The following is a 57,671-nucleotide window of genomic DNA, read 5'->3' on the forward strand; positions in this document are numbered from 1 at the left end:
CGCCCCGCCGCCGCCCGACCAGCCGCACATCGTGATCGTCATCGACGACGGCGACATCAGCCGCGAAGAGATGATCATCCTCGAGGAGGGTCTGGTCGGCGTCACGCTGCTGGACCTGTCCGAGTGCCTGGGCAACCTGACGGCACGGCGCGGTCTGCGCCTGGTCGTCGAGAACAACCAGCTGGGCGCCCGTTCCGCGACCGGTGTCGAGTGGTTCGGCGGACCGGACCGGCTGTCCATCGTGGAGTCCGAGGCCCTGGCCCGCAGGCTCTCGCCCTACCGCATGGGCGCGGCCGGCGAGGCCGGTGGCGACACGGGCGAGGACCCGTTGGCGATGAGCAACAACCCGCCGATCCTCGAGTTCATGGGCATCCCCGGCGACCCGATCACGTTCGACGTGCAGCAGGCGTGGCGGCCCCGGCCCAAGCGCGACCGCTACCGCATCCCGTTCGGCATCGGCGAGCACGGCCAGGCCGTGGAGCTCGACATCAAGGAAGCGGCCGAGGACGGCATGGGCCCGCACGGCCTGTGCATCGGCGCGACCGGTTCCGGCAAGTCCGAGTTCCTCCGCACCCTGGTGCTGGGCCTGCTGGCCTCGCACTCCTCGACGGCGCTCAACATGATCCTCGTCGACTTCAAGGGTGGTGCGACGTTCCTCGGTCTGGACAAGGCGCCGCACGTCGCCGCGACGATCACCAACCTCGCCGGCGACCTCAGCCTCGTCGACCGCATGAAGGACGCCATCGAGGGCGAGGTGTCCCGGCGCCAGGAGGTCCTGGCGAAGGGCAACTACAAGAACGTCTGGGACTACGAGAAGGCCCGTGAGAACGGCGCCCAGCTCGACCCGCTGCCCGCGCTCTTCATCTGCATCGACGAGTTCTCCGAGATGCTGACGGCGAAGCCGGACTTCATCGACATCTTCCTCCAGATCGGTCGTGTCGGCCGGTCGCTGCAGATGCACATGCTCCTCGCGTCGCAGCGACTGGAGGAGGGCAAGCTGCGCGGTCTCGACACGTTCCTCTCGTACCGGATCGGTCTGAAGACCTTCAACGCGGCGGAGTCGCGCGCGGCGATCGGTGTGCCGGACGCCTACGAGCTGCCGCCGATCCCGGGCTCGGGTTACCTGAGCGTGCAGGGCATGCCGCTGACCAGGTTCAAGGCGCTCTACGTCTCGGGCACCTACCGCCCGGCGGGCATGCAGTCCGCCGGCGAGTCGGTGGCCGTGCGCAGCGACAAGCGCCCGCGGTTCTTCGTGCCGGACTTCATCGAGATCCCGAAGGAGCCGGAGCGCCCGGCCGAGCCCGTGAAGGTGGCGGCGCCGGTCAAGGAGGACGCGAACGAGCCGACGCAGCTCGAGCTCATCGTCGACCGCCTCGTCGGCCAGGGCCCGCCCGCGCACGAGGTGTGGCTGCCGCCGCTGGCCGAGCCGCCCACGATGGACACGATGCTGCCGCCGCTCGACGTGACGCCGGACCGCGGTCTCACGTCGCCGGGCTACCCGGCCAACAGCACGCTGCAGATCCCCGTCGGCGTGGTCGACAAGCCGTTCGAGCAGCGCCGCGACCTGCTGTGGGCCGACTTCTCCGGTGCGGCCGGCCACGGCGCGGTCGTCGGCGGCCCGCAGGCCGGTAAGTCGATGATGCTCAGGACGATCATCGCGTCGATGGCGCTCACGCACACGCCGGAGGAGGTGCAGTTCTACTGCATCGACCTCGGTGGTGGTTCGCTCGCCGCGATGGAGGACCTCCCGCACGTCGGTGGGTTCGCCGGTCGTCTCGACGTCGACAAGGTCCGCCGCATGGTGGCCGAGCTGCAGACGCTGATCGCGGAACGCGAGCTCCGCTGGCGCGACCAGCGCATCGAGCTGGCCGAGTTCCGCAACCGCAAGCGTCGCGGTGAGATCAAGGACGACGCCTTCGGCGACGCGTTCCTGATCGTCGACGGCTGGATGAACTTCCGCCAGGAGTTCGAGATGGTCGAGCCGCAGATCCAGGCGCTCGCCGCGCAGGGTCTGTCCTACGGCGTGCACGTGATCGTCGGTGCCAGCCGGTGGGCGGAGATCCGGCCCGCCATGAAGGACCTCCTCGGCACGCGCTTCGAGCTCCGCCTCGGTGACCCGAGCGAGTCCGAGGTCGACCGCAAGGTCGCGGTCAACGTGCCGCCCGGCAGGCCCGGTCGCGGCATCACGATCGACGGTGCGACGGGCCGCAAGCTGCACTACCTCGTCGGCCTGCCGCGCATCGACACCTCGCAGGACCCGAGCACGGTGACGGCGGGTGTCGCGGACCTCGCGGCGAAGCTCAACCAGTCCTGGCAGGGCCCGCACGCCCCGCAGGTCCGGATGCTGCCCGACCTGCTCGACCACGGGCAGTTCATGGCGCACGTCCAGCAGACGAACCCCCACCGCGGCCGCCTGGTCCCGGTCGGCGTCAACGAGGACGAGCTCGCTCCGGTCTACATGGACTTCGACGCGGAACCGCACTTCGTCGCGCTGGCGGACGGGGAGTCGGGCAAGACGAACATCCTGCGCACGATCGTCCGCGGCATCATGCAGAGCTACACCTCGTCCGAGGCGTTGATCCTGCTCGCGGACTACCGCCGCACGATGCTCGGCTTCATCGACACCGACCACCTGCTCAGCTACGCGGTCTCGGGCCCGCAGTTCACGCAGAACGTCCAGGAGATCCGCGGCTCGCTCGCCGGCCGCATGCCCGGCCCGGACGTCACGCAGGAACAGCTCAAGAACCGCTCCTGGTGGAAGGGCCCTGAGGTCTTCGTCGTCGTCGACGACTACGACCTGGTCGCTCCCCAGGGCGGTGCGAACCCGATGCAGCCGCTGGCCGAGTTCATCCCGCAGGCGAAGGACGTCGGTCTGCACGTGGTCGTCGTCCGCCGCATGGGTGGTGCGTCCCGCGCGATGTACGACCCGATCATCGGCAAGCTGAAGGAGATCTCGGCGCCGATCTTCGTCGGTTCCGGCTCGAAGGAGGAGGGCAACATCGTCGGCAACCTCAAGCCGTCGCCGCAGCCTCCCGGCCGGGGCACGCTCGTGACCCGCAAGCACGGTCAGCAGCGCATGCAGTTCGCCTGGATCACGCCCGACTAGGAGCGCGGTCCGGAAACGTCTTCGTGGGTGGTCCCGCCAGTGCGGCGGGGCCACCCACGAGTCGTTCACGGGCTTTGCCGCGCAACGGAAAAGACCCGCAGCCGAAGCTGCGGGCCATGACCGGACGGCAGGGGACCGTCCGGTTCCCCCCAGCACCGCCGCGGTCAAGAGGGAGGCGACCGCGCCGGCTTCCGAGTCCGCTCCTCCGAGTCACCCCCCAGGTCTGACTCGTCGAATCGGCTGGTCAGGACTATGCCTGACGCCGCTCACGCATCGCTCACGTCTTGATGACGCCGTGTCGCCGCGCGCTCACGGAGGAAGGAGACCCGCGGCCGGAGCCGCGGGCCTCCACCGGACGGCAGGGGACCGTCCGGTTCCCCCTCGAGCCGGATCTCCGCCCGGACCGCACCACTGGGGAGGGGCGGCCCTGGTGAGCCCGGCGATCGTGACGTCCCCCCAGGACATCGATGTCACGATCGCCGCACCGGCTGAGGACCACGGTGCCCGCAGGACTTCCGGGCAACGGATGAGCGGTGCTGGTGGCCCCCCAGGAACCTTTGCCACCAGCACCGCTGAGGAACACTCTGCCCGGCGCCGCTCACACTTCGCTCACACCGCGATCACGCACCGTCTAGGCTGGCTGCGGAACCTGGGGGGACCATTGCGAGCCGAGTACCGCGTGCTGGGGCCGTTGGAGGTGCTGCTCGACGGCGAACCGGTCCCCGTCCCGGGCGGCCGGTGCCACGTCCTGCTGGCGACGTTGTTGCTGCGGCCCAACCGGTTGGTTCCCGTCGACGAGCTGGTCGACCACGTGTGGGACGGTGATCCGCCGACGGCCGACCGCGCCCACAAGACGTTGCAGATGGTCGTTCGGCGGTTGCGGGTCGCGCTGGGCGAGGCGGACTGCGTGCGCACCCTGCCCGGCGGCTACCAGGCGGTGGTCGACCCCGAACAGCTCGACCTGCTGCGGTTCCGGTCGCTGGCCGCCTCCGGTGACTTCGGTGCCGCGTCGGCGTTGTGGCGCGGGCCCGTCCTCGGCAACGTGCCGTCGGAGCGCCTGCACCGCGACGACGTGCCGCGGCTGGCCGACGAGCGGCTCGCGGTGCTGGAGCGGCGCATCGACGCCGACCTCGGCCACGGGCTGTCCGGCGAGCTGGTGGCGGAGCTGCGGTCGCTGGTCTCCGAGCACCCGCTGCGGGAGTCGTTCTGGCGGCACCTGATGCTCGCGCTGTACCGGTCGGGGTGCCAGGCCGAGGCGTTGCGGGCGTACGAGGACGTCAGGGGGCACCTGGCCGACGAGCTCGGCGTCGACCCGTGTCCGGCGCTGCGGGAGCTGCACCAGCGGATCCTGCGCGCGGACGTCGCTCACGGCACGCGTCCGCAGGTGCCGCGCCAGCTGCCGGGGGCCGCGGGGAACTTCGTCGGCCGGCACGAGGAGCTCGGGCTGCTCGACGAGCCCGCCGGCGTCACGGTGGTGCACGGCGTCGGCGGCATCGGCAAGACGACCCTGGTGCTGCACTGGGCCCGCGCCGTCCGCGACGAGTTCCCGGACGGCGACCTCTACGTGAACCTGCGGGGGTTCGACCCGGACGGTCAGCCGGTCGATCCCGCGACCGCCGCCGAGACGTTGCTCGTCGGGCTGGGCGTGGACGAGGTCCCGGCCGGAGCCGAGGCCCGGTTCGCGTTGCTGCGCACCACGCTTGCCGGTCGGCGGGTGCTGCTGGTCCTGGACAACGCCGCCGCGTCGCGCCAGGTGGTCCCGCTGCTGCCCGGCGCGCCCGGAGTGCGCGTCGTGGTCACGAGCCGCAACCAGCTCCGCTCGCTCGTCTCCCGGCACGGCGCGACGTCCATCGGCCTGCGGCAGCTGGGGTTCGAGCACGCGCGGTCCCTGCTCGCCGCCGTGCTCGGCGAGGACAGGCTCGACGCCGAACCGGAACCGGCGCGCCAGATCGTCCACCGGTGCGCGGGGCTGCCGCTGGCGCTGCGGGTCTTCGCCGAACGGGTGTCGCGCTTCCCGGACACGTCGCTGGCGGAGTTCGTCGCGGAACTGGAGAGCGCGCGGCTCGACGCGTTGAGCGACTTCGACGACGTGGACGTGCGCGCGGTCTTCTCGTGGTCCTACCGCGCGCTGGACGAGGAGTCGGCGCGCATGTTCCGGCTGCTGTCCGTGCACCCCGGAGCCGACTTCGACGTGAGCGCCGCCGCCGCGCTCGCGGGCCGGTCGGTCTCCGAGACGCACGTGCTGCTGGAACGCCTGGTCGCGGACGGCCTCGTGCAGACGCGGTGGCTCGGCCGGTACTGCCTGCACGACCTGCTGCGGGCCTATGCGGCTGAGCTGTGCGGGGACGACGAGGCCGCGGCCCTGCGGTTGACCGAGTGGTACGTCCACACGTTGGAGAACGCCACGGCGTCGCAGTGCGGCGAGCTCCGGATGCGCGCCGGTGAGGTGGTCTCCGGTGTGGTGCCGCAGGAGTTCTCCTCCAGCTCCGACGCGCTCTCGTGGCGGCGTCAGGAGTGGGACAACCTGAAGTCGCTCCTCTTCGCCGCTCTCGCGCGCGACTGGCAGCGGCCCGCCCGGTTGATCGCGGTGCACCTGCACGACTACGCCGTGGAGCAACCGGCGCGGCTGGCGGAGGCCGTCGAGGTGCTGGACGCCGTGGCGGGGTCCGGCCCGGCGCGCGAGCAGGTGGTGGTGCGGCTCGGGCTGGTGTCGCTGCACGAGCGGGCCGGCCGCCTGGACGACGCGCTGCCCGCGTGCGAGGAGGCGTTGCGGCTGGCCAGCGAGGCGGGCGAGGCGCACGCGGAGGCGGCGGCGTTGATCGCCATGTCCGGCCTGCACCGCGAGCTCGGCAGGGTGGACGAGGCGTTCTCCTGCGTCCTGCGCGGTCTCGAGATCGCGGCCGGGGTGGAGTCCCTGGAGTGCGCCGCCCACACCGCCCACGCGTTGCTGCTCCACGCTTCCGGCCGCGCCACCGAGGCACTCGCCGCCATCGCGTCCGCTGAGGAGCTGGCTGTGGACGTGCACCTCGAGCTCCAGGTGCGCGACCTCCGCGCCGCCGTGCTGGTCAGCCTCGGCCGCCACGCCGAGGCGGTGCCCGAACTCCAGTCACTGGTGAAGGCCGTGGAACGCCTCGGTGACGCCACCCGCACGGCGGATCTCCTCGAACGGCTGGGAACGGCCTTGCTGGAGCTGGATCGGCGTGATGAAGCCGCCGTCGCCCGGCAACGCGCCCTGCGCCTCCTGCGTGGTCCAGGACACGGGCGAGCGGACGTGGTGGCCGAGTTGGAGTAGCCGGGCGCCGCCGCGGTGCAAGAGGTGCACCGCGGCGGCGCCGGACGACAGCGGCCCCCCAGGCAGTTCCTGTCGCTGTCGTCCTCGGCTGGTGATGAGCATGCCGACACCCGCTCACACCCCGGTCACACGTCGATCCGGCCGGGGGACGAGCAGGTGCGGGAAGTGGAGCTGGAGAGGTGATGGTGAACGTCGAGTTCCGGGTGCTCGGCCCGCTCGAGGTGCTCCTCGACGGGGAGCAGGTGCCCGTGCCTGCCGGTCGCGTGCAGGCGCTGCTGGCGACGTTGTTGTTGCGCCCCAACCAGTTCGTGTCGGTGGACGAACTGGTTGAGAGGCTGTGGGACGGCGAGCCGCCGACGGCCGGCCGCGCGCACAAGACGTTGCACATGGTCGTGACCCGCCTGCGCAAGGCGCTCGGCGCCGCGAACCGCGTGCGCACGGTGCCGGGCGGCTACCGGTTCGACGTCGACCCCGACGAGCTGGACCTGCTGCGGTTCAGGGCGATGGTGGCGGCGCAGGACTTCACGACCGCGACGTCGCTGTGGCGCGGCCCGGTGCTGGGCGGCGTCGCGTCGGACTCGCTGCACCGCGAGGACGTGCCGGGGCTCGAGGCGGAACGGCTCGACGCGCTGGAGTCGCGCATCGGCGCCGACCTGCACCGCGGTCTCGGCCGGGAGCTCGTCGCCGAGCTGAAGTCGCTCGTCACCGACCACCCGTTGCGGGAGTCGTTCTGGCGGCAGCTGATGCTCGCCCTGTGCCGCGCGGGCCAGCAGGCCGAGGCGCTCGCCACCTACCAGCGGGTGCGCGAGAAGCTCGCGGACGAGCTGGGCGTCGATCCCGGCCCGGCGCTGAGGGAGCTGCACGAGCAGGTCCTGCGCGGCGAGGTGCCCGCGGGCGGGCGCCAGGTGCCGCGCCAGCTCCCCGCCGGTGTGCGGAACTTCGTCGGCCGCGACGACGAGCTCGGCCTGCTCGGCACCGCTGGCGGTGTCACCGTCGTGCACGGCGTCGGCGGCGTGGGGAAGACCGCGTTGGCGCTGCGCTGGGCGGCCGGGGCGCGGGAGGACTTCCCCGACGGCGACCTGCACCTGAACCTGCGCGGCTTCGACCCGGAGGCGCATCCCGTCGACCCGGCGGCCGCGGCGGAGACACTGCTGGTGGGGCTGGGCGTGGACAAGGTCCCCGCCACTCCGGACGCGCGGTTCGCGTTGCTGCGCACGACGCTCGTCGACCGGCGGATGCTGCTCGTGCTCGACAACGCCGCCTCGGCGCGTCAGGTGCTGCCGCTGCTGCCCGGTGCGCCCGGCGTGCGGGTGCTGATCACCAGCCGCAACCAGCTCCGCGCGCTGGTCTCGCAGCACGACGCCACCTCGATCGGTCTGCGGCAGCTGGACCTGGACGCGGCGCTGGCCCTGCTCGCGGCCGTGCTCGGCGCCGGACGGCTCGACGCCGAACCCGGTGCGGCACGCGAGATCGTCGAACGGTGCGCGGGACTTCCGCTGGCGTTGCGGGTCTTCGCCGAACGGGTCGCGCGGTTCCCCGACGTGTCACTGGTGGAGTTCGTGGCGGAGCTGGAGGAGGCACGGCTCGACGCGCTGACCGACTACGACGACGTCGACGTGCGGGCGGTGTTCTCCTGGTCGTACAAGGCCCTGGACGCCGAGTCGGCCCGGATGTTCCGGCTGCTGTCCGTGCATCCCGGGGTGGACTTCGACGTCAACGCGGCGGCGTCCCTGGCCGGTGTCACCGCCGCCCAGGCCCGTCGTCTGCTGGAGCGGCTGGTGGCGGACCACCTCGTGCAGTCGCGCACTCCCGGCCGGTACGACCTGCACGACCTGTTGCGCGCGTACTCGGCGGAGCTGTGCGGCGACGACGAAGAAGCCGCGCTGCGGTTGACCGAGTGGTACGTCCACACGCTCGAGAACGCGACTTCCCGCGACAGCGCGCGGATCGTCCTGCGCGCTGATCCCGTGGCCTCCGGTGTCGCACCGCAGACCTTCTCGTCCTGGCACGACACGCAGCGGTGGCGTCGCCAGGAGTGGACCAACCTCAAAGCCGTCGCGTTCGCCGCGCTCTCGAGGGGCTGGGAGCGGCACGCCGTGCAGATCCCCGTGCACCTGCTCAGCTACCTCGTCATCGACCACCTCCACCGGCACGACGCAGTCGAGCTCTTCGAGGCGGTGCGCGGGCTCGGCTCCGCGAAGGAACAGGGCCTCGTGCACACCAAGCTGGCAGTGCTCTACGACCTGATCGGCCGGCCGGAGGACGCGCTGCGCAGCTTCGAGGTCGGGCTGCCGCTCGTGCGGGCGAAGGGCGAGCGGGTCTCGATCGCCGGGGTGCTGGGCAACATCTCCAAGGTCTACAGCGCGCTCGGGCGCAGGGAGGAAGCGGAGACGTACCTGCGCGAGTCCCTCGCCATCGCGGCCGAGATCGGTGACCGCAACCTGCAGATCATCGGCCACTGCAACCTCGCCAGCCGGTTCAACCGCGCCGAGCAGTGGGAGAAGGCGCTGAAGGAGACCGATCTCGCCGCGCCGCTGGCCGCACAGCACGGCGACGAGTTCCTCGTGGTCCGGGTGCGCGCCTACCGCGCCGCCGCGCTCGCCGGGTGGGGCAGGTACACCGAAGCGGAGCCGGAGCTGCGTGCCGTCGTCGACTTCATGAAGGGCGTGGGCGACACCGACGGTGTGACCGACGGGCTGGGACTGATCGGGGACGTCCTGGTCGGTCAGGGCAGGCTCCGCGAAGCGGCCGAGGCCTGGCAGGAGGCCGTCGACGTCTACCGGTCCAGGAACGACCCGCGGGCAGACGGGCTGGCCGCGCGGGTGGAGGCGCTGCGCTGACCTCTTGAAGGCGACCTTCGTCATCCATGTCGTTCAAGCCGGTCATATCGGGTAAGCATGTGCGCGGAAGAGGGGAAGGTGCATGAGCCTGCACGTCGCGGTCGACTTCGGCACGTCGAGCACCTGCGTCGCGATCTCCGCGCACGGGCGGGAGCCGCAGGTCGTCGTGTTCGACGGCCAGCCGCTCGTGCCCTCCGCGGTGTTCGCCGCTGCCGACGGCACGTTGTTCGTCGGCCAGGAGGCCGAACGCCAGGCCGCCGTCGACCCCGCCCGCTACGAGCCGCACCCCAAGCGCCGCGTCGACGAGGGGGAGTTGCTGCTCGGTAGCACCGTGCTGCCCGTTGTGGACGTTGTGCGCGCGGTGCTGGCACGAGCGGTGGGGGAGGCACGGCGCGTGGGAGGTGGCGCGCCTGTCGACCTCCTCGTCCTCACCCACCCCGCGGACTGGGGCACGGTCCGCACCCGCGTCCTGCTCCAGGCGGCACGGGGGCTCGGCCGTGAGGTCGTGCTGGTGCCCGAGCCCGTCGCCGCCGCCGTCTTCCACTCCGCGAGCCACTCCATCCCGGACGGTGCCGCGCTCGCCGTGCTCGACCTCGGTGGCGGCACGGTCGACGCCAGCGTGGTGGCGCGGGCGGGCAAGAGCTTCCGCGTGCTGTCCGCGAAGGGCGACCCGAGCTTCGGCGGCGCCGACGTCGACCAGGCGTTGCTGGAGCACGTCGGCGGGCTGGTCGCGGCCAAGGACCCCGAGGCGTGGCGGCAGCTCGTCGAGGGCCGCGAGATGGCCGACCGGCGCAAGCGGCGGGTGCTGCGGCAGGACGTGCGGGGCGCCAAGGAGACGTTGTCCCGGCACGCCTACACCGACGTGCCGATGCCGCCGCCGTTCCCCGACGCGCACGTGACGCGGTCGGACCTCGAACAGCTGATCTCCGCACCGCTGAGCCGGGCGGCGGGACTGGCCGCGGCCGCCGTCCGCGACGCCGGTCTCGCGCCCCAGCAGCTCGCCGGGGTGTTCCTGGTCGGCGGGTCGAGCCGGATCCCGCTCGTCGCGCGCATGGTGCACGAGCAGATCCGGGTCGTGCCGACGAGCATCGACCAGCCGGAGACGGTGGTGGCCCGCGGCGCGCTGCGGGCGGTCAGCCTCGACCCGGAACGGACCGGCGGTGTCGACCGGCAGTCCCCAAAGCTCTCGGGTGAGGTGACTCACAACATCCGGGTCGGCGAGGAGACCACTCGCAAGATCACCCGCCGGATCACGCCTCCGCCGCCGGGGCAGTTCCCCGTCCCGTTCCCGGCGGCCTCGTCGCCACCACCACCGCGCAGGAAGAGCAGGGCGCCGCTGTTCATCGCCATCGGTGTCGTGGTCGTGCTCGCTGCGGCCGGCGTCGGCGCCTACTACTGGTTCAAGCCGAAGGGCACGCAGGAGCAGCAGCCCCCGGCGGGCGCCCAGATCGCCGTCTACGACTACAGCTTCACCCGCCCGGACGGGTGGGAGCAGACGGGCGGAGCCGCCGCCAACCGGCAGGTGCTCCTGCAACCGACCGAGCGCAAGAATTCCGATAGCAAATCGCCGGAAGCGCGAATTGCTGTGCAGGAGCAAACTCTCGAGTACAACAGCGATCAGGACCGCACTCGCGCGTTGAACGAGTTGAAGAACACGTATGAGCAACGCGAGAAGAAAGGCGATGAGGTCGCCGACTTCGCCGAAGACGCCACATTTGCGGGCAAGTCCGTTGTTCACTATCGCGAAGTGGTCGAGTCGACCGCGGTCGAGTGGTACATCCAGTTCGCCGGCGACGTCCAGGTGAGCGTGGGCTGCCAGGCGACCGAGGCCGCGAAGTCGCAGGTCCGCGCCGCCTGCGAGCAGATCGTCCGCTCGCTCGTCATCAAGCCCTAACCGCACCGCCAGGGAGTCGCCGATGTCCACCGCCGAGGTCCTCGCCCGGTTCCGCGCCGAGGTCGGAGCAGCGGTCACCCGCGCCCGCCGCGCGTCGGGTGAGATCGGTGAACGCAACGCCAAGCTGCGGGAACGCACGCGTGACCTCGCGGTGCGGGCGCGTGAGCGCGGGGCCGAGCCCGGCGCCAGGGCCACCCCCTCCGGCGTCCGGGAGGCGGCCAGGGGGTTCCGCGGCGACCGCGGTCTGGCCGTCGAACAGGTCCCGGAGGCCGTCGACGTCACCGCGCCCGTCCCAGTTGAGACGGCACCGGCCACTCTCGGTTCTTCCGCGGTCGCCGGTCCGAGTGGTCAGCTTCCCCGTGTGAGTGACGATGACGAGGACTTTTCGCAGTCGCGAATCCTGTACTGAGTTCGCGGTTTCACCCGGTGCCGTTTACTAGCGCAACTACTTCGAAAGAAGTCGCGACAGGACGGAACCGGCGTGGCAGGGTCATGCGTCGTAGAAGGCGTACGAACCAAGAAGTACGACCTTGAAGTTCTCTGAAGGGGGCATCTCCCAATGGCATTGACCGTTACCGCTGCCGAGCTCGACGCGCTGGCCAGGCGCATCACCGACGTCGACGCCGAGACGCAGGGCACGCTCCGCAACGTGCAGAACGCCGTCGACCAGGTGTCCTCCTCCTGGAAGGGCGACGCGCAGCAGGCCTTCTCGAACCTGATGGGCCGCTTCCACGACGACGCCCGCAAGCTGCAGGAGGCGCTGCGCAGCATCGCCGAGCAGATCGCGTCGTCCGCCGACGTCTACGCCCGCCAGGAAGAGGACAACAAGTCCTCCATCGGTGGTCTCGCCGGTCGCCTGCAGGGCTGATTCGCCGAGTTCAGCTCCACCAGCAGTGCCACCAGACTTTCTGAATCGCTAGAACTCCAGGGGAGATGAAATGCTGCAGGTCACGTTCGCCGAGATCCAGGTTGCGTCCAGCACGATCAACAGCTCGGCCACGCAGATCGAGAGCCAGCTGTCCGACCTCAAGTCCGAGGTGACGAAGACCCTCGCCGGCTACGAGGGTGACGCCCGCGAGCGCTACGAAGAGGCGCAGCGCAAGTGGGACCAGGCCGCCGCCGACCTCCAGGCCGTGCTCGCCGCCATCGGTACCGCCGTCGGCCAGGCCGGCCAGGCGTACGAGGCCGCTGAGAAGCAGAACGCCAACCGCTGGTAGGTCTGCTCGGCTTCCGCAAGACCCTCGCGAGCCCCGGAACCACGTGGTCCGGGGCTCGCGTACGTCCAGGGGAAGGCGCTTCGGAGGACCCGTTTTGGTCCCCGCGCCACCCATCCGGTATCTTCTGACGTTGTTGTGCGGTAGCTGGCGCCCATGTGTGCCGCGCCTGTTCCGGAACCACCGCTTGGTTCGTCCAAGATCGGTCTGGGGCAACCGCCGCAGTGACCCCAGACGCAAGTGACGACGAGGTAGATCCGTGCGCACGTACAGCCCGAAGCCCGGTGAGGTGACCCGCACCTGGCACGTTATCGACGCCCAGGACGTGGTGCTCGGCCGGCTCGCCACCCAGGCCGCGACGCTGCTGCGCGGCAAGCACAAGCCGACGTATGCGCCTCACGTTGACACTGGTGACTTCGTTGTCATCATCAACGCTGACAAGGTCGCTCTGACCGGTGCCAAGCGCGACCAGGCGTTCCAGTACCGCCACTCCGGCTTCCCCGGTGGTCTGCGCAAGCAGTCCTTCGGCGAGGTCCTGGACACCCGTCCGGACCGCCTGGTGGAGAAGGCGATCAAGGGCATGCTGCCCAAGAACCGCCTTGGCCGTCAGATCGCGAACAAGCTCAAGGTCTACGCAGGCCCGAGCCACCCGCACGAGGCGCAGCAGCCGCAGGCCTTCGAGATCAAGAAGATCGCCCAGTGAGCGACGAGAACACCGAGGAAGTTCCTGTGACCACCCCTGAGAACGAGACCCCTGAGGTCGAGACCCCCGAGGTCGAGGCCGAGGTTGTCGAGGCCGAGGTCGTCGACGCTCCTGAGGCCGAAGCCGCCGAGGCTTCCGACGAGGTCGAGGCCGTCGAGGCTTCCGCCGACGACGAGTCCGAGGCTGACGCCGAGGTCGAGGAGACGTCCGCTCCGGTGGTCGCGCCCTCGCTGAACGGCGCCGCGCACCTCGCGCAGACCGTCGGCCGCCGCAAGGAGGCCGTCGTCCGCGTCCGCCTCGTGCCCGGCACCGGCAAGTTCACGCTGAACGGCAAGACCCTCGAGACCTACTTCCCGAACAAGGTGCACCAGCAGCTCATCAAGGAGCCGCTCGTCACCACGGAGAAGCCCGAGACGTTCGACGTGATCGCCAACCTGCACGGTGGCGGCATCACCGGCCAGGCCGGTGCGCTGCGTCTCGCCATCGCGCGTGCGCTGATCGCCGTCGACTCCGAGGACCGCCCGGCCCTGAAGAAGGCCGGCTTCCTCACCCGTGACCCGAGGGTCAAGGAGCGCAAGAAGTACGGTCTGAAGAAGGCCCGCAAGGCGCCTCAGTACTCCAAGCGCTGATGCTCCACCGCGGTGCGGGCGGTGTCTGCGTTCGTCAGACCACTGCTCCTCCGCGGTGACTTCGGGGACTCCCCGCGGTCAGAGCGTCGCCAAGCTGTACCTGCGGGAGCAGCAGTTCATTGCGAACTGCTGCTCCCGCAGTGTTTTCCGGGTCTTTCCCGCCGCCTCGCTGTGTCCAATTCGGAGGATTCATGGCCCGCCTGTTCGGCACCGACGGTGTGCGCGGTCTCGCGAACGCCGATCTCACCCCTGAGCTCGCGATGTCCGTCGCCGCAGCGGCGGCGCGGGTGCTCGCCGAGCACGACCGCTCCCACCGCCCCGTCGCCGTCGTCGGCCGCGACCCCAGGGCGAGCAGCGAGATGCTCGACGCCGCGGTCACCGCGGGCCTCACGTCGGCCGGTGCGGACGTCCTGCGCGTCGGCGCCCTGCCCACGCCCGCCGTCGCGCACCTGGTCGCCGCGCTCGGCGCCGACATCGGCGTGATGATCTCCGCGTCGCACAACGCGATGCCGGACAACGGGATCAAGCTCTTCGCCGCCGGCGGCCACAAGCTGCCCGACTCGGTCGAGGACGAGATCGAGCAGCACATGGGCGCCGGTTTCCAGCGCCCCACGGGTGCCGCGATCGGCCGGGTGCGCGACGTTCCCGACGCCGAGACCCAGTACGTCGAGCACCTGCTCAAGGTCACACCGCACCGCCTCGACGGCCTCAAGGTCGTGGTGGACTGCGCGAACGGTGCCGCGTCGGTGGCCGCACCGGACGCGTACCGCCGCGCCGGGGCCGAGGTGATCGCGATCAACGCGAACCCGGACGGCCTCAACATCAACGACGGCTGTGGCTCCACCCACATCGAGGTCGTGGCCGCCGCCGTCCGCGAGCACGGCGCCGACCTCGGCATCGCGCACGACGGCGACGCCGACCGCTGCCTCGCGGTGGACGCCAACGGCGACCTGGTGGACGGCGACCAGATCCTCGCGGTCCTCGCGATCGCGATGCGCGACGCGGGCGAGCTGGTCGAGGACACGCTCGTCGCCACGGTGATGAGCAACCTGGGCCTGCACATCGCCATGCGGGAGTCCAAGATCGCGCTGCGCACCACCGCGGTCGGCGACCGCTACGTGCTGCAGGAGCTCAAGGCCCGCGGCTACTCGCTCGGGGGCGAGCAGTCGGGCCACGTCGTGCTGCCCGCGCACGCCACCACCGGCGACGGCCTGCTCACCGCGCTGCGCCTGATGGCCCGCATGGCCGAGAGCGGCAAGTCGCTCGCCGACCTCGCCTCGGTGATGCGCCGCCTGCCGCAGGTCCTGATCAACGTGAAGGTCGGCGACAAGGCGGCCGTCGCCAAGGCTTCTTCGGTCAGCGAGGCCGTCAGCGCCGTCGAGGCCGAGCTCGGCGACACCGGCCGCGTGCTGCTGCGCCCGTCCGGCACCGAGCAGCTCGTGCGGGTGATGGTCGAGGCCACGAGCCACGAGCAGGCCGAGTCGGCCGCGCAACGACTGGCCGGTGTGGTTTCCTCGGTGCGCTGAGGACAGATGGGGGCTGGGGAATGACCGTGCTGATGCTGCTCGTGCTCCTGGTGTTGCTGGGAGGTGGGACAGCGGTCGTCATCGCCGTTGTCGTGACGTCGAAGCGCAAGTCCGTCGCCCAGCCCCCGTTCCCGCCTCCCGGCTACGGCCCTCCGCAGCAGCCGTACGGGCAGCAGCAGTACTCGCAGGGCTTCCCCCAGCAGCAGTACCCGCCCCAGCAGCAGCCGCACCCGTCGCAGGGGTACCCGCAGCAGCCTCCACCCGGCTCCCCGCCGCCCGCGCCCGGCGGCTGGTGACCCGCGGCCACCCGATCAGTGGTGATCATCGGCATCTTGCGCCGAATGGCTGTTTACTAAGGCAACCGACATCGTCGAGCGCCGGTCACCGCGTGACCCGAGCTGGCACTGTAAGGCGGAACCCGACGAGACCGAATTGCGTCAGATCGGGGACAAGGGGAGGTGGGCGATGTCTGGATTCGGCGTGCAGTCCGGCGACTTGACCAAGGCCGCGGGGACGTACGAGGCAGAGGGATCAGCTCTGATCCAGATGAAGGCCGCGGCCGTGCCGGGTGTGGGAGCCGGGCAGGTCGGCCGCAAGTTCCAGGGCGTCGCCGCCGAGTACAAGGCCTGCTTCGACCTCTTCGGCCAGGACCTGGAGAAGTTCGGCAAAGAGGCGTCGGGCATCGCCACCCGTCTGAAGGACGTCGCCAAGACGTACGAGTCGAACGAGGCGCAGACCTCGAGCCAGTTCAAGGGGTAACGAGTCGTGGCGGATCAGAACGAGATCAAGAAGCTCCTCGACGACCCGAACGTCACTCCGGAGACCAAGAAGCAGCTCGTCCCCGCGCTCGCCGGTGCCGGCGCCTCCGAGGAGGACGTCGAGCGGTACGCGAAGGCCAACGGGGTCGACGTCCCGAGCGATCCGGGGCTGGGCAGCTACCTGCTCGGCGCGGCGCTGGCCGCTCCCACGGCCGGTCTGAGCATGGGGGTGGTCGCCGGCAAGGAGATCGGCCGCTCTCAGTGGGAGAAGAAGGGCGAGGACGCCGACAAGCTCGTCAAGAAGGCCGGCGAGGAGCGCGAGCTCGGTGCCACGCAGAAGGTGCTGAACGAGCAGGGCGACGTGCCGAACAGCAACACGCTGCTCGACGCCGGCGCCCCCGGTCTGCGGTTCTTCGAGAAGTTCGTCCCGATCTACCCCAAGGCCGCGCAGGCGTGCGGTCACGGTGGTGCCGCGCCGAACCTCGACGGTGACATCTACCGCAAGTACGACGAGGTCCGCGACATCGACTTCGCGAAGTTCCGCGAGGACGCCCACAAGCTCACCGAGAACGTCAAGAAGGCGGACGCGCACGACAACGCGCTGGGCGCCGCCTGGAACGGGCTCGGTTCCTGGGAAGGCCCCGCCGCGAAGGCCGCGGGCGAGTACCAGAAGAAGTTCGCCAGTGCGTCGAAGACCTTCGTGCAGCAGGCCGGCACGGCTCCCGGTGCGGTCACGGCCGGCGTGGCGAACATCCAGAAGCACGTCAAGGAGTTCGCGCAGCAGATCCACGACCAGTACTCGGAGAAGTGCGGCGGTCTGACGGTCGAGGAGGCCGAGACCGCGATCCGCCAGGCCAACGGCGACATCTTCGAGAACGACGCGGGCATCCTCGACGGGCTCTCCGGCCTGCCCGGCTGGGTCGTCGGCGGAGTCGTGGGCGCTCTCACCGGCGGCATCCTGTCGGGTGTTCTCGCGGGCCTCGGCTGGGACTCCTGGGTGAGCGGCCGCCGGGAGAACATCATCAACGAGGCCAAGCAGAAGCTGAAGGCCCTCTGCGAGGAGTTCGACGGCAAGAAGAAGGCGTTCGACGGTTACTGCCAGGCCGTGCAGGCCGGTGTCGACGCCGACTACAAGACCATGTTCACGGGCATGAAGACCGCGTTCCAGGACACGTTCGGCCCGATCGGCGACCCCCCGTCGTTCTCCGACCAGGGCGGCGGCCGCCAGAACGTCGACAACGGCGGCGGTGGCGGCGGCAACAACGGTGGCGGCGGTGGCGGCAGCCCGAGTGGCGGTGGCGGCCCGAGCGGTGGCGGCGGTGGCGCGCCGGAGATGCCGAAGCCGCAGGACCCGCTCGACAAGGACGGCGACGGCAAGCCCGACGTCCCCGGTGACACCGACGGCGACGGCAAGCCCGACGACCTCGACGGTGACGGCAAGCCCGACCAGCCCAAGCCCGAGGAGGAGCTCGAGACCGTCACGGTCACGGCGGGCGACAACACGATCAAGGTCACGGAGCCCGACTCGAACGGGCACGTGAAGATGACGATCGACACGCCCAAGGGCGAGCCGAAGACCTACGACCTGGACTTCAGCAAGAACCCCGAGGCCGCGAAGGCCCTGATGGGGCAGAACGGCACGCAGGCCATCACGAACATGGCCAACCAGCTCACCGCCTCGAACCCGACAGCGTCCGGGCAGCCGGCGGCGGGGCAGACGCCGGCCGCGGGGGGCGCGCCCGCACCCGGTGGCGGCGCGGCGCCGAACGCGGGCCCGCTCGGGTCGGAGTCGAACCCGATCCCCGTCGAGGTCGGCGAGGACGGCAAGATCCACATCGAGCAGGACGGCGTGAACTTCACCGCCGAGGTCAACGCCGACACCGGCGAGATCAACCTGACCGCGGACGACGGCGACGGCACCCCGGACAAGATCGGCGTCAGTTTCGGCGAGGACGAGAACCCCGCCGCGCAGACGCCGGGCTCCGAGTCGGGTGGCGGTGGCGGTGGCGGCTCGGACGGTGCCCGGCTCGAGGACGGCCTGCGCACGCCGGAGGCGGACTTCCCGCAGGCGGTCGAGGACGGTGTCACCACGCTGCCCGCCGAGGCCGACGTCCGGCCGATGCCCGCCCCCGCCGAGTTCCAGACGATGCCCGCCGCGGGCGACCAGGTCTGGAGCCCGCCGGGTGAGGCCGCGCCGAACGTGGCCGAGCGGTTCCAGGACTCGACGGCCCGCAGCTACATCGAGGACAACGGCATCATGCCGAGCCTCGGCGAGCCCCGCGTCTCCGCGGACGGCCCGCAGTTCGCGCAGGCCTCGGACAGCACGACGACGTCCGGTGTCTCGTTCACCGGTGGTGCGGGCGGCGGCAGCGAGTCCGTGCTCGGGTCGAACCCCGACAGCGCGTGGACCAGCCCGAACTCCGGTGACAGCAACGGCGGCTCGTTCAACACGAACGCGTCCGAGGCGGGGCAGCCGGGCTCGGCCAACCTGCCGACCATGCAGGACGCGGGCGGCCAGGCGCCGAGCGGTGCGGCCTCCGGCGGCATGATGGGCGGCGGCGGCATGATGGGTGGTGGTGCGGGAGCCGGCGGCCAGCAGGGCGGCGACTCCGAGCGCGGTGCCAGCCAGTGGCGCACCACGGGCACGTTGTTCGACGACGACAACAACAACCCGTTGAGCGCCATGCAGACCACGCTGGGTGAGGACCGAGGAGAGGCCGCCAACCCATGGCGATGATCGGGGAAGTGGACCCGCGCGTGCAGGCGTTGTTCGACGAGAACCTCGCCAGGACACGCCGTGCCACCGCCGAGGTCTCGGCGGAGCTCAAGGCGAGCCAGGACAAGGTGGCCGCCGACATCGCGGCGCGCGAGGAGAAGCACAAGCAGGACGTCGCGGCCGCCCAGCAGAGCGCGGAGAACCTCGTCAAGCAGGGCGAGAAGGCGCAGCAGCAACGCAAGCCGCAGTGGGACCGCCCGGAGCGCGGTGCGGGCGAGCTGGCGTTCGGCCCGGAGGACGACGACGGCGGCTACCAACCGCAGCACCAGGCGCCGGCACCCGCTCCGGTGCCCCCGCCCCCGCCTCCGCCACCGGTCGCGCCGCCCCCGCCGGTCCACCGGCGCCGTCCGGCACCCGTGGACGACGATGACGACCTGAGCGGCCAGACCTGGCTGTCCTGAAGCAGAACACGAGGCCCGCGTCCGATGTGGACGCGGGCCTCGTGTCTTGCCGGTCTCAGCGCTTCAGCAGGGCTTCCCGCTGGAACACCAGGTTCGCGTTCTTGAGGTCGCTGTCGAGCAACTCGTCGTAGGCCCGCTCACCGGTCAGCACCCGGAGCAGGAACGCCGCCACGAACGCACGACCGAGCTTCTGCGACGCCCGCTCACCGCTGCCGTCCAGCATGAGCTCGCTCCAGTGCCTGCCCTCGGTGAACCCGAGGTGCGAGGCCTTGGGCAGCAACCGCAGCTGCACCGGACCACCCCAGGCCTGGGCGATCGCCTCGGAGTGCCCGACGGGCGGTGCGATGCGGTCCTCGCCCGCCGCGAGGTGCAGTCCGGGCGCGCTGACCTCCCGCGCCGCGTCCAGGGCGGAGGGCCGCGTCTCCGTTGCGGCCAAAGTCACAACGGCCCGGACGCGGTCCGCGCCCGAGGCCGCCAGCACCGCCGCGCCGCCGCCCATCGAGTGGCCGGCCAGTGCGAGCTTGGCGGGGTCGACGCTGATTTCCCCGGTGCCGAGGCGCACGCCGGTGCAGATGTCCAAAGTGGTCAGCAGGTTCGCCGCCAGCACCCGCGACGACAGCAGCGGTCCGCGCTCCACGGCCGGTGCCGCGGCGACCACTCCCCACGACGCCAGGTGGCGCAAAAGGCCGTGGTAGCGGCGCACGGGCTGCATCCAGCCGTGTCCGAGGGCGACAGCGGGCAGGCCCAGGCCGGACTGGGGCGTGAAGATCACGCCCGGCAGGCCGACGAGCGCGAGGTCCCCGCGCAGCACCGGGTGCGGGCCGGGCCTGCTGAGCTGCTCGAGGGCCTGTTTCGCGGTCAGCGTGATCACGCGGCGAGCCATGGGGTGAACCGTAGTCGATCCTGTCGCGCGCACCACACTGGAGATTGGTCTACACCACCTGTGTCCTTGACCTGCGGTGACGTAGCTCGCTCACTCATTAGGGTTAGTGGCGTGGTCTAGCTAGTCTGTTTCCCGTGTGCGGAATCGTGGGATACGTGGGTCACCAGTCGGCGCTCGACGTCGTGCTGGACGGGCTGAGGCGCCTCGAATACCGGGGCTACGACTCGGCGGGCGTCGCGGTCGTGACAGGCGACGACCTCGCCGTCGAACGCAAGGCCGGACGGCTGCAGAACCTGGAGACGCTGCTCGACGAGGTGGGCCGCGAGAACTTCGCGGGCACCGTCGGCATGGGTCACACCCGGTGGGCCACCCACGGTGCGCCGATCGACAAGAACTCGCACCCGCACCGCGACGCGACGAGCCGCGTCGCCGTGGTGCACAACGGCATCATCGAGAACTTCCTCGCGCTGCGCGCCGAGCTCGAAGGCCTCGGCGTCGAGATGACGTCCGACACCGACACTGAGACGGTCGCGCACCTCGTGTCCTTCGCCTACGCGGACGGCGACACGAAGGGCGACCTGGTCGCCAGCGTGCGCAAGGTCGTGAACCGCCTGGAGGGCGCGTTCACCCTCGTCTTCACGCACGCCGACGAGCCTGACACGGTGGTCGCCGCGCGCCGCAACTCCCCGCTGGTCGTGGGTGTCGGCGACAACGAGTACTTCGTCGCGAGCGACGTGGCCGCGTTCATCGCGCACACCAAGCAGGCCGTCGAGCTGGGCCAGGACCAGATGGTCGTGCTGAGCCGCTCCGGCTACGAGGTCACCGACTTCGACGGCGAGCCGGCCGAGGCCAAGCCGTTCACGGTCAACTGGGACCTCAGCGCCGCCGAGAAGGGCGGCCACGAGTACTTCATGCTCAAGGAGATCGAGGAGCAGCCGGAGGCGCTGGCGAACACGCTGCGCGGCCACTTCGCGAACGGCCGGATCGTCCTCGACGAGCAGCGTCTGTCCGACCAGGACCTGCGCGACGTCGACAAGGTCTTCGTCATCGCCTGCGGCTCGGCCTACCACTCCGGTCTCGTCGCGAAGTACGCGATCGAGCACTGGACCCGCCTGCCCGTCGAGGTCGAGCTCGCCTCCGAGTTCCGCTACCGCGACCCGGTCCTCGACCGCGACACGCTCGTCGTCGCCGTGTCGCAGTCCGGTGAGACCGCGGACACGCTGGAGGCCGTGCGCCACGCGCGTGCGCAGAAGGCCCGCGTCCTGGCCGTGTGCAACACCAACGGCGCGCAGATCCCGCGCGAGTCCGACGCCGTGCTGTACACGCACGCCGGTCCGGAGATCGGTGTCGCGTCGACGAAGGCGTTCCTCGCCCAGATCGCCGCGAACTACCTCGTGGGCCTGGCCCTGGCGCAGGCCCGCGGCACCAAGTACCCGGACGAGGTCGCCCGCGAGTTCCACGAGCTCGAGGCCATGCCCGACGCCGTGCGTCGCGTGCTCGGCACCATCGACCAGGTCAAGGCCCTGGGCCGGGAGCTCGCCGACTCGAAGGCCGTGTTGTTCCTCGGCCGCCACGTCGGCTACCCGGTGGCCCTCGAAGGCGCTCTGAAGCTCAAGGAGCTCGCCTACATGCACGCCGAGGGCTTCGCGGCCGGCGAGCTCAAGCACGGCCCGATCGCGCTGATCGAGGAAGGCCTCCCGGTCGTCGTCGTCATGCCGTCGCCGAAGGGCCGCGCCACCCTGCACTCGAAGCTGGTGTCGAACATCAGCGAGATCCAGGCCCGTGGCGCCCGCACGATCGTGATCGCGGAGGAGGGCGACGAGACGGTCCGCCCGTTCGCCGACCACCTGATCGAGATCCCGGCCGTGCCGACGCTGCTGCAACCGCTCATCTCGACCATCCCGCTGCAGGTGCTCGCGGCCGAGATCGCGTCCGCCCGCGGCTACGACGTGGACAAGCCTCGCAACCTGGCGAAGTCCGTTACCGTCGAGTGAGTGAGAGGCGTCTGGCACACCGAACGCGTCAAGTCCGCTGAAGAGGAGCTCATGGCGGTAGTTCCGCCGGGCTCGCTGATGCGCAAGGCCGCGTTCGGTGTGGCCACCCACGCCCTCCGGCTTCTCGCAGGCCGTCGTCGCGTCACATTGCTCGTGGGCGCGGGCAACAACGGCGGCGACGCCCTGTGGGCCGGGTACTTCCTGCGCCGCCGCGGAGTCGCGGTCTCGGCGATCCTGCTCGACCCCGCCAAGGCGCACGCCGAGGGCCTTGCCGCTTTTCGGAAGGCGGGCGGCCGGATCACCGACGAGGTCGGCGAGCCGGACCTGGTGATCGACGGCATCGTCGGCCTCTCCGCACGCGGCCCGCTGCGGCCGGGCGCGGCTGCGCTGGTCGAGAGCGTCAAAGCCCCGATCCTGGCGGTGGACCTGCCGTCGGGCATCGACCCGGACACCGGCGAGATCTCCGGCGCGCACGTGCGCGCCCACACCACCGTCACGTTCGGCTGCCTCAAGCCGGTGCACGCGCTGGCCGACTGCGGCGACGTGCACCTGGTGGACATCGGCCTCCGACCGTCCGATCCGGACTTCGTGCTGCTCGACCGCTCTGACATCACGTGGCCGGTGCCGGGCCCGTCCGACGACAAGTACACCCAGGGCGTCACGGGCGTGGCGGCCGGCAGCGCTACTTATCCGGGCGCGGCGGTGCTGTCCACCGGCGCGGCCGTCCTGGCGACGTCCGGCATGGTCCGCTACGCCGGTCCGGCCGCCGACGCCATCCGCGCCCGCTGGCCCGAGACCATCTGCACCGGTTCGATCACCGACGCCGGCCGCGTCCAGGCCTGGGTCGTAGGCCCCGGCATGGGCACGGGCAGTTCGTCGGCCGAGGTCCTGAGGTTCGTGCTGGACGCGAACGTCCCGGCGGTCGCCGACGCGGACGCCATCACGCTGCTGGCGTCGAACCCGTCGCTGTGGGACGCCCGCGACCCCGACGCCGCCCTGGTGCTGACCCCGCACGACCGCGAGTTCGAACGGCTCGCGGGCCCGGTCGGCTCCGATCGCGTCGCGGCGGCCCGCAAGGCCGCCCAGCGGTTCAACGCCGTGGTGCTGCTGAAGGGCCACCGGACCGTGGTGGCCGCACCGGACGGACGGGCGCTGGTCAACTCGGCGACGTCGTCCTGGCCCGCGACGGCCGGATCGGGTGACGTGCTGTCCGGGATCATCGGCGCGCTGCTGGCCGGAGGCCTGGACCCGTTCTACGCCGCCGGGTACGCGGCCTACGCGCACGTGCTGGCGGCGGAACTCGGGGCGAATGGCGCGCCGCTGCCCGCGTCGGGGCTGATGGAGTCGATCCCGGAGGCCATCCGCGCCATCAGGGGCCGCTAGACCACGGAGAAGCCCGCGGCCAGGTCGCGCCTGCCGGTCAGCGCGAGCACGACGGCCCGGCCGTCGCCGGTGACCGCGGCCAGCCGTGCCGCGAGCGCGGCGGACTCGGCGAGCGCGTCGACGGGCGGCTCGAACGGCAGGTCCACCGCGGCCGCGAGGTCGAAACCGTGCACGACCAGCTCGAACGTTCTGGTGGGAAGCCACTGGGCGAGCCGCATGCCCCCGGCCGCGGTGGTGATCAGCGCGTCCGGGTCGGTGCCGGAGACGGCGGTGACCGCCTGCCCGGCCCACTGCCGGACCTGGGCGGCCGGCCGCTCGCCCAGACGTGCGGCCCACTCCTGCGCGTCCGCGGTGGAGAGCGCGACGACCTTCTCGACGACGGCGGGATCGACGGTCTTCGCCAAGGCGTAGTAGGCCTCCGGTGTGGCGATGTCCTCGGTGGTGGCCGGCCGGCCGAGCGCGGTGACGACACCCGCCAGCCCGGCGGAGACGGCGTGGCCGAGCAGGTCGCGCACCGCCCAGTCGCCGAGCCCGGCTCCGGCGAGGCCGGCGGCGGGCACGGCGTCCACCAGTTCGGTGAAGGCGTGCGCGGTGGCGATGAAGGTGTTCTGAGCGGCCATGTCCGCCACCCTGGCAGAGCGGGCGCGAGCCGAAGCCGCGTTCCACGCACGGCGAACGCGTGCGAGCTGCGCCATAGTCCCTGAGCTGCGTGCTCATGGCACGATGAACAGGTTATGGCCCGTTCAGAAGTTGTCGTCGACCTCGGCGCGCTGCGGCACAACGTCGCCCTGCTCGCCGGCCTCGCGCCGTCCTCCGAGACCATGGCCGTCGTCAAGGCGGACGGGTACGGGCACGGCGCCGTGGAGGTCGCCCGCGCCGCGCTCGAAGCGGGCGCCACCTGGCTCGGTTCGTGCTCGACGCAGGAGGCCCTCGCGTTGCGCTCGGCGGGCATCCAGGCCCCGATCCTCGCGTGGCTCGACGCCCCGGACGAGGACCTGGCCGCCGGTCTCGCCGCCGACGTCGACATGGCCGTGTCCTCGCTCTCCGACCTGCGCCGCGTCGAGCAGGCGGCCGAGGAGGCCGACGCCCGGCCGCGCCTGCACCTCAAGATCGACACCGGCCTGAGCCGCAACGGCTGCCAGCCGCACGACTGGCCCGCGCTCGTCGAGGCCGCGAAGAAGCACGAGGTCGTGGCGATCTGGTCGCACCTCGCGTCCGCCGACGAGATCGGCGACCCGTCGATCGACCTGCAGGCCAAGCGGTTCGACGACGCCTACGAGGTCGCGCGGGCCGCCGGCCTGGACCCGTTGCGGCACATCGCCAACTCCGCTGCCCTGCTGACCAGGCCCGACCTGCACTTCGACCTGGTCAGGCCCGGTATCGCGATCTACGGCCTGAACCCCGTGCCGACGGACCACGACCTGAGGCCGGTCATGAGCTACCGGTCGCACGTGGCGCTCACGAAACGTATCCCCGCAGGTGAGTCCGTCTCCTACGGGATGACATGGACCGCGCAGAAGGACACGACGCTGGCACTGGTGCCTGCCGGGTATGCGGACGGTGTCCCGAGGGCGCTCTCCGGCCGGATGGAGGTGCTCCTGCAGGGGAGGCGCCGCCCGGTGGCCGGCCGTGTCTGCATGGACCAGATCGTCGTGGACTGCGGGGACGACGAGATCGAGGAGGGTGCCGAGGTCGTCCTGTTCGGCGACGGGCGCCGGGGGGAGCCGACGGCGACGGAGTGGGCGGAGCTGACCGGGACGATCGACTACGAGATCGTCTGCGGGATGTACCGGCCGCGGGTGCGGAGGATCTACACGTGAAGCCGGTGTGGAAGGTCGTCGGGTGGGTCGGTGGCGCGGTCGGCGCCGTCGTCGCCGGTGCGGCCGTGGCGCAGACCGCGAAGGTCTCGCACGAGCGCAAGACCGCGTCGGACGGTCTCGCCGACGAACCGCTGGGCGCGCTGAGGCCCGACCGCGAGTCGACCGTGGCGGCGGAGGACGGCGTGCCGATCTCCGTCGAGGAGGTCGACCCCGCGGACGGCGGCGAACCGGACATCACCGTCGTGCTGGTGCACGGGTTCGCGCTGGACCGCCGCTGCTTCCACTTCCAGCGCCGCGACATCGCCGAGCTGATCGACCCGCGCGTCCACCAGGTGCTCTACGACCAGCGCAGCCACGGGCGCTCCGGGCGTTCGTCGGCCGAGCACAGCACCATCGACCAGCTCGCGCTCGACCTCGACTCGGTGATCCGCTCGGTCGTGCCGGAGGGCCCGCTCGTGCTCGTCGGCCACTCGATGGGCGGCATGACGATCATGGCGCTGGCCGAGAAGATGCCCGAGCTCTTCGAGGAACGGGTGCGCGGCGTCGCGTTGATCGGCACGGCCGCCGGTGCCGTGGGCGGCGCGGGGCTGCCGAAGTCCGTGCTGTCGCGCTACAACCCGGTGACGCTCGGCGTCGGCCGGCTCGCCGGTGTGCAGCCCGGTCTCGTCGAGTGGGTGCGCAAGAGCGCGAAGAGCCTCACGTGGAGCGGCATCCGCATGGGGGCGTTCGGCGACCGCAAGGTGGCGCCGTCCCTCGTGGACCTGATGGAGCAGATGATCAACGGGACGACGGTGAAGGTCCTCACCGAGTTCCTCGAGACCCTCGGCACGCACGACCGCTACAAGGCGCTCGCCGGTCTGCGGCACTGCGAGGTGCTGATCCTCAGCGGTGACGCGGACAAGCTCACGCCGTTCTCGCACGCCGAGCGGATGGCCGAGGAGATGCCGCACGCCACCCTCGTCCGGGCCCCCGGTGCCGGGCACATGGTGATGATGGAGCAGGCTGATCTCGTCAACGACCACCTGGTCGCGCTGATCGAACGGTGCGCGGCCGATCGCGGAGAGAGTCGGAAGAAGTGGTGGCGCCGAGCGTGAAGACCGTCGAACTGCCCCTGGTGGAGGACACCGAGGAGTTCGGCCGCAAGCTGGGTGAACTCGTGCGGGCGGGCGACCTGCTGCTGCTCGCCGGGCCGTTGGGGGCAGGCAAGACGGCGCTGGTGCGCGGGCTCGCGCGCGGCCTCGGCGTGCAGGGCCGGGTGTCCTCGCCGACGTTCGTCGTGGCCCGCGTCCACGAGCCCGCTCAGGACGGGCGGGGCGTGCGGCTGGTGCACGTCGACGCGTACCGGCTCGGGGGTCACCTGGACGAGCTGGACGACCTCGACCTGGACACCGACCTGGTCGACGCCGTCGTCGCCGTCGAGTGGGGCGAGGGTGTCGCGGAACGCCTGAACGAAGATCATCTCCTGATCCGCCTCGAGCGCGGAATCGACGACGTTCGCACAGCTCAGCTCGTTCCGCAGGGCGAATGGGCCACCCGTCCCCTTCCGGTGTGAGCTTGATCAGCGCATGGGGTGACGTCCTTTAAGGACAGATCGCGGCGGGCCGATGAGGTCCTCATGATCAAGAAGACGCTCTTCGTTACCGCGGTCATCGGTGGAGCGCTGCTCGCGGCCGCCGCCCCGGCGTCCGCCGGTGAGCACGACCGCGACGGTGGCATCAGCGTTGCCGACAACCTCTGCGCCGCGCCGTGGCAGTGGAACGGCCCGCTCTCGCTGCTGCACGAGGGTCACGCGCCCGGCTACGCCGCGTGCAACGACAACCACACCGGCCAGGGCCGCGACGACATCAGCGTGCTGAACAACGCGTGCGTCGCCCCGTGGCAGTGGAACGGCCCGCTGGAGATCTTCACGGTCGACCACTCGCCGTCGTACGTGGCCTGCAACGGCAACTCGGCAGGCTGATCGACGGACGCCGGCGGATGGCCGGACGAGCCCTCCGGCCATCCGCCGGCCGTCCTCCCGGGACGGTCGCGGCGTTCGAGGTGGTTCCGGCACTTCGCACGCCGGAACCACCCCGGCGCTGACCCTCGCGGTCACCCGGTCCAGCGAACCCTGGCGGCGCCCTCCCGAGGCCCCCGAGGACGCACGGCGGGGGCGAGTGCGACCACGTACTACCCTGGTCAACCGTGCTAGTGCTCGCCGTCGACACGGCCACCCCCGCAGTCACCGCCGGTGTGGTCGAACTCGTGCCCGACTCCCCGCCGCGCCTGCTCGCGAAGCGGGTGACGCTCAACGCCAAGGCGCACGGCGAGCTGCTCACCCCGCACATCGGCGACGCGCTCGCGGAAGCCGGCAAGGCCTTCTCCGACCTCGACGCGATCGTCGTCGGCGCCGGTCCCGGGCCGTTCACCGGCCTGCGGGTCGGCCTCGCCACCGCCGCCGCGCTCGGCCAGGCGCTCAACCGCCCGGTCTACCCGGTCGCCACCCCCGACGCCATCGCCAGGGACGCCGCCAGCGGCCACCCGCTGCTCGTCGCGACCGACGCGCGGCGCAAGGAGGTCTACTGGGCCGCCTACGACGCCGCCGGCCGCCGCACGGACGGCCCGCACGTCGAGCGCCCGCAGGACCTCGCCGGGAAGCTGCCCGCGCTGGGCGTGCACCAGGCGACCGGTGAGGGCGCCGAGATCTACGCGGACGTGCTGGGGCTCGAGCTCCTCGACGCCAGGCACCCGAGCCCGGAGGGCCTGGTCGCCGCCGTGGCCGCCGAGGTGCTGGCGAAGGCCCGTCCCGCCGCGCTCACCCCGCTCTACCTGCGCCGCCCCGACGCCGTCGAGCCCACCGGGCGCAAGCGGGTGACCAGGGCATGACCACCGGCACGGTCACGCTCGCGCCCCTGCGGCACGCCGACGTGCCCCGGTGCCACGAGATCGAGCTGGCGCTGTTCCCCGGTGACGACCCGTGGAGCGAGAACGCGTTCCACAGCGAGCTCGACAACGGCAACTACTACATCGGCGCGTACGACGGCGACGAGCTGATCGGGTACGCCGGACTGGCCGCGTCGCAGCACGAGGCCAGCGTCCACACGATCGCCGTCATCGGGCACTGGCAGGGCAGGGGCGTCGGCAAGATGCTGCTGCGCGACCTGCTGGCCCGCGTCGACGAGATCGGCGTGCCGGTCTACCTCGAGGTCCGCACGGACAACGAGCCCGCGATCGCCATGTACAAGGCGCACGGCTTCGAGCAACTCGGCCTGCGCCGCCGCTACTACCAGCCGTCGGGTGCCGACGCGTACACGATGGGAAGGCCTGCGCAAAGTGTCTGATCGCCTGATTCTCGGCATCGAGAGCTCGTGCGACGAGACGGGCTTCGGCATCGTCCGCCTCGGTCCGGACGGCTCGCTCGAACTGCTCGCCGACGAGGTCGCCTCCAGCGTCGAGGAGCACGCCCGCTTCGGCGGCGTCGTGCCGGAGGTCGCCTCGCGCGCCCACCTCGAAGCGCTGGTCCCGACGATGCGCCGCGCGCTCGACACCGCGAAGGTCGAGCTGTCGGAGATCCACTCCATCGCCGTCACCGCGGGCCCCGGTCTCGCCGGTGCGCTGCTGGTCGGCGTGTCCGCGGCCAAGGCGTACGCGGCCGCGCTCGGCAAGCCGCTCTACGGCGTGAACCACCTCGCGGGCCACGTCGCCGCGGACACGCTGCAGCACGGCCCGTTGCCCCAGCGCTGCCTCGCGCTGCTGGTCTCCGGCGGCCACTCGCAGCTGCTGCTGATCGAGGGCGGCCTGGCGAACTCGATCACCGAGATCGGGTCGACCGTGGACGACGCCGCGGGTGAGGCCTACGACAAGGTCGCGCGGCTGCTCGACCTGCCCTACCCCGGTGGCCCGCCCATCGACAAGCTCGCCAAGCAGGGCAACGGGTGCGCGATCGCGTTCCCGCGCGGCCTCACCGGCCCGCGCGACGCGAAGTACGACTTCTCGTTCTCCGGCCTGAAGACCTCGGTCGCCCGCTGGGTCGAACGCGCCGAGCGCGCCGGCGAGGAGATCCCGCTGGCCGACGTCGCCGCGTCGTTCCAGGAGGCCGTCGCCGACGTGCTGACCGCCAAGGCGATCCGCGCCGCGAAGGACCTGGACGTCGGCACGCTGGTGATCTCCGGCGGCGTCGCGGCGAACTCGCGCCTGAGCGGTCTCGCCGCCGAACGCTGTGCGGAAGCGGGCATCGAGCTGCGCGTGCCGCGGCCACGGCTGTGCACCGACAACGGCGCGATGATCGCGGCGCTCGGCGCCCACCTCGTCGCGGCGGGCGCCAAGCCGTCCCGGATGGACATCTCGACCACGCCGGGCCTCCCGGTCAGCACGGTCCAGATCCTCTGATCAGACGCGGTGGAGGCCCGGTACTCGGTCCTCCACCGCGTAAGTCGCCTTGGTGCGCACAGGCGACCCGGGCCGTGTCACGTAGTCCAGGCCGCGAAACTCCGTGCGCAGCTCATCGGGCGTGAACCTGCTGACTGTGTAACCGCGGCGGTTGTTGAAGTACTTCACGTGCGGGTTCTCACGGAGCCACAGCGGTGTCTCGGCGTACTCCTCCGAGCCGTCGCCTCCGGCCGTGATCGAGGTCGTCACCAGTTCGGTGGCCAGGGTCCTCGACGACGGGTCGTCCCACCGCTCCTTGACCTCCGCGCCCCACGCCGCGTGCACGTCCCCGGTCAGCACGATCGGGTTCCGCACGTCCGCGAGCCCCGCCACGACCCGGTCCCGGTCGGCGACGTAGCCGTCCCAGGCGTCCAGCAGGAACTTGTCGACCTCGCCGGGGATGTAGTCGTACTGCGAGAAGAACACCTGCTGCCCGAGCACGTCCCAGCGGGCCCGCGAGCCGCGGAAGCCGTCGAACAGCCACTCCTCCTGCGCGGCGCCGAGCATCGTGCGTTCGGGCTCCAGCCGTTCTGGACAGAGCTGCAGCCCGTCACCGCAGGCCTGGTCGGTCCGGTACTGGCGGGTGTCGAGCATGTGGAACGTGGCCAGCGCGCCCCACCCGATCCGCCGGTACAGCCTCGGTGACCTGCGCAGGGGCATGTTCTCGTAGTAGGCCTGGATGGCCGCGGCCCTGCGCGCGGGGAAGTCCGGCTGCGGCTTGTCCGGCAGCATCCCCGCCCAGTTGTTGTCGATCTCGTGGTCGTCCCAGATCACCGACCACGGCGCCACGGCGTGCGCGGCCTGCAGGTCGGGGTCGGTCTTGTACTGGGCCTGCCGCCGCCGGTAGCCCGCGAGCGTCGTGGTGGTCGGGCCCTCGACCTGGCGGACGTTGCCGCTCGGGGCGACGTGGATGCCGCTCTCGTACTCGTAGGTGTAGTCGCCCAGGTGCAGCACCAGGTCGGGCTCGTCCTCCGCGAGTCTTCGATAGGCCGTGAAGTAGCCGTGCTCGTACTGCGCGCACGACGCGAAAGCCATCGTCAGCGGTACCTGCAACGCGGTCGGAGAGGGCGTCGTGCGCGTACGGCCCGTCCGAGAGAGGTGGTTGAGGGCCTTGAAGCGGTAGAAGTACTCGCGGCCCGGTTCCAGTCCGACGAGTTCCACGTGGACGCTGTGGGCCTCCTCCGGTCGAGCCGTGGTGGAGCCGTGTTGCACGATTCGGGTGAATCGTTCGTCCTGCGCGACCTGCCAGAGCACCTCGACCGGCCGGGCCGGCATGCCTCCGAGACCGTCGTCGGCGAGCGGATCGACGGCCAGCCGCGTCCACAGGACCACCCCGTCGGGTGCCGGGTCGCCCGAGGCCACGCCGAGTGTGAAAGGGTCGCTCGGCCGGGCCGATCCGGCGGCTGAGAGAGCTGTGACTCCTGCCACGCCTGCGAGCAGCAGCGTTCGGCGCGTCAACGGGGACATGCCCTGAATACGGCTCCCGGATGGTGATCGGTTCGGGGGTCTCGTTGAAGCCTTGGCACTCTCATGGGTAGAGTGCCAATTGCACGGCACCAGCACCGCCCCGACCCCCGCGACGGCGGGGTGGCAGGAGCCGTTAATTCGAACCTGCCAACGACCCGTGGAGGTCATCCCGGTGAGCGTGAACATCAAGCCGCTTGAGGACAAGATCGTCGTTCAGGCCTCCGAGGCCGAGACGACGACCGCCTCCGGCCTCGTGATCCCGGACACCGCGAAGGAGAAGCCCCAGGAGGGCAAGGTCCTCGCGGTCGGCCCCGGCCGCATCGACGACAAGGGCAACCGCGTCCCGCTGGACGTGGCTGTCGGCGACGTCGTCATCTACTCGAAGTACGGCGGCACCGAGGTCAAGTACAACGGCGAGGAGTACTTGATCCTCTCCGCTCGCGACGTGCTGGCCGTCGTCAACTAAGACGCTCGGCTGTCATGACTGACGCCCCGGCGCCCCAACCGGGGTCGCCGGGGCGTTTCGCTACCCAGAGAGGCTTTGAGTTCAATGCCCAAGCAGATCAGCTTCGACGAGGACGCTCGTCGGGCCCTCGAGCGCGGCGTCAACAAGCTCGCCGACACGGTCAAGGTCACCCTTGGGCCGCGCGGGCGCCACGTCGTGCTCGACAAGAAGTTCGGTGGCCCGACGGTCACCAACGACGGCGTGACCATCGCCCGTGAGATCGAGCTGGACGACCCGTTCGAGAACCTCGGCGCGCAGCTCGCCAAGTCGGTCGCCACCAAGACCAACGACGTCGCGGGCGACGGCACCACCACCGCCACCGTGCTGGCGCAGGCGCTGGTCAAGGAAGGCCTGCGCAACATCGCCGCCGGTGCGAACCCGACCGCGCTCGGCCGGGGCATCCAGGCCGCCGCCGACGCCGTCGTGGACGAGCTCCGCGGCAAGGCCACCCCGGTCAAGGGCCGCGAGAACATCGCGCAGGTCGGCACGGTCTCGTCGCGCGACGAGTCCATCGGCTCCCTGCTCGGCGAGGCCATCGAGCGCGTGGGCGAGGACGGTGTCATCACCGTCGAGGAGTCGTCCACCCTCGCGACCGAGCTCGTGATCACCGAGGGCGTGCAGTTCGACAAGGGCTACGTGTCGACGCACTTCTCGACCGACCTCGAGGCGCAGGAGGCCGTCTACGAAGACGTCCGCATCCTGCTGCACCGCGAGAAGATCTCGGCGCTGGCCGACGTCCTCCCGATCCTCGAGAAGGTCGCGGAGTCCGGCAAGCCGCTGCTGATCATCGCCGAGGACGTCGAGGGCGAGGCCCTGTCCACCCTGGTGGTCAACGCCGTCCGCAAGACCCTGAAGGTCGTCGCCGTGAAGGCGCCGTTCTTCGGCGACCGCCGCAAGGCGTTCCTGGACGACCTCGCGGTCGTCACCGGCGGCGAGGTGATCTCCTCGGAGATCGGCCTGAAGCTGTCCGAGACCACGCTCGACCAGCTGGGCACCGCCCGCCGCGTCGTCGTGACCAAGGACGACACCACGATCGTCGACGGCGGCGGCACCAAGGCCGACATCGCCGGTCGCGCGGAGCAGCTGCGCCGCGAGATCGAGGCCACGGACTCCGACTGGGACCGCGAGAAGCTCCAGGAGCGCCTCGCGAAGCTCTCCGGCGGCATCGCCGTGATCAAGGTCGGCGCCGCCACCGAGACCGAGCTCAAGGAGCGCAAGCACCGCATCGAGGACGCGGTCGCCGCTACGAAGGCCGCGGTCGAGGAGGGCATCGTCCCCGGCGGTGGCTCCGCTCTCGTGCACGGCTCCAAGGTGCTCGACGGCGGCCTCGGCCTGTCCGGTGACGAGGCCACGGGTGTCGCGCTCGTCGCGAAGGCCCTGTCCGCGCCGCTGTTCTGGATCGCCGCGAACGCCGGCCTCGAAGGCGCCGTCGTGGTGAACAAGGTCCGCGAGGGCGAGTGGGGCTTCGGCATCAACGCGGCCTCGCTGGAGTTCGGCGACCTGCTCGAGCAGGGCATCATCGACCCGGTCAAGGTCACGCGTTCCGCCGTGGCGAACGCCGCCTCCATCGCGCGCATGGTGCTCACGACCGAGAGCGCCGTCGTCGAGAAGAAGGCGGAGGAGCTGGGCTCCGCCGCGGCCGGGCACGGCCACGGCCACGGGCACGGCCACTGATTTCGGTGGACTGAGTTCTTCGAGCTCGAACGAAACCGGCTCGGCACCATTTCGTTTGGTGCCGAGCCGGTTTTTCGTTCAGACTATTGCCAGTTGTCGTTTTCGGGCCTTGATGATGTGGTCGCGCTCCGATTCCGAGAGCCCGCCCCATATTCCGTAGGGTTCCTGCACCGCCAGCGCGTGCTGGCGGCACATCTCCAGCACCGGGCAGGCGAGGCAGACAGCCTTGGCGCGAGCTTCCCGGCGTGATCTCGCCGGCCCCCGTTCACCATCGGGGTGGAAGAAGAACGCGCTGTCCATGCCCCGGCACGAACCGCGCATCTGCCAGTCCCACAGATCAGCGTTGGGACCGGGGAGCCTTCGGGTGTCCGCCATCGAGACCGCCTCCGTGACGACTGCTCCATTCGGCTTAACGATGATCCACCGTAGAACCGCGTCAAAACTTGTTCAAGAGGCTGAAGACCCAAATCAACTGATGGGTGACGGCACGCGTGTTCGACCACTCACCGCCCGGAGTTGCCGACCGGATGAGGTGAACGGAACATGGCTCCCGTGATGACACCACCGGAGATCAAATCGACCGGTAGTCACACGGGTGAGCCCCTGCTCTCAGTGGCCGCGGTGGCCAGGCGACTCGGCGTGGCTCCCGCCACCCTCCGCACCTGGGACCGCCGCTACGGACTCGGCCCGACCGGCCACACCGTGGGAAGACACCGCAAATACGGCCCACCCGACGTGGCCAGACTCGAATTGATGCAACGCGCACTCCTGCGCGGCGCCTCCTCCGCCGAGGCGGCCCGTTTCGCGCTGGACTCGAAATCGTCGATGACCCACGGGGACGTGCCCGTCGCCCCAACGGGTGGACGTGGCCTGAAATTGCCCGGAGCGTCTCGATTGGCGCGCGGACTGGGCCGCGCCGCACTCGCCATGGACTCCATCGCCGTCCAGGAGATGCTCGCCGGCTCACTCGCCTCCGACGGCGTGATCGCCACCTGGAACGAGGTCGTCCGCCCGGTCCTGACGGCCGTGGCCGCCCGCTGGCAACTCTCCGGCGCCGGCGTCGAGGTAGAACACCTCCTCAACGAGTGCGTGCTCGCCGCCTTCGTGCGCGCCACGCCGCTGGTCAGCTCCGGCCGCAACCACCGCCCCGTGCTGCTCGCCTGCATGCCGGAGGAGAGGCACAACCTCCCGCTCTACCCCTTGGCCGCCGAACTGGCACAGCGCGGCGTCGTCGCCCGGCAGCTCGGGGCGGCGTTGCCGGTGGACGCCCTGGCCGCCGCCGTGCGCCGCACCGCCCCGTCCGCGGTGGTGCTGTGGGCGCAGCTGCCCCGGTACGCCGATCCGGGGGTGATCTCCGCACTGCCGCGCACCCGGCAGCAGGTGCGGGTGTTCGTCGGCGGGCCGGGGTGGCGGCGCGGGGTGGTGACGTCGCCGGCCGAGCGGGTGGAGGACCTGGCCGCCGCGGTGGACGCGGTCGAGGCCGCCGTCACCTGACCCGCGCTGCCTGGGGTGCGCCGCGGCCTGGGTAAAGCTCTTACGCTCACCGACCAACGGACTCCGGCACTCCGGACTCCGGCACTCCGGCACTCCGGACTCCGGCACTTCCGCACTCCGGCACTTCCGCACTCCGGCACTCCGGCACTCCGGTAGTTCAACGCTCCCCGCGCTTCCCTCGGCCATCCCTCCACACCGCCGCACTCCAGCCACCCTCACCTGGCGAGGCCTGCTCCTGGCGGCACACTCCTCGCCGTGACCGAAGAAGAGCTGCGCCGCGCCGCGTTCGGCGACTCACCCGACCTCGACGTCTGGCCCGCTCTCACGGCCCCGAGCCCCCGCACCCGCTGGCTCGCCGCCGTCGTCCTCGGCGGCCAGGGCCACTACGCCGCCGCGGCCACCGTCCTGGACGCGCTCCGTCACGACCCCGACCCGGTGATCGCGTCCCTGTCCCTCTCGACTCGCGCGTCGCACCACCGTCAGCTGGGCGCCCACCACCTGGCCCGCCCCCTCGACGGCGCCGCCCTCGCGCGCGCCGGGCAGTCAGGCGAAGTCGACCCGGACGGGATCGACGCGGCAGGCGCCCGCGCGGACGCCCTGCTCGGCCTCGCCGCCGACTCGCTCGGTGCTCAACGCCTGAACGAGGCCCGCAGGTTGCTCGCACGAGTTGAGACGCAGTCCTGGCGCAGCGAGGTCCGCAAGGGCTGGGTGACCGCCGAGATCGAGCTCGCGTCCGGCCAGGCGCACGCGGCGGTGACCCCTGCGGAAGCGGCGCACACCGTGGCGACGAGCAGAAAGGCGCTCCGGCACGAGCTCAAGTCGGCGCTCGTCCTGGGCACCTCGTTGGTCGTGTGGGGGACACCCGACGGCCTGAACCGCGGGCGTGAACTGGTCGAGTGTGAGCTAAATCACAGCGCCGCAAACGGGCTCCAGCCGTTGATCTGGCCGAGCGCTCTGGTGCTGGCGGGCAGTGCCCCCACGGTGGGCTCAGTCGCCATCGAACAGGCGACGGAGGCTCTGAGCTGCGTGTTACGGAGAGCTGATCCCGTCAGCCGTCAGGTCGCCCTTGATTCCCCGTGGGTGCCGACCGGGCTGCTCCGTTCCGGGGAACCCCCGAACGCAGACCCTCAGACGAACTTCTTGACGGATTAAGCACCGGATCGTGTCAAGGTCGGGCCCAAAGCGTCCGATAGGGGAGATGGAACGTCACTCGGCTGCAGGAAAGGAGTCCCCGTGACCACGGTCCTTATTTGCGACGACCGGCGCAGTGTGCGTGAGGGTCTCACCCGCGTGATGTCGGCTGTCCCAGGGGTCAGCCGCATCGACTGCGTAGCGCACGGTGACGAGTTGTTGGCTCGCTTTTCAAGGCAGCCGGTCGACGTCGTACTGGTGGGAACCCAGCGCGCCGTCCCGACCGGGGTTGAAGCAACCCGTCGGCTCGTCTCCGCGAACCCGCAGGCAAACGTCATCGTCTTCGGAGCACCCGACGACGCCGGGAGCATCGCCGCGGCGATCGCCGGCGGTGCGCGCGGCTACCTGAGGTGGGACGCGTCGCGTCCCGAGCTTGTGGCAGCCCTCGCGCACACGCTCGCCAGCACCTCGGTGCCGGCGCCTCGTCAGCCCTCCGACCCGGGCGTGCAGCTCACGGAGCGTGAGCTCCAGGTGCTGCGCGGCATGAGCCAGGGCAAGAGCAACGGCCAGATCGGCCGCGAGCTCTACCTGTCGGAGGACACGGTGAAGACGCACGCACGTCGCCTCTTCCGCAAGCTCGGTGTCCGTGACCGCGCTCAGGCGGTCGCGCACGGCTTCCGGCGAGGTCTCGTCCAGTAGGTCGGTCTTGTCGCACCGGCCCCGCGTCCTCATATGCCGCATGTGGGGAAGCGGGGCCGGTGGCGTGAGCTGGCCCACTTGTGCAACTGGTGGTCCTGCGGGTCGCACAATTAGCCCAGCCCGGTGACAATGTCGCCGGGCTGTAAGCCGTTCGGGCGTGTCAGCTGTTCACGCGGGGTGTCCATACCCCACCTATGAACAGAACGCCTCGAGACCGGTACGGTGAAGCTGCTGAAACGGGTCGCTGTGAGTGACTCGTGTTGTTTCCTGTCGGTACGCCAACAAGTAACACCAGGGCTGTTGTCTGCGATGACCAACTTGGGGGACGGACTGGACGCCGAAGTGGGCGCGGCCGTCGACGGCGACCGCCAGGCGATCGAACGCCTGCTGGCCTCCATTCGTCCCTTGGTGGTGCGGTACTGCCGCGCCCGAGTTGGCAGGCAGGAGCGGAGCTTCGCTTCGGCGGACGATGTGGCCCAGGAGGTGTGTCTCGCGGTGCTCACGGCATTGCCCAGCTACCGCGACCAGGGTCGGCCCTTCCTCGCGTTCGTCTACGGGATCGCGGCGCACAAGGTCGCCGATGCACATCGGTCCGCCGCCAGGAACCGCTCCGAGCCCGTTCCTGAAGTCCCCGACGCGCCGGAGACCGAGGCTGGTCCCGAGCAACGGGCGATGCAGGGCGAACTCTCCGAGCGGATGGCCGTGCTGTTGCGCGTCCTGCCGGAGAAGCAGCGGGAGATCCTGCTGTTGAGGGTGGTGGTCGGACTCTCCGCCGAGGAAACTGCCGAGGCGGTCGGTTCGACGCCGGGTGCGGTACGGGTGGCGCAACACCGAGCGCTCGCTCGTCTGCGCAAGTCGCTGGCAGCGGAGGAGGTGGTCTGAGTGGCCGACGAACACGGGAAGGACGACGAGGAAGTGCGCGGACAGGACGACAGAGCCCCGCACGAACCCGTCGCCGACGATCTTTCGGCAGTGCAGGCCGATGACAAGCTGCTGGACGCACTGGGGTCCGCGACTCCGGGTGCGGCCGGCTCACTCGTCGACGACGAGTTGAACGCATTGCTGCTCGCATGGCGCAACGAGGTGGAGACGGAGCCGTTCGGCGAGCTCGTCGACACCGACACCGCGATCGCCACGATCCAGGCTGCCCGACCGCAGCCGGTGACCAGGCATCGCTTCCTGATCCCGCTGGCGAGCGCCGCCGCGGTCCTGGCCATCGCCTTCACCGGCGTGAGCCTCGTGGCCCGCGACGCACAGCCCGGCGACACGCTGTGGGGCCTCACGCAGGTGCTCTACTCCGAGCACGCGAAGTCGATCGAGGCCGCGGCCATCATCAACACCGACCTCGAGTCAGCGCGTCTGGCGCTGCGCGAGGGCAAGGTCGACGAGGCGCGCGAGAAGCTGAACAAGGTCGAGGCCAGCCTCGGCTCGGTTTCCACGGCCGACGGCAAGGCGCAGCTCGAGGAGAAGCACAAGGAGCTCGAAAAGGAGCTCGACACCAACACCTCGACGGCGCCGCCGACCTCGACCACCACGAAGCCGCCCCGGCCGACCAAGTCGTCCACGCCTTCGACCACGCCGTCCACGCCGTCGACCCAGCCGACCACGACTGAGCCGTCCGTGCCGCCGTCGTCGGAGACTCCGCCGCCGCCCACGTCCAACGGCGAGGAGAACCCGCCGCCTCCGCCGCCGCCGGATCCCGGCACTGGTGAGGATCCTGGGGCTGGGACCACCGGGACGACCGGTGAGGTTGTCGGGCAGACCGGGTCGAATTGAGCTGGCTGTGATGGCCAAGTGAGACGTTGTGTGAACGGCCCCTGATCCTTCGAGGTCAGGGGCCGTTCACATGCCCGGGTGTTCACACGTCAGGTGGAATGTGACCGGTGTGCGTTCGTCACCTTGTGCTGGTGGTTGCGCGGGTCTTGTCGAGCCGGTGCCGGTCATCGCCGCTTCGCGACGATTGCGATTGGGGCTTGACCTTGAGCCTCTAGCGAGATGCTGAAATTGGTCTAAAAAGCTGGGCATTAAACGAGCCCAGCCAATTCTGCGACGATAGCATCTCGCACTCAAGGTCAAGCCCCAATCGCGCGGTGGTTGCGTCATCACCGCTGATCAGGGCGGTAGAGGTTCGCACGCCTCGGCTTCGCCATTGCCGTTGGTGGCCTTGGTGGCTCGGCTTCGCCGTTGCCCTTTTGTTTGTGGAGGGACGCCTCGGCTTCGCCATTGCGTTGAGGCGAGAGATGCGGCATTGCTATTGCTCTTAGGCGGTGAAATCTGCCGGTACTTATGGCACCGGCGGCTTGGTACACCAGTCACCAGCCGCCGCGCCATCGCCACTATGCCGCCGTCCCCGCATGCCGCCGCTCTCGCGCCTGCCCCGCCCCGCGCCCGCCGCCCACGCGCCTGCACCGCCCCGCGCCCTTACCGCCGCGCCCGCCCTCACCGCCGCGCCCGCACGCCAGCGACCCGCCGCGGGGTCCGCTGGCGGGTGCGTCCGACCTCACAGTCGGGTGGGAGGGGTCAGCGAGCCGACTCGGTCGCCGTCACGCCGTCCGCGTAGCCGCGGCAGTACTCCCAGCTCACGTAGGCGCCGGGGTTCGGGTCGAAGGCCGGCTCGTGGGGGCGCATGCGGCCGTCGGCGAGGAGCTGCTCCAGTGAGGCTCGCAACAGTGCCCAGTCGTGGTAGTGCGGTTCCTGGCATTCGCCGCAGTCGACGACGATGCCCCGCACGCCTCTGTATTGCAGCAGTGCTTGGTAGACGGCGAGGTCGCTCAGGTCGCTGACCAGCTCCGTCCGTTCGTCGTCGTCCATCGGGGGATGGTCGTGGTCGGGCTCGCCCAGGGACAGCGCGGGGTCCTCTGGGTCGCCTGCGAAGGGGTCTGGTGGCAACGCGTCGTGCGGCACGACCCCGCACGGTACCCCCCGTGGGCCGGCGGGCGTCCAGATACCATGGGTCGCACCGCCTCCGCCTGCGGAAACCACGCTCGCAGGAGGGGGAGCAAACCGCACGACGGAAGGCATGTCACCCGCTATGACCAGCGAGCTCAATCCGGCGCCTGCAGCCGAAGTCCCGCAGAAGTTCGCCATGCTGGGACTGACCTTCGACGACGTGCTCCTGCTTCCTGCCGAGTCCGACGTCGTCCCGAGCGGTGTCGACACGAGCACCAGGATCTCGCGCAACATCACCCTCAGGATTCCGCTGGCCAGTGCCGCGATGGACACGGTCACCGAGGGCCGGATGGCGATCTCGATGGCGCGCCAGGGCGGCATCGGCGTGCTGCACCGCAACCTCAGCATCGAGGACCAGGCCCGGCAGGCCGAGACCGTCAAGCGGTCCGAGGCCGGCATGGTGACCGACCCGGTCACGTGTTCGCCCGACGCCACGCTGGCCGAGGTGGACGCGCTGTGTGCGCGCTACCGCATCTCCGGTGTCCCGGTGACGGACGCGAACAACAAGCTGGTCGGCATCATCACGAACCGCGACATGCGGTTCGAGCTCGACCACAGCAAGCGCGTCAGCGAGGTCATGACCAACGGGCCGCTGGTCACCGCGCAGGTCGGCGTGTCCGCCGAGGCCGCGCTGGGGCTGCTGCGCCGCCACAAGGTCGAGAAGCTGCCGATCGTCGACGGTGACGGCAAGCTCAAGGGCCTGATCACGGTCAAGGACTTCGTGAAGACCGAGCAGTACCCGATGGCCACCAAGGACCCGGACGGCCGCCTGCTGTGCGCCGCCGCCGTCGGTGTGGGCGAGGACTCGTTCGTCCGCGCGATGACGCTCGCCGAGGCCGGTGTCGACGTGCTGATGGTCGACACGGCGCACGGGCACTCGCGCGGCGTGCTGGAGATGGTCGCCCGCATCAAGAAGGAGCTCGGCGACTCGGCTGACGTCGTCGGCGGCAACGTCGCGACGCGGGCCGGTGCGCAGGCGCTGGTAGACGCGGGTGCGGACGGCGTGAAGGTCGGTGTCGGTCCCGGCTCCATCTGCACCACGCGCGTCGTCGCCGGTGTCGGTGTGCCGCAGATCACCGCCATCTACGAGGCCTCGCTCGCGTGCGCCCCCGCCGGTGTGCCGGTGATCGGCGACGGCGGCATCCAGTACTCCGGCGACATCGCGAAGGCCATCGCGGCCGGCGCGTCCGCCGTGATGCTCGGTTCGCTGCTCGCGGGCACCCAGGAGGCGCCCGGCGACCTGATCCTGGTCAACGGCAAGCAGTTCAAGACCTACCGCGGCATGGGGTCCCTCGCCGCGATGCAGTCCCGTGGCGAGAACAAGTCGTTCTCCAAGGACCGCTACTTCCAGGACGACGTGCTCAACGAGGACAAGCTCGTCCCCGAGGGCATCGAGGGCCGCACGCCGTTCCGCGGCCCGTTGTCGCAGGTCGTGCACCAGCTCAACGGCGGCCTGCGCGCGGCCATGGGCTACACGGGCTCCCGCACGATCGCCGAGCTGCAGAACCAGCAGCTCGTGCGCATCACGGCGGCGGGCCTCAAGGAGAGCCACCCGCACGACATCACGATGACCGTCGAGGCCCCGAACTACACCACCCGTTAGAGTCACTCGGCCGTTCTGGCTGCTTGCACGCTCGTTCTAAAGCTCTGGAGAGGAACCACAGGTGCGCGATCTGGTCGAGATCGGCATGGGCCGGACCGCGAGGCGGGCCTACGAGCTGGACGACATCGAGATCATCCCGTCGCGTCGGACGAGGTCGTCGAAGGACGTCTCCACGACGTGGCAGATCGATGCCTACCGGTTCGACATCCCGCTGATCACCCACCCGACCGACGCCATCGTGTCGCCGGGCACGGCGGTCGCGGTCGGCGAGCTCGGCGGCCTCGGCGTGCTCAACGCCGAGGGCCTCTGGGCGCGGCACGGTGACGTGGACGAGGCGCTGTTCCGCCTGGTCCAGGCGACCGAGGGCAGTGACGACCCGGCGGCCGCGGTGAAGGTGCTGCAGGAGCTGCACGCCGCCCCGCTGCGGATGGACCTGATCGCCGAGGCGGTCAAGCAGATCCGCGAGTCGGGCGTCACCGTGGCGGTCCGCGTCAGCCCGCAGCGCGCTGCCGAGCTGACCCCGGACCTGCTGGCCGCGGGCGTCGAGATCCTGGTCGTGCAGGGCACGATCATCTCGGCCGAGCACGTGTCGCGCGGCGGGGAGCCGCTGAACCTGAAGTCGTTCATCGCGGACCTCGACGTCCCGGTGATCGCCGGCGGCGTCGGTGACTACCGCACCGCCATGCACCTGATGCGCACCGGCGCGGCGGGCGTGATCGTCGGCTACGGCTACACGCCCGGCGTCACCACCACCGACTCGGTCCTGGGCATCGGCGTGCCGATGGCCACCGCGATCGCCGACGCCGCGGCCGCCCGCCGCGACTACCTCGACGAGACCGGCGGCCGCTACGTGCACGTCATCGCCGACGGCGGCGTCACGACCTCGGGCGACGTGGCGAAGTCCATCGCCTGCGGTGCCGACGCCGTGATGCTGGGCGAGCCGCTGGCCGCCGCGACCGAGGCACCGGGCCAGGGCCTGTACTGGACGGCCTCGTCCGCGCACCCGTCAGTCCCGCGCAGCCTCGTCGCCGACGCGGTGGACCAGGAGCTCGACCTGCGCCAGCTGCTGTTCGGCCCGTCGGCCGACCCGCGCGGCGTGACGAACCTGTTCGGCGCCCTCAAGCGGGCCATGGCCAAGACCGGCTACTCCGACCTCAAGGAGTTCCAGAAGGTCGGCCTGACCATCCGCGGCTGATCAAGGCCGTCGAAGGGCGCGTTCCAGCCGGGACGCGCCCTTCTGCTTTGCTGCACCCGTGCCGCTCGTCGAGATCAACTACGCACCCCACGTCCCCCACGCAGTGCTGGAAGAACTCGCGGCGATGCTCCCGCACGCCGTGTCGGTGGCGGTCGAGTGCCCGGAGGAGCCCTACGACGGCGACTTGCGGCCCGGCGACGTGGAACTGCGCTTCCGCCCCCGTGGCCCGCTCGACGTGAGCGGCATGGACGTCGTCGTCGAGGTCCGCTCGAAGTGGTTCGAGAGCCGGGCCGCCACCCGCCAGGAGCGCGTCGACGGGCTCTGCGCGGCTGTCTTCGAGGCAACGGGCCTGGCTGACGTGGGCGTTTATCTCAGCCTGCCGATCGCCGCATGGGCCCAAACCTGATCCTGCAACCAGACGGCTACCCCGTGCGTCCATGTGAGCGTGGAATTGGATGCGTTGTTCGGCGACGGCAAGAACAGTGATGTGGACACGATCGACCCGGACGCCGAGGTCCAGGAGTTCGAGGAGGACGCGCCCGAGGAGAACGAGGGCGTCGGAGGCATCGGCTGGAAGATGCTGACCCTGTTCGTCTGCGGCGGTCTGGTGATCACCGCGCTGGCCGTGGCCTTCATGGTCTGGGTCATCGAGGGCCTGGTGCTCTGAGTCGTCGGGGTGCGCCGCAGGCGCACCCCTCGACCTCGCTGTACTTTCTGGGCATGAGCGTGACTCCCGACGCTTGCGCGCCGACCGCTGAAGCCGAGGAACGTGGCGTTGCCCGGCTGACCGCGGATGACTCCCGGGATCTGGCGCTCGTGCTGGCGCGGTCCGTCACCGACACCGGCGGGCGCATCTCCTTCGATGACGTTCTGGCGGCGTTCGGACACACTCGGGATTCGCTGGCGTCGGTCGAGGACGACGAGTCGTTCAACAGCTGAACCGTCGATGCGGTGTCGACGACTTCGCCTGTGGTCTGGGTGAACTACCTGGTGCCGGCGGTGGGCGGGTTCGCGCTCGTCTGCGTCGCCTGGGCGGTGTTCTCCGCACTTCTCGGGTGAGCTGAACCGATAGGGGACTAGGCGTTACCGGAAGTAACGCCTACTCTCCGATCCATGGGTGAACTCGCCGGTAACTTCGATGTCGTCATCGTCGGCTCCGGGTTCGGCGGGAGCGTGGCCGCGCTCCGCCTGACCGAGAAGGGCTACCGCGTCGCCGTCCTGGAGGCGGGGCGCCGGTTCGCCGACGACGAGTTCGCCAAGACCAGCTGGGACCTGCGCCGCTACCTGTGGGCGCCGCAGCTCAAGTGCTTCGGGATCCAGCGCATCCACACGCTGCGCAACGTCATGGTGCTCGCCGGCGCGGGTGTCGGCGGGGGCTCCCTCGTGTACGCGAACACGCTGTACCGGCCGCTCCGGCCGTTCTACGAGGACCGGCAGTGGGCGCACATCACCGACTGGCAGGCCGAGCTGGAGCCGTTCTACGACCAGGCGAGCCGGATGCTGGGCGTCGTCACGAACCCCACGACGACCCCGAGCGACGTCGTCATGCAGAAGGTCGCGAAGGACATGGGGGTCGAGGACAGCTACCACCCGACGCCCGTCGGCGTGTACTTCGGCGAGCCCGGCCAGAAGGTCGCGGACCCGTTCTTCGGGGGCGCCGGGCCGGAGCGCACGGGGTGCACGGAGTGCGGCAGCTGCATGTCGGGTTGCCGGGTCGGCGCGAAGAACACGCTGGTCAAGAACTACCTCTACCTCGCGGAGAAGCTCGGCGCGCAGGTGTTCCCGCTGACCACGGTCACCGAGCTCCGCGAAAACAACGGCAAGTGGACCATCGACACGAAGATGACCGGTGGCAAGGCCACGAAGACGTTCACCGCCGACCAGGTCGTGATCGCCGCCGGCACCTGGGGCTCGCAGCAGCTGCTGCACAAGGCGAAGGCCACCACACTGCCGAAGATCTCGGGCAAGCTCGGTGAGCTGACCCGCACCAACTCCGAGTCGATCATCGGGGCCGCGCGCTACACGGTCGACCCGAAGACCGACTACACGCAGGGCGTCGCGATCACGAGCTCCATCCACCCGGACGAGATCACGCACATCGAGCCCGTCCGGTACGGCAAGGGCAGCAACGCCATGGGCATGCTGCAGACGCTGGCCACGGACGGTGCGCTGAGCACGCCGCGGTGGCTGCAGTTCATCAAGCAGGCCGTGCGGCACCCGCTGAGGCTGCTCCGGCTGCTGAGCGTGCACCGGTGGAGCGAGCGGACCGTGATCCTGCTGGTCATGCAGAGCCTCGACAACTCGATCACGACGTTCCTCAAGCGCGGCAAGCTGACCAGCAAGCAGGGGCACGGCGAGCCGAACCCGGCGTTCATCCCGGCGGGTCACGAGGCCAACCTGCTGGCCGCCAAGCACATCGACGGCATGGCGGGCGGCACCTGGGGCGAGCTGTTCAACATCCCGTTGACGGCGCACTTCATCGGTGGCTGCGCGATCGCGTCGGACGAGCGGCAGGGCGTGATCGACCCGTACCACCGGGTCTTCAACTACCCCGGACTGTCCGTTGTGGATGGTTCGGCGATCAGTGCGAACCTCGGTGTGAACCCGAGTCTCACGATCACCGCGCAGGCCGAACGGGCGTTCTCGCTGTGGCCGAACAAGGGCGAGCAGGACCAGCGGCCCGCGCAGGACCAGCCCTACAGGCGGATCAACCCGACGAAGCCGAAGAACCCGGCGGTTCCCGATCAAGCTCCAGCCGCTTTGCGGTTGCCGATCGTGAAGGTGTCCTGAAACGGTGGAGGCATGGCCACAAAGCCGTTCGCTTCCAGCGCTGACCTCGCGCCGAAGGACGAGGTCTTCGTCGAGCTCGCCGAGGGCGTCTACACCCTGACCGCCGAAGGCGACCCCAACGTCGCGGCCATCGAGGCCGAGGACTTCCTGATCTGCTTCGAGGCGCGGGCCACCCCCGCGGCGGCGCGCAGGTGGCTCGCCCAGCTGCGCAAGCACACCAAGAAGCCGGTCCGGTACCTGGTGCTCAGCCACTACCACGCCGTGCGCACGCTCGGGGCCAGCGCGTTCGACGCCCAGGAGATCGTCGCGCACGAGATGACACGGGTGCTGATCGCCGAACGCGGGCAGCAGGACTGGGAGAGCGAGTTCGGCCGCATGCCGCGGCTGTTCGAGTCCCCGGAGGAGATCCCCGGTCTGACGTGGCCGACCCTCACGTTCTCCGACCGCATGACCATCCCGCTGGGCGACGAGCGCGGCGACCTGGTGCTGCAGTTCCTCGGACGCGGGCACACGGCCGGCGACATCGTGGCGTGGCTGCCGCAGCAACGCATCCTGTTCGCCGGTGACCTGGTCGAGTCGCAGGCCGCCCTGTACACCGGTGACGCGTTCCACGACGAGTGGGCGACGTCCACTTTGGACGAGATCGAGGACCTGGGCGCCGAGGTCCTGGTCGGCGGGCGGGGCAAGGTCGCGCGCGACCGCATCGAGGTCGAGGCCGCCATCAACCAGAGCAGGCACTTCCTGAACGAACTGCGCCGCACGGTCGGTGGCGTCCACTCCGAGGGCGGCACGCTCAAGCAGGCCTTCGAACTGGCGCACACGACGCTCGCGGGCCGTTACGGGCGCTGGCCGATCTTCGAGCACTGCCTGCCGTTCGACGTGAAGCGCTACTGGGACGAGTGCGACGGCAAGGACTGGCCGGAGATCTGGACCGCCGAACGCGACCGCGCCGTGTGGGACGCCCTGCAGTGACGGTCCTGGTCGTCGGTGCGGGGCCGGTGGGGCTCACCGCCGCGCTGTTCCTCGCGAGGGCCGGCGTGCCGAGCGTCGTCCTGGAGGCGGCCGGGCAACGCGACAGGGCAGGCAGCCGGTCGATCTGCGTGCAGCGCGACGTGCTGGAGATCCTCGAACGGGTCGGCGTCGGGCAGGCCGTCGCCGACGCGGGCGTCACCTGGTACACCGGCCGCACCTACCACCGCGACCGCGAGGTGCTGACCCTGACCTTCCCGGAGGGTGGGGGGTTCCCGCCGTTCGTCAACACCCCGCAGACCGTCGTCGAGCGGCTGCTGGAGGAGCGGGTCCGCGCCGAGCCGTTGATCGAGCTCCGCTACGGGCACGCTTTCGAGTCGCTCACCCAGGACGACGAGGGAGTGTCCACACAGGACGGGATCAGGGTCACCCACTGCATCGGCGCGGACGGCGCGCACTCGACGGTGCGGCAGGTCCTGGGCATCCCGTTCGAGGGCTTCTCCTTCGACGACAGGTTCATCATCGCCGACGTCCGCGTCGACCTGGACTTCGCGGCACCGGAGCGCCGCTTCTACTTCGACCCGCCCTGGAACCCCCGCCGAGGAGAAGTCCCACCCAGTCAGGTCCTCGTCCACCCGCAACCGGGCGGCGTCTGGCGGATCGACTGGCAGGTCGCCGAAGACGTGCAGCTCACCGAGGACCACGTCCGCGCGATCGTCGGCGACAGGCCGTACGAGATCGTCTGGCAGTCGACCTACCGCTTCCACCAGCGCCGGGCGGCGCGGTTCCGCGACGGCAGGGGCCTGCTCGCCGGCGACGCCGCGCACGTGATGAGCCCGTTCGGCGCCCGCGGCCTGAACTCGGGCATCTGCGACGCCGACAACGCGGCCTGGAAGATCGCCGCCGACCGCCGCGGCGAGGCCGGCCCGCACCTGCTCGCCTCCTACGACACCGAACGCGGTGCCGCCGCCGACGAGAACCTCCGCATCACCGGCGAGACCATGCGTTTCCTCGTGCCGGGCACCCCTGAGGAACGGGCGCACCGGCAGCACGCGCTGGAAACCGGTGAGGGCATCGACTCGGGCAAGCTCTTCACCCCGTTCGCCTACGAGGGTGGCGGCGTGCTGGTCGAGGGATCCCGCACCGCCGGTCCGGGGTTCACCGTCCGGGACGGCCTGCTGATCAGACCGGACGGCCACGTCGCCGGCACCGACGACGAGGGGACGAGACGTCGTGCACTCGGCTGGTGACCCGCAGAACACCCTGTACGCGCACCAAAAACCGCTCGCGGTGGTGAGGTGCACGCGAGTCGAGGACGTCCAGGCGGGCCTGGATCGTGCGGCACGCGAGGGCGTCCCGGTCGCCGCGCGCAGCGGTGGCCACAGCTACGCGGGTTACTCGTGGCCGGACGGGGGACTGGTCCTCGACCTGGCCGGGATGACGGACGTGCGCGTCGACGGCCGGAAGGCGATCATCGGTGGTGGCGCGCGGATGTACGACATCTACGAGGTCCTCGGAGCAGCGGGCCGGGTGCTGCCCGCCGGTTCGTGCCGTTCGGTCGGCATCGCCGGGCTCGCACTCGGCGGCGGCATCAGCGTGATCTCGCGCAAGTACGGCCTGACGTGCGACCACCTCACTGCAGCGCGGATCGTCACTCCGGACGGCGTCCTGCGCACGGCCTCGGACGAGTCGGAGCCCGACCTGTTCTGGGCGCTGAAAGGCGGCGGTGGCGGCAACTTCGGCGTCGTCACGGAGTTCACGTTCCGCACGGACCCGGCGCCGGACCTGACCGTGTTCGGCCTCGACTACCCGGAGGGCACGGCGGCGGACGTCACCGACGCCTGGCAGGAGTGGATCGCGGACGCGCCGGACGAGCTGTGGACGAGCCTGCGCGTCGACTCGGGCCCGAGGTCGGTGCCCAGCGTCAGGGGCACGTACGCGGGCCCCGCGAAGGACCTGCAACGGTTGCTGGACCGGATGCCGCCGGCGGAACGCGAGGTCGAGGAGATGACCTACCTGCAGGCGATGCGCCACTACGCGGGACCTGCGGAAACCGGTGAGCCGTACGTCGCGTCCTCGCGGATGCTGCACGCGCCCGTGCCGGGGTCGAAGGTGGCCGCGCTGATGGACGGGCAGCCTCCGTGCATGATCCAGTTCGACTCCTTCGGAGGCGTGATCGGACGCGTCGCGCCTGATGCGACGGCGTTCCCGCACCGCGACGCCACGGCCAGTGCCCAGGTGTTCGTGAACCTGGGCGACCTGACCGAGTCGCGGGCACGCGCGGTGCTCGCCGGAATCCGCGACGGGCTCGGCGCGGGCACCACCGGGTACGTGAACTACATCGACCCGGAGATGCCCGACTGGCCGGCCGCCTACTACGGCCGCAACCTCGCGCGGCTCAAGGAAGTCGCGGACCGGTACGACCCGGACCGCGTGCTGGCGTTCCCGCAGGGCCTGTAGCCGAGATCCCTAGATCTGGATTCCGGTCAGCACGGTCACGCGTTCCTCGGTGAAGTCCTCCATCGCCGACCGCACGCCCTCACGTCCGGTGCCCGATCCCTTCACACCGCCGTACGGCATCTGGTCGGCGCGGTAGGAGGGCACGTCACCGATGATCACGCCACCGACCTCGAGCTCGGCCGCCGCCTCGAACGCCACCTGCACGTCGCGGGTGAACACCCCGGCCTGCAGCCCGTACTTGCTGTCGTTGGCCTGCGCGAACGCGTCCTGCACGCCGTCCGCGACCGACACCACGAGCACCGGCCCGAAGATCTCCTCGGTCCAGACCTTGGCGGTCTTCGGCACGTCCGCGAGGACGGTCGGCTCGACCGTCGCCCCGGTCCGCTTGCCGCCCAGCAGCACGCGAGCGCCGACGTCGGTGGCCATGTTGACCCACTCCTCGACGCGCCGGGCGTTGTCCTCGTCGATCAACGGCCCGACCTCGACCTCGGGGTCGTGCGGGTCGCCTGTTTTGAGCGCTGCCACGGCTTCCACGAGCTTCGGCACGAACTCGTCGGCGTGGGAGCGGTCCACGATCACCCGCTGCACGGCGATGCACGACTGCCCGGCCTGGTAGTTGCCGAACGTCGCGATGCGCTGCGCCGCGTGGTCCAGGTCCGTCCAATCAGGACAGACGATCGCGGCCGCGTTGGAACCCAGCTCCATCACGACGTGCTTGCGCGGCGCGGCTTCCATCAACGACCAGCCGACCTTCGTGGACCCGGTGAACGAGATGACCGGCAGCCGCTCGTCCTTCACGAGGGCGTCCATGTCCTTGCCGCGCACGGGAAGGATCGAGAACGCGCCTTCGAGCAGATCGGTCTCGGCCAGGATCTCGCCGAGCAGCAACGCGGACAGCGGCGTCGCCGAAGCGGGTTTCACGATCACCGGCGCACCCACCGCGAGCGCCGGCGCGACCTTGTGCGCCACCAGGTTCAGCGGGAAGTTGAACGGCGCCACGGCCAGCACGGGTCCGCGCGGCACGTGCCGGACGATCGCCATCCGCCCCACGCCACCGGCTTCGGTGTCGAGCCGCTGCAGCCCACCGGTGAAGCGCCGCGCCTCCTCAGCGGCGAACCGGAACGTGTTGACCGCGCGCTGCACCTCGATCTCGGCCCACTTGAGCGGCTTGCCGTTCTCAGCGGTGATCGTCTCGGCGATCTCCTCGGCCCGTTCGGCCAGCGTCTTCGAGACCTGCAGCAGTGCTTCGGCCCGCACGTGCGCGGGTGTTCGCCGGAACTCCTTCGCGACGGACGCCGCCGCCGCGATCGCACGTTCCACCTGATCTCTGCCCGGTACGGCCACCGAGGCGACCTCGGTGCCGTCGAACGGGTGGAGAACCTCCAGCGCCTGCTCGCCCTGCTCGGGGCGGCCGGCGACCCAGCACGGCCGGGGTTGTGGTGTGAACGCGTCCATGGGCGCCACGTTAAGCCCTGTCGGCCTGCACGTACCTGACGAGACGCAAGTAGTGGTCGACATGCCCTTCCGCGCGCTGGAGCACGAAGGCGGGATGCTCCCGAATAGTCCGGATCATGTCGTCCAGCCGGATCAGCACGTGCTCGGGTTCGTACGCGATCCCGTAGGTCTCGCAGAACAACCGGGTGCGCCGTTCGCGGTCGTCGGGCAGCGCCAGCACGAACTGGATCAGCGCCCAGCTCACGTCCCACCAGCGCGGACCGGGATGCGCGTCGTCCCAGTCGAAGACGCCCGCCGGCAGCCCGTCGCGGAACACGATGTTGTACGGCGCGAAATCACCGTGCAGCACCACCTCCACGGGCTCCCGTGCCGGGAACTGCCACCCGTCCAGCTCGCCCACGAGCGGGGCCGTCGCGTCGTGCAACCTTCGCAGCAGCAGCGCCGACTCGATCAACGTCTCGTCGCCCGATGGGGGCACGTGGCCAACGTCACCGGGCAGGTAGCTGAGCAGCTCGTGCTCGGCGTCGAGCCCGAGCGGGACCGGCGCGATCCCCAGCGGTGCCAAGCGCCGCAACAACTCATGCACCCGAAGGGCCCACGGCCCGGCCGGTCGCCGCACCGCGTCACCCACCCTGAACACCTGGTTCAGCCCGCCACCGGTCAGCAGTTCTCCGTCCACGCATGAGATCCTTGGCGACGTGTCCGACACCAGCAACCGCCCTGTTCTCGTCGTCGACTTCGGCGCCCAGTACGCGCAGCTGATCGCCCGCCGCGTGCGCGAGGCCCAGGTCTACTCCGAGGTCGTCCCGCACACCGCGTCGGTCAGCGAGATCCTCGACAAGAACCCGCTGGCCATCGTTCTGTCCGGTGGCCCGTCGAGCGTCTACGCGGAGAACGCGCCGCAGGTCGACCCGAAGCTGTTCGAGACCGGCGTTCCGGTCTTCGGCATCTGCTACGGCTTCCAGGCGATGGCGCGCGCACTCGGTGGCGCGGTGGAACAGACCGGCACCCGCGAGTACGGCCGCACCGACCTGAGCGTGCCCACCGAGGGCGGCGCGCTGCACCAGGAACTCCCGGCGAGCCACCCGGTGTGGATGAGCCACGGCGACGCCGTCACCAAGGCGCCCGAGGGCTTCACCGTGACCGCGACCAGCGAGGGCGCGCCGGTCGCCGCGTTCGAGGACACCGAGCGCCGCTTCGCCGGCGTCCAGTACCACCCGGAGGTGCACCACTCGCCGCACGGCCAGGAGGTGCTGCGCCGGTTCCTGCACGAGATCGCGGGCATCCGCCCGCAGTGGACCACCTCGTCCATCCTCGACGAGCAGGTCACCCGCATCCGCGAGCAGATCGGCGACGGCAAGGCGATCTGCGGCCTCTCCGGCGGCGTCGACTCCGCCGTCGCCGCGGCCCTGGTCCAGCGCGCCATCGGCGACCGCCTCACCTGCGTCTTCGTCGACCACGGCCTGCTCCGCTCCGGCGAGCGCGCCCAGGTCGAGCGCGACTACGTGGCCGCCACCGGCATCCGCCTGGTGACCGTCGACGCCCGCGAGCGCTTCTTGGGAGCCCTTGCCGGCGTCACGGACCCGGAGGAGAAGCGCAAGATCATCGGCCGCGAGTTCATCCGCGTCTTCGAACAGGCCGAGCGCGACCTCAAGGCCGAGGGCGACTACAAGTTCCTCGTGCAGGGCACGCTCTACCCGGACGTCGTCGAGTCCGGCGGCGGCGCGGGCACCGCGAACATCAAGTCGCACCACAACGTCGGCGGCCTCCCGGACGACCTGCAGTTCGAACTGGTCGAACCGCTCCGCGCCCTCTTCAAGGACGAGGTCCGCCGCGTCGGCACCGAACTGGGCCTGCCCGAGACCATCGTGCAGCGCCAGCCGTTCCCCGGCCCCGGCCTCGGCATCCGCATCATCGGCGAGGTCACGCAGGACCGCCTCGACACGCTGCGCCAGGCCGACGCCATCGCCCGCGAGGAACTGACCCTCGCCGGTCTCGACCGGCAGATCTGGCAGTGCCCGGTCGTGCTGCTCGCGGACGTCCGCAGCGTGGGCGTCCAGGGTGACGGCCGCACGTACGGGCACCCGATCGTGCTGCGTCCCGTGTCGTCCGAGGACGCGATGACCGCGGACTGGACGCGGCTGCCGTACGAGGTGCTGGAGCGGATCTCGACCCGGATCACCAACGAGGTGGCGGAGGTCAACCGGGTGGTGCTGGACGTGACGTCCAAGCCGCCGGGCACCATCGAGTGGGAGTAGCGGAGACGTGGAAAGGCCCCCGGTCAGCGGACCGGGGGCCTTTCGCATGTCAGCGCTGTTGGTGGCGAAGGAAGCTGGAGTCCACCGTCACCGGGCCGGACAGGCGCCATGCACCTCGCTCGAAGACCAGGTTGCCCGTGACCGTGAACGGCAGCTTGTTCCGGTGAGCGAAGATCGCCCAGTCGTAGTCCTCTCCGCCCAGCAGGACGTGGATCTTCCTGGACCGACCTCGGACCTCGGCACTCAGGACGATCGTCGTCTCCTCCTGATCGTCTCCGCCGGAGTCTTCACGGGTGAGCGACCGAACCTGGCCGACGACGGTCTCCGTGTGCGGCGGCTCCTCACGGCGAACCAGGCGCTCCCGAACACGTGCCAGCCCGGCCATCGCGTCACGGTCGACCACGATGCGAGAGGCCGGAACCTCCGGCAGAGGTTCGCCGGCCGCCCAGTCGAATGACAGGTCGAGTTCGCGCAACGAGTCCGACTCCGTCAGGTCTTGGAGCGACTCCACGAGGTTGGCGCTGAGGCCGCGTTCGGCGGCACGTTCGACGGCGGAAGCGTCCCAGTTCAGCGCCAGGTTCCTGGTCGCGTGCAAGCCTGTGGCCAGCGTTTCCATCACCTGCCGCGGGAACGGGGTCGCACGGGTGCCGTCGCCGTGATCCGGCAGTGGATCTCCGAGCCGCGTGACGACCGTGAAGACGAAACTGCCGCGTTTCGTGTGCCCGAGGCGGATGTCCTCGTCGAGGAAGTCGGTCACCGTGCTGGACCGGCGTCCACGATGGGAATGTGTCGGATCGTCAGCCGACGTGGCGGCCGCCTTCATCATCTTGAAGAGGCCGTCCAGGGCCTTCTCGGCCTGCTTGAACGGAAGGGTGCCGTCCACCATGTTCTGGTCGAAGCGGACGAAGAACAGGTCGGCGCGGGTGGCGGCGATCTTCTCGGCCAGGCGGCCCGGATCCCAGTCGTAGACGGTGGCCAGGGCCCGCAGGGTGTCGCGGAAGCGCTGGGCGAAGTCGACGAAATCGGTGGCCAGCGGCAGCATCACCCGTGCCTCGTCGTTCAGGCGCCAGATCTGCCGCACCTCGGGAACCTGCGCTTCGAGTTGCCAGTCGTTGGCGGCGAGGTACTGCTGGACGGCCAACGGGTGGAGGCTGTCGGCGAGCTCGCGGTAGTCGTCGATCGATGGGCTGCTCACCACACACCTCCCTCGCCAACCCGTTGCATGGCGCTCTGCAAGCTCCCCACCCCGAAGAGGTTAGTTCTGGGCAGACGCACTGTCTTGCTGGCAGCACCGTCGTCGATCTCACCCAGGAGCTTGGCGTGCTCCCAGTACATCCGGCTTCTCGTGATCAGGTGCCGCTCGCCAGTTCTCAACAACGGCTCGTCATCACGGGGGATCACGAGCACTCCGAGAAACGCCTCGTTGTAGCGCTTGCCATGGGTGAGCTTGAGGAATGGCCCGCGCTCCATCCTCCACAAGAAGTCGGAGTCCCTGAGCAGGCTCTGCTGCGTGGTGCACTTGAGCTGGAGCTCGAACTCCGGGCAGTAGTACTTCACGTACTCGGTCGACGACGCGATGGTGATGTCCACGCCGTCGTAGTCCGTCTCGTGCGACTTGATCGAACAGCCGGCCGCAGCGGCGATCATCCTCACGAACGCCAAGCTGAACTGCTCCTGGCGGGCGGTCATCGGCAGACCTCCGTCGAGCGGTGTCATCGGCTCCGGACCGTCGCCTCCGTCTGTCAATGGGCTCCCTCTTCGCAACAACGGATCGGCAGCACACTAGGAGCCGCTGAGAGGAGCAAAAGGGGGATCCGCTCGACAGTCACCCGAAAGAGAAAAGGCCCCCGGTCGGCGGACCGGGGGCCTTTCGCATGTCAGGAGTTCTTGCGCCTCAACGAGTTCGTCAACAGCACCAGCCCGACCACGATGGCCGTTCCTCCCAGCGCCCACCGGAAGTCGAACCAGAACGTCCCGTTGGTCAGCACGTAGGCCGCCATCAGCCCGCCCCCGATCCCGAAGACCAGGCCCAGCGGGTCGATCCGCCTGCGCATCACCGGCTCCAGATCAGTCACGGAGCACCTTCACCTCTCCGACGCTCGCCCGAACGTCCAGCTCGATCTTCAGGCCGCCCTCGCCGTTGGCACCGAGGTCGGTGCCCTCGACCTGCACGTTGCCGCCGTCGGCGGTCCGGCCGAGGCAGTCGATGTAACCGACCGAGGACACCTCGCACTGGAACGTCACGTCGGCGTCCTTCGGCACGTGCACCGTCATGTCGCCCAGGTCCGCCTCGACCTGGGTCTTCACCGAACCGGAGTCCGGCAGCTCCCGCAGGTCGACCACGACGCTGCCGACGCCGAGCTCGTACTTGTCCTTGACCTCGCTGAGGCTCTGCGGCGTCACGTTGAGGTCGCCCACGCTGGGCGGGCCGTCGAAGTCGACCGCGGTCAGGCCGAAGCCGACCACCGACAGCGGGACCAGCAGCCAGATCAGGCCGCGCCCACCACCGATGAACGAGCCGACCAGCAGACCCGCGGCGAGCACCGCGAGGACGAGACCGATGATGTGCGGCACGGTGAACCACGGCACCCATGCCCCGGCGATCGCGGAGGCGGCGACGACCAGCGTCGCCACGCCCAGCGTCACGCCACCTACGCGCGGCTTGCGCGGGCGGGGGGCCGGCGGCTGCGGCTTCGGGGCCGGTTCCGGGAGGTCCCACGCGAAGGGGGCGGCTCCCAGCGGGTCCCAGGCGGGTGCGCCCGGCACCGGTGGGGTCAGGGGCGGTTCGGCGAGCGTCACGGCCGGCTGCAGGTGCCCGCGGTTCTTCTGCAGCAGGTAGATGCACGCCACCGACGCGGCGATCGTCACGAAGACCTGGAACCCGCCGCTGCCGAACGTGAAGGCGAGCGCGGGGAACATCAGGACGCCCAGCAGGACCGTCTGGCCCTGGGAGGTCGAGCTGTGGCCCTTGTTGAGCAGCGCCTCGGCCGGCGACACCTGGTCGCCCTCCTCGGGCAGCAGCAGCCAGCCGGCCAGGTACATCGGCAGGCCGACGCCTCCCGACAGCGCGAGTGCGACGAACGCGATCCTGACGATCACCGGGTCGATCTGGTAGCGCAGGGCGATCCCGGTGGCGACGCCTCCGAGCTTGCGCCCTGCACGGGGCCGCACCGGACGGTGCGCCCAGAACTCTCTGAGCGTGTCCGCCACGCCCTGCATTGCCTTCTCAGTCCCGCTCACGAGAACAAGGTTGCTACGGCAAGCTCTGCACCACATCAGGGACCAGCCCTGATTCAGGGAACCGGGGTCATCCCTGATGAACAACCCAGGAGGACGTGTGACGATCGGATGGTGAGTGCACAGATCGAGCCGATGCGTCGCCGGCGCACCGGCCGGGTGGTCGCGGGCGTCGCGAGCGGGCTGGCGGACCACCTCGGCGCACCTGTCTTCTGGGTGCGCGCGGTGTTCGCCGTGTTCGCGGCGTTCAGCGGGGTCGGGATCATCGCCTACGGGCTGCTCTGGATGTTCGTCCCGCAGTCGGCGGTGGCGGAGCCGGAGACGGACAAGGACCGCAAGGAGTGGCAGCAGGCCATCGGCCTCGCGGCCCTCGGCATCGGCGTCGCGGTGTTCACCGGCCTGCTCGGGGGAGCGTGGAGCGGGTGGATCACCGGGCCGATCGCCGTGGCGCTCATCGGCGCCGCGGTCGTGTGGCGCGAGGCGGACGAGGCACAGCGGCGCCGGTGGCGGGACGGCGCGTTCTCGCAGGGGAAGACGGGGATCGTGCGGACGGTGGCGGGAGGCGCGCTGGTCGTGGCGGGGGTCGCCGCGTTCCTCGTGGTGAACGACTCCATCGCGAACCTCTCGACCGTCGTGCTCTCGGTGGTCGCCACGCTGGCCGGCGTCGCGGTGCTGACCGTGCCGCTGTGGATGCGGCTGGTGCGGGACCTCGACTCGGAACGCCGTGCGCGCATCCGCACCGAGGAACGCGCCGAGATCGCCGCCCACCTGCACGACTCGGTGCTGCAGACGCTCGCCCTGATCCAGAAGCAGTCCGAGTCGCCGCGGGAGGTCAAGCGCCTGGCCCGCGGCCAGGAACGCGAGCTGCGCAGCTGGCTCTACGGCCGTGAGGTGGGGGAGCAGCCGCACTCCATCAGCGTCGCGGTCGCCCAGGTGTGCGCGGAGGTCGAGGACGACTTCGCCATCGCCGTCTCGCAGGTCGTGGTCGGGGACTGCGAGCTGGAGGACGGGATGTTCGCTCTGGTCCAGGCCTCGAAGGAGGCGATGGTCAACGCGGCCAAGCACGCGGGGGTGGCCGAGGTCAGCGTCTACGCGGAGGTCGAACCGGAGAAGGTGACGGTGTTCGTGCGCGACCGGGGCAAGGGCTTCGACCCCGACGCGGTGCCCGAGGACCGGCATGGCCTCGCGGGGAGCATCCGGGGGAGAATGACGAGGCACGGCGGGGAGGTGCGACTGCGCACGGCTCCGGGAGAGGGGACCGAGGTGCAGCTCGAGATGCCGAGGAAGCAGGAGGCCAGGACGTGAGCGTGAGGGTGTTCCTGGTGGACGACCACGCCTTGTTCCGCGCGGGCGTGCGCGCCGAGCTCGACTCGATCACCGAGGAGGTCGAGGTCGTCGGCGAGGCCGGCAGCGTCGGCGAGGCGGTCGCGGGCATCGCGCACCACAAGCCGGACGTCGTGCTGCTCGACGTGCACATGCCCGACGGCGGCGGCGCCGAGGTGCTGCGGCAGATCCGCACGAAGATCCCCGAGGTCACGTTCCTCGCGCTGTCCGTCTCGGACGCGGCGGAGGACGTCATCAACGTCATCCGCGCCGGTGCGCGCGGCTACGTCACCAAGACGATCTCCAGCCAGGAGCTGGTCAAGGCCGTCGTGCGGGTGTCCGAGGGCGACGCGGTGTTCTCGCCGCGGCTGGCCGGGTTCGTGCTGGACGCGTTCGCGGACAGGCCGGGTGCCGCGCCGATCAGCGACCCCGAGCTCGACCTGCTGACGCCGCGCGAACGCGACGTCCTGCGGCTGCTGGCCCGCGGTTACGCTTACAAGGAGATCGCGTCCGAGCTCTTCATCAGCGTGAAGACGGTGGAGACGCACGTGTCGAGCGTCCTGCGGAAGACCCAGCTCTCCAACCGGTACGAGCTCTCCCGCTGGGCCACGGATCGCAGACTGGTCTGAGGGGCTTTGATCAAAAAGGTCGCCCGCGGTGCCACCGAGGTGCTGGCGCCGTGGGTCTGGGTGATTTTGCTGCCGTTCGCCGTCGCCTACGCGACGGAAAGCGTCTGGATGACGCTGCTGTGGGGGTTCGTGGTCGCCTTGACGGCGTCCGTCATCCCCATGGCCGTCATCGTGCGTGGCGCGCGCAAGGGCAAGTGGGACGGCCAC

At 70.5% G+C, this 57,671-nt stretch carries 54 protein-coding genes (2 of these 54 cut by a window edge); 43 read left to right on the top strand and 11 right to left on the bottom strand.

Going from position 1 to position 57,671, the window contains the following annotated elements; all coding sequences use genetic code 11:
* The 14 genes from eccCa to IE307_RS13520 form a co-directional block, all read left to right on the top strand.
* Nucleotides 1–3,106, top strand: the 3' portion of a protein-coding gene (gene eccCa / locus IE307_RS13455; RefSeq protein WP_191298207.1) for a type VII secretion protein EccCa. It extends 920 nt beyond the left edge of the window; 3,106 of the gene's 4,026 nt are visible here — the last part of the coding sequence; its start codon lies beyond the left edge, outside the window; its stop codon occupies nucleotides 3,104–3,106.
* Nucleotides 3,107–3,767: 661 nt separating this feature from the next.
* A complete protein-coding gene (locus IE307_RS13460; protein ID WP_191298208.1) occupies nucleotides 3,768–6,398 on the top strand; it encodes an AfsR/SARP family transcriptional regulator in 2,631 nt (876 codons plus the stop codon).
* Between the two features lie 182 nt (nucleotides 6,399–6,580).
* Nucleotides 6,581–9,238, top strand: coding sequence for an AfsR/SARP family transcriptional regulator (locus IE307_RS13465; protein ID WP_191298209.1), 2,658 nt, complete (start codon nucleotides 6,581–6,583; stop codon nucleotides 9,236–9,238).
* A gap of 82 nt (nucleotides 9,239–9,320) precedes the next feature.
* Nucleotides 9,321–11,132, top strand: coding sequence for a type VII secretion-associated protein (locus IE307_RS13470; protein WP_191298210.1), 1,812 nt, complete (start codon nucleotides 9,321–9,323; stop codon nucleotides 11,130–11,132).
* A 22-nt stretch (nucleotides 11,133–11,154) separates the two neighbouring features.
* A complete protein-coding gene (locus IE307_RS13475) occupies nucleotides 11,155–11,541 on the top strand; it encodes a hypothetical protein (RefSeq protein WP_191298211.1) in 387 nt (128 codons plus the stop codon).
* Between the two features lie 150 nt (nucleotides 11,542–11,691).
* On the top strand, nucleotides 11,692–12,000 hold the full coding sequence (locus IE307_RS13480; protein WP_191298212.1) for a WXG100 family type VII secretion target: 309 nt from the start codon (nucleotides 11,692–11,694) through the stop codon (nucleotides 11,998–12,000).
* Nucleotides 12,001–12,070: 70 nt separating this feature from the next.
* Complete coding sequence (locus IE307_RS13485) at nucleotides 12,071–12,349, top strand: WXG100 family type VII secretion target (protein WP_191298213.1); 279 nt, start codon at nucleotides 12,071–12,073, stop codon at nucleotides 12,347–12,349.
* A gap of 256 nt (nucleotides 12,350–12,605) precedes the next feature.
* Nucleotides 12,606–13,049 (top strand): 50S ribosomal protein L13, encoded by a 444-nt coding sequence (gene rplM, locus IE307_RS13490; RefSeq protein ID WP_189160352.1) that lies wholly within the window; start codon nucleotides 12,606–12,608, stop codon nucleotides 13,047–13,049.
* A gap of 26 nt (nucleotides 13,050–13,075) precedes the next feature.
* A complete protein-coding gene (rpsI, locus tag IE307_RS13495; protein WP_229904657.1) occupies nucleotides 13,076–13,678 on the top strand; it encodes a 30S ribosomal protein S9 in 603 nt (200 codons plus the stop codon).
* A 191-nt stretch (nucleotides 13,679–13,869) separates the two neighbouring features.
* Nucleotides 13,870–15,204 (top strand): phosphoglucosamine mutase, encoded by a 1,335-nt coding sequence (glmM, locus tag IE307_RS13500; RefSeq protein ID WP_191298214.1) that lies wholly within the window; start codon nucleotides 13,870–13,872, stop codon nucleotides 15,202–15,204.
* Between the two features lie 20 nt (nucleotides 15,205–15,224).
* Nucleotides 15,225–15,500: a hypothetical protein gene (locus IE307_RS13505; protein ID WP_191298215.1), complete on the top strand. Its 276-nt coding sequence runs from the start codon at nucleotides 15,225–15,227 to the stop codon at nucleotides 15,498–15,500.
* A 169-nt stretch (nucleotides 15,501–15,669) separates the two neighbouring features.
* A complete protein-coding gene (locus IE307_RS13510) occupies nucleotides 15,670–15,963 on the top strand; it encodes a hypothetical protein (protein WP_191298216.1) in 294 nt (97 codons plus the stop codon).
* Nucleotides 15,964–15,969: 6 nt separating this feature from the next.
* Nucleotides 15,970–18,699, top strand: a complete 2,730-nt coding sequence (locus IE307_RS13515) for a hypothetical protein (protein ID WP_191298217.1) — start codon at nucleotides 15,970–15,972, stop codon at nucleotides 18,697–18,699.
* Nucleotides 18,690–19,139 (top strand): hypothetical protein, encoded by a 450-nt coding sequence (locus IE307_RS13520; protein ID WP_191298218.1) that lies wholly within the window; start codon nucleotides 18,690–18,692, stop codon nucleotides 19,137–19,139. Before IE307_RS13515 ends, IE307_RS13520 begins: the two co-directional genes overlap by 10 nt.
* 55 nt (nucleotides 19,140–19,194) lie before the next feature.
* Here the strand turns inward: IE307_RS13520 and IE307_RS13525 are convergent, their stop codons facing one another.
* A complete protein-coding gene (locus IE307_RS13525) occupies nucleotides 19,195–20,022 on the bottom strand; it encodes a dienelactone hydrolase family protein (protein ID WP_191298219.1) in 828 nt (275 codons plus the stop codon).
* Nucleotides 20,023–20,156: 134 nt separating this feature from the next.
* Between IE307_RS13525 and glmS the strand changes: the two genes are divergently transcribed.
* Both glmS and IE307_RS13535 read left to right on the top strand, forming a co-directional pair.
* Nucleotides 20,157–22,016, top strand: a complete 1,860-nt coding sequence (gene glmS, locus IE307_RS13530) for a glutamine--fructose-6-phosphate transaminase (isomerizing) (protein WP_191298220.1) — start codon at nucleotides 20,157–20,159, stop codon at nucleotides 22,014–22,016.
* Nucleotides 22,017–23,399 carry an NAD(P)H-hydrate dehydratase gene (locus tag IE307_RS13535; protein ID WP_191298221.1) on the top strand — a complete coding sequence of 461 codons (1,383 nt, stop codon included), beginning with the start codon at nucleotides 22,017–22,019 and terminating at the stop codon, nucleotides 23,397–23,399.
* Here the strand turns inward: IE307_RS13535 and IE307_RS13540 are convergent.
* Complete coding sequence (locus IE307_RS13540; protein WP_229904658.1) at nucleotides 23,396–24,019, bottom strand: maleylpyruvate isomerase N-terminal domain-containing protein; 624 nt, start codon at nucleotides 24,017–24,019, stop codon at nucleotides 23,396–23,398. The two genes, IE307_RS13535 and IE307_RS13540, sit on opposite strands and share 4 nt — an antisense overlap.
* A 114-nt stretch (nucleotides 24,020–24,133) precedes the next feature.
* On the opposite strand from IE307_RS13540, the gene alr reads away from it, so the two are divergent.
* The 7 genes from alr (at nucleotide 24,134) to tsaD (ending at nucleotide 29,587) form a co-directional block, all read left to right on the top strand.
* Nucleotides 24,134–25,219, top strand: a complete 1,086-nt coding sequence (gene alr, locus IE307_RS13545; protein WP_191298222.1) for an alanine racemase — start codon at nucleotides 24,134–24,136, stop codon at nucleotides 25,217–25,219.
* The gene (locus IE307_RS13550) at nucleotides 25,216–26,313 is read left to right on the top strand and encodes an alpha/beta fold hydrolase (RefSeq protein ID WP_191298223.1); all 1,098 of its coding nucleotides are present in this window, start codon (nucleotides 25,216–25,218) and stop codon (nucleotides 26,311–26,313) included. The genes alr and IE307_RS13550 overlap by 4 nt, the downstream gene beginning before the upstream one ends.
* The gene (tsaE, locus tag IE307_RS13555) at nucleotides 26,310–26,771 is read left to right on the top strand and encodes a tRNA (adenosine(37)-N6)-threonylcarbamoyltransferase complex ATPase subunit type 1 TsaE (RefSeq protein ID WP_229904659.1); all 462 of its coding nucleotides are present in this window, start codon (nucleotides 26,310–26,312) and stop codon (nucleotides 26,769–26,771) included. Before IE307_RS13550 ends, tsaE begins: the two co-directional genes overlap by 4 nt.
* Before the next feature lie 63 nt (nucleotides 26,772–26,834).
* Nucleotides 26,835–27,179 (top strand): hypothetical protein, encoded by a 345-nt coding sequence (locus tag IE307_RS13560; protein WP_191298225.1) that lies wholly within the window; start codon nucleotides 26,835–26,837, stop codon nucleotides 27,177–27,179.
* A 224-nt stretch (nucleotides 27,180–27,403) separates the two neighbouring features.
* Nucleotides 27,404–28,084, top strand: coding sequence for a tRNA (adenosine(37)-N6)-threonylcarbamoyltransferase complex dimerization subunit type 1 TsaB (gene tsaB, locus IE307_RS13565; RefSeq protein ID WP_191298226.1), 681 nt, complete (start codon nucleotides 27,404–27,406; stop codon nucleotides 28,082–28,084).
* Nucleotides 28,081–28,539, top strand: a complete 459-nt coding sequence (gene rimI / locus IE307_RS13570) for a ribosomal protein S18-alanine N-acetyltransferase (RefSeq protein ID WP_191298227.1) — start codon at nucleotides 28,081–28,083, stop codon at nucleotides 28,537–28,539. Before tsaB ends, rimI begins: the two co-directional genes overlap by 4 nt.
* The gene (gene tsaD / locus IE307_RS13575) at nucleotides 28,532–29,587 is read left to right on the top strand and encodes a tRNA (adenosine(37)-N6)-threonylcarbamoyltransferase complex transferase subunit TsaD (protein WP_191298228.1); all 1,056 of its coding nucleotides are present in this window, start codon (nucleotides 28,532–28,534) and stop codon (nucleotides 29,585–29,587) included. The genes rimI and tsaD overlap by 8 nt, the downstream gene beginning before the upstream one ends.
* On the opposite strand, the gene IE307_RS13580 is transcribed toward tsaD, so the two are convergent.
* Entirely contained in the window at nucleotides 29,588–31,093 is a 1,506-nt protein-coding gene (locus IE307_RS13580; protein WP_191298229.1) for an alkaline phosphatase D family protein, read from the bottom strand.
* 172 nt (nucleotides 31,094–31,265) lie between these two features.
* Here IE307_RS13580 and groES point away from each other — a divergent pair, with 172 nt between their 5' ends.
* Together groES and groL are read left to right on the top strand one after the other, a co-directional pair.
* Complete coding sequence (groES, locus tag IE307_RS13585) at nucleotides 31,266–31,559, top strand: co-chaperone GroES (RefSeq protein WP_030478362.1); 294 nt, start codon at nucleotides 31,266–31,268, stop codon at nucleotides 31,557–31,559.
* Nucleotides 31,560–31,643: 84 nt separating this feature from the next.
* Nucleotides 31,644–33,272, top strand: a complete 1,629-nt coding sequence (gene groL, locus IE307_RS13590; protein ID WP_191298230.1) for a chaperonin GroEL — start codon at nucleotides 31,644–31,646, stop codon at nucleotides 33,270–33,272.
* Between the two features lie 78 nt (nucleotides 33,273–33,350).
* Here the strand turns inward: groL and IE307_RS13595 are convergent, their stop codons facing one another.
* The gene (locus tag IE307_RS13595) at nucleotides 33,351–33,647 is read right to left on the bottom strand and encodes a WhiB family transcriptional regulator (RefSeq protein WP_191298231.1); all 297 of its coding nucleotides are present in this window, start codon (nucleotides 33,645–33,647) and stop codon (nucleotides 33,351–33,353) included.
* A gap of 180 nt (nucleotides 33,648–33,827) precedes the next feature.
* Between IE307_RS13595 and IE307_RS13600 the strand changes: the two genes are divergently transcribed.
* From IE307_RS13600 to IE307_RS13620, 5 genes are all read left to right on the top strand, one after another.
* Nucleotides 33,828–34,766, top strand: a complete 939-nt coding sequence (locus tag IE307_RS13600; RefSeq protein WP_191298383.1) for a MerR family transcriptional regulator — start codon at nucleotides 33,828–33,830, stop codon at nucleotides 34,764–34,766.
* 255 nt (nucleotides 34,767–35,021) lie between these two features.
* A complete protein-coding gene (locus tag IE307_RS13605; protein WP_191298232.1) occupies nucleotides 35,022–35,918 on the top strand; it encodes a hypothetical protein in 897 nt (298 codons plus the stop codon).
* A gap of 81 nt (nucleotides 35,919–35,999) precedes the next feature.
* On the top strand, nucleotides 36,000–36,596 hold the full coding sequence (locus IE307_RS13610; RefSeq protein WP_030471988.1) for a response regulator transcription factor: 597 nt from the start codon (nucleotides 36,000–36,002) through the stop codon (nucleotides 36,594–36,596).
* A gap of 309 nt (nucleotides 36,597–36,905) precedes the next feature.
* Entirely contained in the window at nucleotides 36,906–37,478 is a 573-nt protein-coding gene (locus IE307_RS13615) for a sigma-70 family RNA polymerase sigma factor (protein ID WP_191298233.1), read from the top strand.
* Nucleotides 37,479–38,372 carry an anti-sigma-D factor RsdA gene (locus IE307_RS13620; protein WP_191298234.1) on the top strand — a complete coding sequence of 298 codons (894 nt, stop codon included), beginning with the start codon at nucleotides 37,479–37,481 and terminating at the stop codon, nucleotides 38,370–38,372.
* 744 nt (nucleotides 38,373–39,116) lie between these two features.
* Here IE307_RS13620 and IE307_RS13625 read toward each other — a convergent pair.
* The gene (locus IE307_RS13625; protein ID WP_229904660.1) at nucleotides 39,117–39,500 is read right to left on the bottom strand and encodes a DUF5319 domain-containing protein; all 384 of its coding nucleotides are present in this window, start codon (nucleotides 39,498–39,500) and stop codon (nucleotides 39,117–39,119) included.
* Between the two features lie 127 nt (nucleotides 39,501–39,627).
* Between IE307_RS13625 and guaB the strand changes: the two genes are divergently transcribed.
* From guaB to IE307_RS13670, 9 genes are all read left to right on the top strand, one after another.
* Nucleotides 39,628–41,148 carry an IMP dehydrogenase gene (gene guaB, locus IE307_RS13630; RefSeq protein WP_191298236.1) on the top strand — a complete coding sequence of 507 codons (1,521 nt, stop codon included), beginning with the start codon at nucleotides 39,628–39,630 and terminating at the stop codon, nucleotides 41,146–41,148.
* Nucleotides 41,149–41,209: 61 nt separating this feature from the next.
* Nucleotides 41,210–42,343, top strand: a complete 1,134-nt coding sequence (locus IE307_RS13635) for a GuaB3 family IMP dehydrogenase-related protein (protein WP_191298237.1) — start codon at nucleotides 41,210–41,212, stop codon at nucleotides 42,341–42,343.
* Between the two features lie 58 nt (nucleotides 42,344–42,401).
* Nucleotides 42,402–42,749 (top strand): hypothetical protein, encoded by a 348-nt coding sequence (locus IE307_RS13640; protein WP_191298238.1) that lies wholly within the window; start codon nucleotides 42,402–42,404, stop codon nucleotides 42,747–42,749.
* A gap of 39 nt (nucleotides 42,750–42,788) precedes the next feature.
* The gene (locus IE307_RS13645) at nucleotides 42,789–43,010 is read left to right on the top strand and encodes a hypothetical protein (protein ID WP_191298239.1); all 222 of its coding nucleotides are present in this window, start codon (nucleotides 42,789–42,791) and stop codon (nucleotides 43,008–43,010) included.
* A gap of 53 nt (nucleotides 43,011–43,063) precedes the next feature.
* A complete protein-coding gene (locus IE307_RS13650) occupies nucleotides 43,064–43,282 on the top strand; it encodes a hypothetical protein (protein ID WP_191298240.1) in 219 nt (72 codons plus the stop codon).
* 174 nt (nucleotides 43,283–43,456) lie between these two features.
* Nucleotides 43,457–45,133 carry an FAD-dependent oxidoreductase gene (locus IE307_RS13655; protein WP_191298241.1) on the top strand — a complete coding sequence of 559 codons (1,677 nt, stop codon included), beginning with the start codon at nucleotides 43,457–43,459 and terminating at the stop codon, nucleotides 45,131–45,133.
* 12 nt (nucleotides 45,134–45,145) lie between these two features.
* Entirely contained in the window at nucleotides 45,146–46,105 is a 960-nt protein-coding gene (locus tag IE307_RS13660) for an MBL fold metallo-hydrolase (RefSeq protein ID WP_191298242.1), read from the top strand.
* On the top strand, nucleotides 46,102–47,352 hold the full coding sequence (locus tag IE307_RS13665; protein ID WP_191298243.1) for an FAD-dependent monooxygenase: 1,251 nt from the start codon (nucleotides 46,102–46,104) through the stop codon (nucleotides 47,350–47,352). Before IE307_RS13660 ends, IE307_RS13665 begins: the two co-directional genes overlap by 4 nt.
* Nucleotides 47,336–48,562 carry an FAD-binding oxidoreductase gene (locus IE307_RS13670; RefSeq protein WP_191298244.1) on the top strand — a complete coding sequence of 409 codons (1,227 nt, stop codon included), beginning with the start codon at nucleotides 47,336–47,338 and terminating at the stop codon, nucleotides 48,560–48,562. The genes IE307_RS13665 and IE307_RS13670 overlap by 17 nt, the downstream gene beginning before the upstream one ends.
* Nucleotides 48,563–48,571: 9 nt before the next feature.
* Here IE307_RS13670 and IE307_RS13675 read toward each other — a convergent pair whose 3' ends face one another.
* Together IE307_RS13675 and IE307_RS13680 are read right to left on the bottom strand one after the other, a co-directional pair.
* Nucleotides 48,572–50,017: an aldehyde dehydrogenase family protein gene (locus IE307_RS13675; RefSeq protein ID WP_191298245.1), complete on the bottom strand. Its 1,446-nt coding sequence runs from the start codon at nucleotides 50,015–50,017 to the stop codon at nucleotides 48,572–48,574.
* Nucleotides 50,018–50,027: 10 nt separating this feature from the next.
* The gene (locus IE307_RS13680; protein WP_191298246.1) at nucleotides 50,028–50,696 is read right to left on the bottom strand and encodes a phosphotransferase family protein; all 669 of its coding nucleotides are present in this window, start codon (nucleotides 50,694–50,696) and stop codon (nucleotides 50,028–50,030) included.
* Nucleotides 50,697–50,715: 19 nt separating this feature from the next.
* Between IE307_RS13680 and guaA the strand changes: the two genes are divergently transcribed.
* The gene (gene guaA / locus IE307_RS13685) at nucleotides 50,716–52,275 is read left to right on the top strand and encodes a glutamine-hydrolyzing GMP synthase (RefSeq protein ID WP_191298247.1); all 1,560 of its coding nucleotides are present in this window, start codon (nucleotides 50,716–50,718) and stop codon (nucleotides 52,273–52,275) included.
* A gap of 49 nt (nucleotides 52,276–52,324) precedes the next feature.
* Here guaA and IE307_RS13690 read toward each other — a convergent pair whose 3' ends face one another.
* From IE307_RS13690 to IE307_RS13705, 4 genes are all read right to left on the bottom strand, one after another.
* Nucleotides 52,325–53,470, bottom strand: coding sequence for a hypothetical protein (locus IE307_RS13690; RefSeq protein ID WP_191298248.1), 1,146 nt, complete (start codon nucleotides 53,468–53,470; stop codon nucleotides 52,325–52,327).
* The gene (locus IE307_RS13695; RefSeq protein ID WP_229904661.1) at nucleotides 53,467–53,964 is read right to left on the bottom strand and encodes a DUF4365 domain-containing protein; all 498 of its coding nucleotides are present in this window, start codon (nucleotides 53,962–53,964) and stop codon (nucleotides 53,467–53,469) included. Before IE307_RS13695 ends, IE307_RS13690 begins: the two co-directional genes overlap by 4 nt.
* Nucleotides 53,965–54,152: 188 nt before the next feature.
* Nucleotides 54,153–54,350 carry a hypothetical protein gene (locus tag IE307_RS13700; protein ID WP_191298403.1) on the bottom strand — a complete coding sequence of 66 codons (198 nt, stop codon included), beginning with the start codon at nucleotides 54,348–54,350 and terminating at the stop codon, nucleotides 54,153–54,155.
* Entirely contained in the window at nucleotides 54,343–55,515 is a 1,173-nt protein-coding gene (locus tag IE307_RS13705) for a PspC domain-containing protein (protein WP_229904662.1), read from the bottom strand. The genes IE307_RS13700 and IE307_RS13705 overlap by 8 nt, the downstream gene beginning before the upstream one ends.
* Nucleotides 55,516–55,623: 108 nt before the next feature.
* On the opposite strand from IE307_RS13705, the gene IE307_RS13710 reads away from it, so the two are divergent.
* The 3 genes in view from IE307_RS13710 to IE307_RS13720 are tightly spaced (at most 6 nt apart) and all read left to right on the top strand, a layout consistent with a single transcriptional unit that may run on beyond the window.
* Nucleotides 55,624–56,817, top strand: a complete 1,194-nt coding sequence (locus IE307_RS13710) for a PspC domain-containing protein (protein WP_191298250.1) — start codon at nucleotides 55,624–55,626, stop codon at nucleotides 56,815–56,817.
* Nucleotides 56,814–57,464 (top strand): response regulator, encoded by a 651-nt coding sequence (locus tag IE307_RS13715; RefSeq protein ID WP_191298251.1) that lies wholly within the window; start codon nucleotides 56,814–56,816, stop codon nucleotides 57,462–57,464. The genes IE307_RS13710 and IE307_RS13715 overlap by 4 nt, the downstream gene beginning before the upstream one ends.
* A gap of 6 nt (nucleotides 57,465–57,470) precedes the next feature.
* Nucleotides 57,471–57,671: the 5' end (the start) of a phosphatase PAP2 family protein gene (locus IE307_RS13720; protein ID WP_308436359.1), read on the top strand. 381 nt of this gene lie beyond the right edge of the window; 201 of the gene's 582 nt are visible here — the first part of the coding sequence; the start codon lies at nucleotides 57,471–57,473; its stop codon lies off the right edge, out of view.

Source organism: Lentzea cavernae, assembly GCF_014653695.1.
GTDB lineage: Bacteria > Actinomycetota > Actinomycetes > Mycobacteriales > Pseudonocardiaceae > Lentzea > Lentzea cavernae.

Bases quoted from the DNA above. Each gene is read 5' to 3' on its own strand.
- IE307_RS13465 (WP_191298209.1), top strand. From the start codon at position 6,581: ATGGTGAACGTCGAGTTCCGGGTGCTCGGCCCGCTCGAGGTGCTCCTC.
- IE307_RS13470 (WP_191298210.1), top strand. From the start codon at position 9,321: ATGAGCCTGCACGTCGCGGTCGACTTCGGCACGTCGAGCACCTGCGTC.
- IE307_RS13475 (WP_191298211.1), top strand. From the start codon at position 11,155: ATGTCCACCGCCGAGGTCCTCGCCCGGTTCCGCGCCGAGGTCGGAGCA.
- IE307_RS13480 (WP_191298212.1), top strand. From the start codon at position 11,692: ATGGCATTGACCGTTACCGCTGCCGAGCTCGACGCGCTGGCCAGGCGC.
- IE307_RS13485 (WP_191298213.1), top strand. From the start codon at position 12,071: ATGCTGCAGGTCACGTTCGCCGAGATCCAGGTTGCGTCCAGCACGATC.
- glmM (WP_191298214.1), top strand. From the start codon at position 13,870: ATGGCCCGCCTGTTCGGCACCGACGGTGTGCGCGGTCTCGCGAACGCC.
- IE307_RS13505 (WP_191298215.1), top strand. From the start codon at position 15,225: ATGACCGTGCTGATGCTGCTCGTGCTCCTGGTGTTGCTGGGAGGTGGG.
- IE307_RS13510 (WP_191298216.1), top strand. From the start codon at position 15,670: ATGTCTGGATTCGGCGTGCAGTCCGGCGACTTGACCAAGGCCGCGGGG.
- IE307_RS13520 (WP_191298218.1), top strand. From the start codon at position 18,690: ATGGCGATGATCGGGGAAGTGGACCCGCGCGTGCAGGCGTTGTTCGAC.
- IE307_RS13525 (WP_191298219.1), bottom strand. From the start codon at position 20,022: ATGGCTCGCCGCGTGATCACGCTGACCGCGAAACAGGCCCTCGAGCAG.
- IE307_RS13540 (WP_229904658.1), bottom strand. From the start codon at position 24,019: ATGGCCGCTCAGAACACCTTCATCGCCACCGCGCACGCCTTCACCGAA.
- alr (WP_191298222.1), top strand. From the start codon at position 24,134: ATGGCCCGTTCAGAAGTTGTCGTCGACCTCGGCGCGCTGCGGCACAAC.
- IE307_RS13560 (WP_191298225.1), top strand. From the start codon at position 26,835: ATGATCAAGAAGACGCTCTTCGTTACCGCGGTCATCGGTGGAGCGCTG.
- rimI (WP_191298227.1), top strand. From the start codon at position 28,081: ATGACCACCGGCACGGTCACGCTCGCGCCCCTGCGGCACGCCGACGTG.
- IE307_RS13580 (WP_191298229.1), bottom strand. From the start codon at position 31,093: ATGTCCCCGTTGACGCGCCGAACGCTGCTGCTCGCAGGCGTGGCAGGA.
- groL (WP_191298230.1), top strand. From the start codon at position 31,644: ATGCCCAAGCAGATCAGCTTCGACGAGGACGCTCGTCGGGCCCTCGAG.
- IE307_RS13595 (WP_191298231.1), bottom strand. From the start codon at position 33,647: ATGGCGGACACCCGAAGGCTCCCCGGTCCCAACGCTGATCTGTGGGAC.
- IE307_RS13600 (WP_191298383.1), top strand. From the start codon at position 33,828: ATGACACCACCGGAGATCAAATCGACCGGTAGTCACACGGGTGAGCCC.
- IE307_RS13615 (WP_191298233.1), top strand. From the start codon at position 36,906: ATGACCAACTTGGGGGACGGACTGGACGCCGAAGTGGGCGCGGCCGTC.
- guaB (WP_191298236.1), top strand. From the start codon at position 39,628: ATGACCAGCGAGCTCAATCCGGCGCCTGCAGCCGAAGTCCCGCAGAAG.
- IE307_RS13650 (WP_191298240.1), top strand. From the start codon at position 43,064: ATGAGCGTGACTCCCGACGCTTGCGCGCCGACCGCTGAAGCCGAGGAA.
- IE307_RS13655 (WP_191298241.1), top strand. From the start codon at position 43,457: ATGGGTGAACTCGCCGGTAACTTCGATGTCGTCATCGTCGGCTCCGGG.
- IE307_RS13660 (WP_191298242.1), top strand. From the start codon at position 45,146: ATGGCCACAAAGCCGTTCGCTTCCAGCGCTGACCTCGCGCCGAAGGAC.
- IE307_RS13675 (WP_191298245.1), bottom strand. From the start codon at position 50,017: ATGGACGCGTTCACACCACAACCCCGGCCGTGCTGGGTCGCCGGCCGC.
- IE307_RS13695 (WP_229904661.1), bottom strand. From the start codon at position 53,964: ATGACCGCCCGCCAGGAGCAGTTCAGCTTGGCGTTCGTGAGGATGATC.
- IE307_RS13710 (WP_191298250.1), top strand. From the start codon at position 55,624: ATGGTGAGTGCACAGATCGAGCCGATGCGTCGCCGGCGCACCGGCCGG.